The 57671-nt window shown below is 45.7% G+C and carries 49 protein-coding genes (2 of these 49 only partly in view); 22 read left to right on the plus strand and 27 right to left on the minus strand.

Annotated elements, in window-relative coordinates; translation table 11 throughout:
• From dnaE to BQ7480_RS15695, 4 genes are all read right to left on the minus strand, one after another.
• On the minus strand, positions 1 to 799 hold the 5' end (the start) of the coding sequence (gene dnaE, locus BQ7480_RS15680) for a DNA polymerase III subunit alpha (protein ID WP_072543579.1). It extends 2999 nt beyond the left edge of the window; 799 of the gene's 3798 nt are visible here — the first part of the coding sequence; the start codon lies at positions 797 to 799; the stop codon falls past the left edge of the window.
• Positions 800 to 1028: 229 nt separating this feature from the next.
• Positions 1029 to 2246, minus strand: a complete 1218-nt coding sequence (locus BQ7480_RS15685; protein WP_072543580.1) for a S41 family peptidase — start codon at positions 2244 to 2246, stop codon at positions 1029 to 1031.
• Positions 2247 to 2273: 27 nt separating this feature from the next.
• Positions 2274 to 3008 carry a porin family protein gene (locus BQ7480_RS15690; protein WP_072543581.1) on the minus strand — a complete coding sequence of 245 codons (735 nt, stop codon included), beginning with the start codon at positions 3006 to 3008 and terminating at the stop codon, positions 2274 to 2276.
• 218 nt (positions 3009 to 3226) lie between these two features.
• A complete protein-coding gene (locus BQ7480_RS15695; protein ID WP_139255799.1) occupies positions 3227 to 4150 on the minus strand; it encodes a hypothetical protein in 924 nt (307 codons plus the stop codon).
• Between the two features lie 536 nt (positions 4151 to 4686).
• On the opposite strand from BQ7480_RS15695, the gene BQ7480_RS15700 reads away from it, so the two are divergent.
• Positions 4687 to 6279, plus strand: a complete 1593-nt coding sequence (locus BQ7480_RS15700; RefSeq protein ID WP_161946443.1) for a helix-turn-helix transcriptional regulator — start codon at positions 4687 to 4689, stop codon at positions 6277 to 6279.
• Positions 6280 to 6328: 49 nt separating this feature from the next.
• Here the strand turns inward: BQ7480_RS15700 and BQ7480_RS15705 are convergent, their stop codons facing one another.
• Positions 6329 to 7000, minus strand: a complete 672-nt coding sequence (locus BQ7480_RS15705; RefSeq protein ID WP_210436340.1) for a hypothetical protein — start codon at positions 6998 to 7000, stop codon at positions 6329 to 6331.
• Between the two features lie 424 nt (positions 7001 to 7424).
• Between BQ7480_RS15705 and BQ7480_RS15710 the strand changes: the two genes are divergently transcribed.
• Positions 7425 to 7649, plus strand: a complete 225-nt coding sequence (locus BQ7480_RS15710; RefSeq protein ID WP_072543584.1) for a Sec-independent protein translocase subunit TatA/TatB — start codon at positions 7425 to 7427, stop codon at positions 7647 to 7649.
• A gap of 5 nt (positions 7650 to 7654) precedes the next feature.
• Positions 7655 to 8467, plus strand: coding sequence for a twin-arginine translocase subunit TatC (gene tatC, locus BQ7480_RS15715; protein ID WP_072543585.1), 813 nt, complete (start codon positions 7655 to 7657; stop codon positions 8465 to 8467).
• Positions 8468 to 8476: 9 nt separating this feature from the next.
• Here the strand turns inward: tatC and BQ7480_RS15720 are convergent, their stop codons facing one another.
• The 4 genes from BQ7480_RS15720 to BQ7480_RS15735 all read right to left on the minus strand — a co-directional run bounded on the left by BQ7480_RS15720 (position 8477) and on the right by BQ7480_RS15735 (position 14923).
• Positions 8477 to 10705 (minus strand): GH92 family glycosyl hydrolase, encoded by a 2229-nt coding sequence (locus tag BQ7480_RS15720; RefSeq protein ID WP_083581851.1) that lies wholly within the window; start codon positions 10703 to 10705, stop codon positions 8477 to 8479.
• 68 nt (positions 10706 to 10773) lie between these two features.
• Positions 10774 to 11745: a glycoside hydrolase family 130 protein gene (locus BQ7480_RS15725; protein WP_072543586.1), complete on the minus strand. Its 972-nt coding sequence runs from the start codon at positions 11743 to 11745 to the stop codon at positions 10774 to 10776.
• Between the two features lie 22 nt (positions 11746 to 11767).
• Positions 11768 to 13114, minus strand: a complete 1347-nt coding sequence (locus BQ7480_RS15730) for an MFS transporter (RefSeq protein WP_072544087.1) — start codon at positions 13112 to 13114, stop codon at positions 11768 to 11770.
• 231 nt (positions 13115 to 13345) lie between these two features.
• Entirely contained in the window at positions 13346 to 14923 is a 1578-nt protein-coding gene (locus BQ7480_RS15735) for an MFS transporter (RefSeq protein WP_210436341.1), read from the minus strand.
• A 162-nt stretch (positions 14924 to 15085) separates the two neighbouring features.
• Here BQ7480_RS15735 and BQ7480_RS15740 point away from each other — a divergent pair, with 162 nt between their 5' ends.
• Positions 15086 to 15640: a DUF3332 domain-containing protein gene (locus tag BQ7480_RS15740; RefSeq protein ID WP_072543587.1), complete on the plus strand. Its 555-nt coding sequence runs from the start codon at positions 15086 to 15088 to the stop codon at positions 15638 to 15640.
• Positions 15641 to 15975: 335 nt separating this feature from the next.
• On the plus strand, positions 15976 to 16407 hold the full coding sequence (locus BQ7480_RS15745; RefSeq protein WP_072543588.1) for an Hsp20/alpha crystallin family protein: 432 nt from the start codon (positions 15976 to 15978) through the stop codon (positions 16405 to 16407).
• A 69-nt stretch (positions 16408 to 16476) separates the two neighbouring features.
• Here BQ7480_RS15745 and BQ7480_RS15750 read toward each other — a convergent pair whose 3' ends face one another.
• The 3 genes from BQ7480_RS15750 to BQ7480_RS15760 all read right to left on the minus strand — a co-directional run bounded on the left by BQ7480_RS15750 (position 16477) and on the right by BQ7480_RS15760 (position 19549).
• A complete protein-coding gene (locus BQ7480_RS15750; protein WP_072543589.1) occupies positions 16477 to 17808 on the minus strand; it encodes a nucleobase:cation symporter-2 family protein in 1332 nt (443 codons plus the stop codon).
• A gap of 7 nt (positions 17809 to 17815) precedes the next feature.
• Positions 17816 to 18385 carry a xanthine phosphoribosyltransferase gene (xpt, locus tag BQ7480_RS15755; protein WP_072543590.1) on the minus strand — a complete coding sequence of 190 codons (570 nt, stop codon included), beginning with the start codon at positions 18383 to 18385 and terminating at the stop codon, positions 17816 to 17818.
• A gap of 183 nt (positions 18386 to 18568) precedes the next feature.
• Positions 18569 to 19549: a fimbrillin family protein gene (locus BQ7480_RS15760; RefSeq protein ID WP_139255800.1), complete on the minus strand. Its 981-nt coding sequence runs from the start codon at positions 19547 to 19549 to the stop codon at positions 18569 to 18571.
• A 143-nt stretch (positions 19550 to 19692) separates the two neighbouring features.
• Here BQ7480_RS15760 and BQ7480_RS15765 point away from each other — a divergent pair, with 143 nt between their 5' ends.
• Entirely contained in the window at positions 19693 to 21111 is a 1419-nt protein-coding gene (locus BQ7480_RS15765) for an alkaline phosphatase (RefSeq protein ID WP_083581852.1), read from the plus strand.
• Between the two features lies 1 nt (position 21112).
• Here the strand turns inward: BQ7480_RS15765 and BQ7480_RS15770 are convergent, their stop codons facing one another.
• Positions 21113 to 22024, minus strand: coding sequence for a helix-hairpin-helix domain-containing protein (locus tag BQ7480_RS15770; protein ID WP_072543593.1), 912 nt, complete (start codon positions 22022 to 22024; stop codon positions 21113 to 21115).
• On the minus strand, positions 22024 to 23397 hold the full coding sequence (locus tag BQ7480_RS15775; protein WP_072543594.1) for a sodium-dependent transporter: 1374 nt from the start codon (positions 23395 to 23397) through the stop codon (positions 22024 to 22026). Before BQ7480_RS15775 ends, BQ7480_RS15770 begins: the two co-directional genes overlap by 1 nt.
• On the opposite strand from BQ7480_RS15775, the gene BQ7480_RS15780 reads away from it, so the two are divergent.
• Positions 23278 to 23889: a VanZ family protein gene (locus BQ7480_RS15780; RefSeq protein WP_139255801.1), complete on the plus strand. Its 612-nt coding sequence runs from the start codon at positions 23278 to 23280 to the stop codon at positions 23887 to 23889. The two genes, BQ7480_RS15775 and BQ7480_RS15780, sit on opposite strands and share 120 nt — an antisense overlap.
• Positions 23890 to 23969: 80 nt before the next feature.
• Here the strand turns inward: BQ7480_RS15780 and BQ7480_RS15785 are convergent, their stop codons facing one another.
• The 5 genes from BQ7480_RS15785 to BQ7480_RS15800 all read right to left on the minus strand — a co-directional run bounded on the left by BQ7480_RS15785 (position 23970) and on the right by BQ7480_RS15800 (position 28470).
• Positions 23970 to 24473 carry an RNA polymerase sigma factor gene (locus tag BQ7480_RS15785; protein ID WP_022354643.1) on the minus strand — a complete coding sequence of 168 codons (504 nt, stop codon included), beginning with the start codon at positions 24471 to 24473 and terminating at the stop codon, positions 23970 to 23972.
• Between the two features lie 138 nt (positions 24474 to 24611).
• On the minus strand, positions 24612 to 25118 hold the full coding sequence (locus BQ7480_RS15790; protein ID WP_072543595.1) for a CYTH domain-containing protein: 507 nt from the start codon (positions 25116 to 25118) through the stop codon (positions 24612 to 24614).
• A gap of 14 nt (positions 25119 to 25132) precedes the next feature.
• Positions 25133 to 25273 (minus strand): hypothetical protein, encoded by a 141-nt coding sequence (locus tag BQ7480_RS17985; protein WP_022354645.1) that lies wholly within the window; start codon positions 25271 to 25273, stop codon positions 25133 to 25135.
• 86 nt (positions 25274 to 25359) lie between these two features.
• A complete protein-coding gene (gene prfB / locus BQ7480_RS15795) occupies positions 25360 to 26475 on the minus strand; it encodes a peptide chain release factor 2 (protein WP_072543596.1) in 1116 nt (371 codons plus the stop codon).
• A gap of 180 nt (positions 26476 to 26655) precedes the next feature.
• On the minus strand, positions 26656 to 28470 hold the full coding sequence (locus tag BQ7480_RS15800) for an AMP-dependent synthetase/ligase (RefSeq protein WP_072543597.1): 1815 nt from the start codon (positions 28468 to 28470) through the stop codon (positions 26656 to 26658).
• Positions 28471 to 28594: 124 nt separating this feature from the next.
• Here BQ7480_RS15800 and BQ7480_RS15805 point away from each other — a divergent pair, with 124 nt between their 5' ends.
• On the plus strand, positions 28595 to 29659 hold the full coding sequence (locus tag BQ7480_RS15805) for a M20 family metallo-hydrolase (RefSeq protein WP_072543598.1): 1065 nt from the start codon (positions 28595 to 28597) through the stop codon (positions 29657 to 29659).
• A 66-nt stretch (positions 29660 to 29725) separates the two neighbouring features.
• Here BQ7480_RS15805 and BQ7480_RS15810 read toward each other — a convergent pair whose 3' ends face one another.
• The 5 genes from BQ7480_RS15810 to dut all read right to left on the minus strand — a co-directional run bounded on the left by BQ7480_RS15810 (position 29726) and on the right by dut (position 38307).
• Positions 29726 to 33505 carry a TIM-barrel domain-containing protein gene (locus BQ7480_RS15810; RefSeq protein ID WP_072544090.1) on the minus strand — a complete coding sequence of 1260 codons (3780 nt, stop codon included), beginning with the start codon at positions 33503 to 33505 and terminating at the stop codon, positions 29726 to 29728.
• A gap of 432 nt (positions 33506 to 33937) precedes the next feature.
• Positions 33938 to 35245: a murein hydrolase activator EnvC family protein gene (locus BQ7480_RS15815; RefSeq protein WP_072543599.1), complete on the minus strand. Its 1308-nt coding sequence runs from the start codon at positions 35243 to 35245 to the stop codon at positions 33938 to 33940.
• Positions 35242 to 36075: a lipoprotein insertase outer membrane protein LolB1 gene (locus tag BQ7480_RS15820; protein ID WP_072543600.1), complete on the minus strand. Its 834-nt coding sequence runs from the start codon at positions 36073 to 36075 to the stop codon at positions 35242 to 35244. Before BQ7480_RS15820 ends, BQ7480_RS15815 begins: the two co-directional genes overlap by 4 nt.
• Positions 36072 to 37859 (minus strand): tetratricopeptide repeat protein, encoded by a 1788-nt coding sequence (locus BQ7480_RS15825; protein WP_072543601.1) that lies wholly within the window; start codon positions 37857 to 37859, stop codon positions 36072 to 36074. Before BQ7480_RS15825 ends, BQ7480_RS15820 begins: the two co-directional genes overlap by 4 nt.
• A 13-nt stretch (positions 37860 to 37872) precedes the next feature.
• Positions 37873 to 38307, minus strand: coding sequence for a dUTP diphosphatase (dut, locus tag BQ7480_RS15830; RefSeq protein ID WP_072543602.1), 435 nt, complete (start codon positions 38305 to 38307; stop codon positions 37873 to 37875).
• Positions 38308 to 38447: 140 nt separating this feature from the next.
• Here dut and BQ7480_RS15835 point away from each other — a divergent pair, with 140 nt between their 5' ends.
• The gene (locus tag BQ7480_RS15835; RefSeq protein WP_072543603.1) at positions 38448 to 39779 is read left to right on the plus strand and encodes a deoxyguanosinetriphosphate triphosphohydrolase; all 1332 of its coding nucleotides are present in this window, start codon (positions 38448 to 38450) and stop codon (positions 39777 to 39779) included.
• A 5-nt stretch (positions 39780 to 39784) separates the two neighbouring features.
• On the opposite strand, the gene BQ7480_RS15840 is transcribed toward BQ7480_RS15835, so the two are convergent.
• Positions 39785 to 40774: a glycine N(alpha)-acyltransferase GlsB gene (locus BQ7480_RS15840; protein ID WP_072543604.1), complete on the minus strand. Its 990-nt coding sequence runs from the start codon at positions 40772 to 40774 to the stop codon at positions 39785 to 39787.
• 24 nt (positions 40775 to 40798) lie between these two features.
• On the minus strand, positions 40799 to 41617 hold the full coding sequence (locus tag BQ7480_RS15845) for a lyso-glycine lipid O-acyltransferase GlsA (protein WP_072543605.1): 819 nt from the start codon (positions 41615 to 41617) through the stop codon (positions 40799 to 40801).
• Between the two features lie 266 nt (positions 41618 to 41883).
• On the opposite strand from BQ7480_RS15845, the gene rsmH reads away from it, so the two are divergent.
• From rsmH to BQ7480_RS15910, 13 genes are read left to right on the plus strand one after another with little or no spacing between them, the layout of a single operon-like run.
• On the plus strand, positions 41884 to 42798 hold the full coding sequence (rsmH, locus tag BQ7480_RS15850; protein ID WP_072543606.1) for a 16S rRNA (cytosine(1402)-N(4))-methyltransferase RsmH: 915 nt from the start codon (positions 41884 to 41886) through the stop codon (positions 42796 to 42798).
• A gap of 2 nt (positions 42799 to 42800) precedes the next feature.
• Complete coding sequence (locus tag BQ7480_RS15855; protein WP_072543607.1) at positions 42801 to 43160, plus strand: FtsL-like putative cell division protein; 360 nt, start codon at positions 42801 to 42803, stop codon at positions 43158 to 43160.
• Entirely contained in the window at positions 43157 to 45280 is a 2124-nt protein-coding gene (locus tag BQ7480_RS15860; protein ID WP_072543608.1) for a penicillin-binding transpeptidase domain-containing protein, read from the plus strand. Before BQ7480_RS15855 ends, BQ7480_RS15860 begins: the two co-directional genes overlap by 4 nt.
• Positions 45281 to 45286: 6 nt before the next feature.
• Positions 45287 to 46744, plus strand: coding sequence for a UDP-N-acetylmuramoyl-L-alanyl-D-glutamate--2,6-diaminopimelate ligase (locus tag BQ7480_RS15865; protein ID WP_072543609.1), 1458 nt, complete (start codon positions 45287 to 45289; stop codon positions 46742 to 46744).
• 18 nt (positions 46745 to 46762) lie between these two features.
• A complete protein-coding gene (gene mraY, locus BQ7480_RS15870) occupies positions 46763 to 48031 on the plus strand; it encodes a phospho-N-acetylmuramoyl-pentapeptide-transferase (protein ID WP_072543610.1) in 1269 nt (422 codons plus the stop codon).
• 4 nt (positions 48032 to 48035) lie between these two features.
• Positions 48036 to 49367 (plus strand): UDP-N-acetylmuramoyl-L-alanine--D-glutamate ligase, encoded by a 1332-nt coding sequence (gene murD, locus BQ7480_RS15875; RefSeq protein WP_072543611.1) that lies wholly within the window; start codon positions 48036 to 48038, stop codon positions 49365 to 49367.
• Between the two features lie 30 nt (positions 49368 to 49397).
• The gene (locus BQ7480_RS15880) at positions 49398 to 50648 is read left to right on the plus strand and encodes an FtsW/RodA/SpoVE family cell cycle protein (protein WP_072543612.1); all 1251 of its coding nucleotides are present in this window, start codon (positions 49398 to 49400) and stop codon (positions 50646 to 50648) included.
• A gap of 37 nt (positions 50649 to 50685) precedes the next feature.
• Positions 50686 to 51816 (plus strand): undecaprenyldiphospho-muramoylpentapeptide beta-N-acetylglucosaminyltransferase, encoded by a 1131-nt coding sequence (murG, locus tag BQ7480_RS15885; protein WP_072543613.1) that lies wholly within the window; start codon positions 50686 to 50688, stop codon positions 51814 to 51816.
• Positions 51806 to 53182, plus strand: coding sequence for a UDP-N-acetylmuramate--L-alanine ligase (gene murC, locus BQ7480_RS15890; RefSeq protein ID WP_072543614.1), 1377 nt, complete (start codon positions 51806 to 51808; stop codon positions 53180 to 53182). The genes murG and murC overlap by 11 nt, the downstream gene beginning before the upstream one ends.
• Positions 53179 to 53916 (plus strand): cell division protein FtsQ/DivIB, encoded by a 738-nt coding sequence (locus tag BQ7480_RS15895; protein WP_072543615.1) that lies wholly within the window; start codon positions 53179 to 53181, stop codon positions 53914 to 53916. The genes murC and BQ7480_RS15895 overlap by 4 nt, the downstream gene beginning before the upstream one ends.
• 3 nt (positions 53917 to 53919) lie before the next feature.
• A complete protein-coding gene (gene ftsA / locus BQ7480_RS15900; protein WP_072543616.1) occupies positions 53920 to 55497 on the plus strand; it encodes a cell division protein FtsA in 1578 nt (525 codons plus the stop codon).
• Positions 55498 to 55521: 24 nt separating this feature from the next.
• Positions 55522 to 56832 carry a cell division protein FtsZ gene (gene ftsZ, locus BQ7480_RS15905; protein WP_072543617.1) on the plus strand — a complete coding sequence of 437 codons (1311 nt, stop codon included), beginning with the start codon at positions 55522 to 55524 and terminating at the stop codon, positions 56830 to 56832.
• Between the two features lie 39 nt (positions 56833 to 56871).
• Positions 56872 to 57321 (plus strand): GatB/YqeY domain-containing protein, encoded by a 450-nt coding sequence (locus tag BQ7480_RS15910; protein WP_072543618.1) that lies wholly within the window; start codon positions 56872 to 56874, stop codon positions 57319 to 57321.
• A gap of 83 nt (positions 57322 to 57404) precedes the next feature.
• Here the strand turns inward: BQ7480_RS15910 and recO are convergent, their stop codons facing one another.
• Positions 57405 to 57671, minus strand: the final stretch of a protein-coding gene (recO, locus tag BQ7480_RS15915) for a DNA repair protein RecO (RefSeq protein WP_072543619.1). Its footprint extends 459 nt past the window's final position; the window shows 267 of its 726 coding nt (coding positions 460–726); the start codon falls outside the window, past its right edge; the stop codon is at positions 57405 to 57407.

Raw genomic sequence — 57671 nt, forward strand, 5'->3', positions numbered from 1 at the left:
CCTCGTCCACAAAGTGTACGTCGTTCGTACACACCAGCTTGATATTGTATTTCTTGGCATATTCAATCAGTTTCTCATTCACCACCTGTTGCATGGGATACACCTCATGATTGGCGCGAGGCACAGTAGCCTTATGGCGCTGCAACTCCAGGTAATAATCATCCCCAAACAGATTCTTATACCAGCGGATTGCCTCCTCGGCCTCCTCAAACTGTCCGGCCGTAATACGTCGGGGTACCTCCCCTCCCAAACAAGCAGAGCACACAATCAAACCTTCGTGGTATTTTTCCAGTTCCGTACGGTCTGTACGCGGACGCATGTAGAATCCCTTGGTCCATGCCTTCGACACCAACTTAATCAGGTTATGATAACCTTTCAGGTTCTTGGCCAGTACCACCAGGTGATATCCGCTCTGGTCGGGCTTTCCTTCCTTGTCTTCCAGCCGACGGCGCGCCACGTACATCTCGCAACCGAAAATCGGTTTGAACAGTTTCTTTTTCGCTGCCTCCAGCTGTTCCTTGCAAGCCGCAATCTCCGCTTCGGGGTCTTCCGATTCTTCCTTGCCGCTTTCGAGGGCGGCAATTTTCTTCTTCAAATCCTTAATCTCCCCGTTCGTACCCCCATTCTTCTTGTTGACATAGTTGAAAAACTCCTTGATACCGAACATATCTCCGTGGTCGGTCACTGCGATACCCCGCATGCCGTTGGCCATCGCCTTGTCTACCAGGCGGGGAATAGAAGCCTGTCCGTCAAGAATAGAATACTGCGTATGAACGTGCAAATGAACAAAATCCTGCATGAGTGTCAATGTTAAATGAAAAACGAGTCAAAGATACCCATCTTTTAGGGAAGAGACAAGACAGCTCAAAAATTTTAAAGAAAAATTTCCTTCCCTTTACAGCGCAAAACGGGATTACAATATGACACCCCACGAGGTCTACCAATTTTTCCGGCCCCTCAATCCACAAATGCAAATCGCCGACAGCGAATATGCCCGAACGGCTGTTTGCATCTTTTCTCTCAGTTTTTTATTCCTGCTTTGATTCGATATAGTCAATAGCATATTCCAATTGATTGTCTGTCTGCTCTTGTAACAATTTGTCCACATCAAGCGGCACTTCGATAGTCGGCTTTATTCCCTTACCTTCGTACGAAATTCCTTTTGAATCTACCAGGCTGGACATGCATGTGTATACATTCAGTATATTATTTTCAAACTGTCCTCCATAAGTCCCGTCAAAATCAGAACTAAGATTACCGGTACCGCCCCAAGTTTGTTCTCCAATAAAGACTCCGTTACCTTTAGGCAAGGCCAGGACAGCCATTGTAGTCATTTCGGCCATGCTTATAGAATGCATATCTGCCAGTATGACAACTGGAATATCCAGTTCGCGCTTATAATTATAGGGCTCAAGGTATTCGGGCGTATATGGAGTATAATCCAAACGACCTACACCACTTTTCTTCCGGGTATAGAAAACCTTTAACGGCTTGTCTACAAATTTTCCAAGTACATACTTAAAATCGTTCAAAGACCCACCAGAATTACCTCTCACATCAATGATAACTCCTTTTAAGTCGGGATTATCGTCTAAGTTATCATAATAGATATTGAGAATAGATTCCATAGTTTCCCCGTTTTCAGGACTAGCTAAATCTGCAGTGATGGAAAATCTGGAAAAACTCAAATATAAAATGTTCGAATCTGTCAACGCTGAAATGAAAAAACGTGCAACCAGAGAAGAAGTAGAAGGAAAGATATCGAAACGACCTGTAACAAATCTACCATCATCAATCATTTTTTGTAAGGCTTTGATTCTTTCATTAAGATAATTATCATGGTAGCCTTTCCTTTTTTTCAGATTTTCAAAGGAAGGATTATAGGTATAGAGACAATTGGCATTATCACATGGAATGGTAGCAGTCAAATTAAAATGATTATCAATCAGAGTAGACGACATTTCCTTGAGCCATTCGAAAGCCTTGTCATTTACTTCCTTGTTATCGAAGCCCTCTTTGGCAATTCCCTCAAATTTGGGTTTGTAAACCTCATACATTTTATCCCAGTCTGTAGGGTCTATGTCCCAAAATACATAATTATAATTCATTCCGTTCCAGTATGATTCAAATAGCTGGTCCCAGTTATAAATGGTTTCTGTACGCGGATTTTGCATGTCCGGCATATCTTTTCTGCACGAAATCAGTCCCAGAACGAAGACTAATGCAAGTATTATTTTTGATTTCATAGTTACACTTCCCGTATTAATTATAGATTATTTACCAAAATAGAACATCACACCAGCCTGAAAAGCAAACGTGTTATTATAACGTGGAACCTGCTTCCTCATATAGGCTTTCTGCATATCGGTAAGACTATGATAATAGCGACATTCTCCGAAAATCTCCAAGTTGGATACCAGCTGATACGAAATACCTGCACCTACCATAGCTCCCGCTTCGAAACGGTTATCTCTTCTTGAATCGAATTCCACTTTCTCGTCATAATGATAAATAGTCTTTATGTCTTCCAAACCGAAAATGGATTCTGAGTCTAAATTACTAAAATTCTCATAAACAGTTCCTTTCCGGTAGCTTGACAGCCAGCCACCCAGGTATCCGCCGGCATTGACGAATCCGCGCAGCCGTGTACCTCCGAAAGAGAAACGGGCATACAATGGAACGGACAGATAGTTGTTTGATACATCATCGTGCAGGATATCATAAAATCCGGAACGGCGGGCATCATAACCTTTCTGCACAAAGGTGGCTTCTGCCCCTAGTGCAAACCAGTCGGTAAATGTATATTTTACGGGTATACCGATGGTGAATCCTCCTTGTGGGTGATACACCCGGTCGTAAAAATAACCGGACGATGTGGTGAGTGAATTGTGGGTATAACCAGCTTGTAAACCTACAGACCACTGCGCCCTTGACGAAAAGGCGATACATTGTAATGCAATGAGCAATGTAAAGCGTAAACTGCTCAAGTTTAATTTTTTTATTTGCATACTATTTTTGTTTGTAAATTTCCTCGGAATTTTATCATTGGGATTTATGGATTTCTTACGAAAACGGACTGCGGAAAACGGTGAATGCGAGGACATGAAGAATGTCTGTTTCGTTATTGGTTGTGTGGGGCTTTATTTCCCCAATAAATAAAGTCCCAATCCAAAAGTTCATTCGTTTCAGACTGGGGCTTTATTGATTATGGTAATGACTTGTGTAATTATTGCTTTGGAGTATAAATATGCTGACAATTGATTGCGTAACCAGTCGGACTTTCTGACTTTTCAACTATCGCTGCACTAATTGCAAGTTCAGTATTATTGTTATGACCGTAGATGATAATCTGACCTTGGTTTTGCAAGATAGATTCAGCGACTTCACCTAAATAAGTATTATCTGTTGAATCGTATGCGTATTCCTTCGAAATCTCCTCAGATAAACTAATATACGATTGGTCAATGGTAATTCTATAGTAGTCCATAGTACTTTTAATCAATCCATTAAAAGTCTTTAGATATGAATACCATTGTACATTTGATATTGCTGGAATTATTGCACGCCTTTCTTCGACTCTAGCCAGTTTATTATCTGTAAAACTGTATTGACAAACAACGTTTAAAGAATTATTGCGTAAATAGTCTTTTAGTGTTGCATAATAATCATTGTTAACCTCTCCAAGACCGGGTACATTCTTTATTGTTAACTCCTGACTGTCTCCAAAAAACGAAAGATAAACATCTGGACGCTGAACTTTGATGGTAGCTGTAGCAGTAGCAGGTAGTTTTGCTTCCGTATAACTGGTACTTGCTTTTAATTCAACTTTATAATCTGCTTCATTCGTATTGGTATCAAGAGACGGAACGATAAACGTAAAATAACTGATACCATTTTCCACTTTGGTACTGCCAAGTTCATTACCGTTTACCGACCACGTGTAAACTAAATCCGAAATATCGCTGCTGGTAGATGGCAGTTGGCAGGATGCCGTAACAGTTTGTCCTGCACCAAATTTTTCTCTGTCGAACTTAATTTCACCAAAGTTACCTACTTCAGGAATTGCCGGTGTGTTATCGCTACTGCAAGAGGATATCAAAAGCATGAACGAGCACAAAGAAAATAATGCTAACTTAAAAGTTCTAGTCATAATTTTTAATGTTTTAAATTATTTGTTTATCATTAAATATCCTAAATTTTCATCGCAAAAGTATAGAAATCATTAAATACCTCGATTATTTTAATGAGTAGATATTGTGTCAGATTGTCTTATATATTGTTTCACATCTTATTAACATATTGATATATAATAACTTATAATTGATTCATTTTTCTTTGGAATGTGTTTTATTTCTGAAATGAAAAAGATTGTTTCGAAGAGCAGAAAATATCTTATCAAAGAAAGTAATTTATTGAGAGGTTATTTGTACATTTACCCAAAGAAAAAAAACTGTTTGTATTTGCGTCACAATATTAATCTTTGATTTGGCTAATGGGAAGTAATGTCTTGCTGCTTGGGGTTTTGTGCTTATGTGTTTTGAAAGATGACAGAAATAATAATAAAATCAATTCATAATGAAGTGTCATTTTATTGTAATATTGTTATTGGCTGTGTTTGGTAACACATTGCTTTGTTCTTTCAAAACAGATAGTCTGGCCTTAGAAAAGGCCGTAAAAGAATATTATATGACCCGTCCTGACAGCATTCTAGACTTGTTGGATGACGCAGAACATCATAAGGTTATGGCAAGTGCCCGTATAGATATACTACGGGCCATGGTCTACGGAAACATGAGTATGCCTGTTTTGGAGGAATCCTGTTTGCGCCGTGTCTTGTCTGTTCCGAAAACAACCTCCAATCCTAATCTTCACTTAAAAGCACTATCTATGATGGTAGACGCCTTGCAAGAACAGGGTAAGTATAGTGAATGTATTCCAATGGCTATGCAAGGCATGAATCTGGCAAAAAAATTGAATAACAGAGTCGTCGAATATAGCTTGTTGAGTACATTGGCGATGGCATCATTTAGGTTAGAACAGTATCAGGACGGATATGAATACCTGCAGCAGATTATAAAAGGTGGAAGCAAGTCAGATGATGTGCGCGTGTTGTCGCATGTCTCGTATGCGTACGGCATGCTGATAAATCAGTTGGTATCAGATACACGTTATGAAGAAGCCCTGAAGGCTGTATATGCGCGTCGTGACTTATTGGAACGGATGAAAGATATGCCAGGACCTCCATCCGGGTATATAGACCAGCAGAAGGCTTATCTTTATTCAAAGATGGCTAATCTGTATCTGTCAATGGGAAAAACCGCACAAGCTGAAGAAGCTTATAGGGCTTTTATGCAGACGGAAGAAGCTAAGCGTGTGGAAAGCGGTTACACCATATTACCCTATCTTCAGAAGGCAGGACGTCATAAGGATGTGTTGGATAGAATACGTGAATTGCATACCTTGTGGCAGGGATGTGATACGGTAAACATGCAATATCGTCTTTTACTGGAGTATGAAGCTAAATCAGAAGGTGCATTGGGAAACTATCAACGCATGGCCGAACTAAACAGATGTGCATTGGCATTGACAGACAGTATTTATATGCGTAAGCTCAACAGTCGCGCACAGGAATTTGCCACCATTTTCAAGGTAAATGAAAAGGAAAAGCAGCTGCAGGAAGAGCAGGCCAAGTCGGAACGCAGTTCCCTTATGTTGATTGGAAGCGTTGTGGTATTGGTATTGCTTGCAACTTTGGTGATTGTGGTTTGCCTGAATCTTCGCCGTATGAAACGACGTAACCGGATAGCCGCGCGCCAAATAGAAGAATTATTAGCGCAACGTGAAGAATTTCGTCGATGCCTCACTTGTAATGACATGCAGAAGGATGTTCCTCCAATGGAAAAGAAAGCCGGACAGGAAGAAAAGACGAGTGGGACTTCAAATCAGTCTTATGAGACTTTCTTGCGTATGGAACAACTGATAATGGAGCAACAACTGTTCTTGCAACCCCGCTTCGGACGTGACGAACTGTTGCGTACGACCGGCATTCACAAGAATGATTTAAGCAGTTTACTTAAGCGTTATGCCGGAGTTCCCAATCTTAACAGTTATCTGAATCGTCTACGGGTGGAATATTCTGTGAAACTGATAAAAGAAAAACGTAATTTTTCAATTGAAGCGATAGCCGAAGAGGCTGGTTTTAACAGCCGGTCTACGTTCTATCGTGCATTTTACAAGCAATACGGCATGACACCAACCGAATATATTGATACCTTATAACCTTTTTACCAAGGAGTCGATTGTTTTATTATTAAATTCCCCTCCGATTTCAGTTGGTAATCAATATCCAAGGGAAACAAGGACCTGTATAAGATGAAGGAGTCTGAGACTGACAGTCAAACGATTCAGGCAGTTTTTTCTCTTCTTTTTTCTCCCAGACCTTCCAACGGTCAATCTCCCGGATGAGCCGTGTCACCGCCTGCGCGCAATTCTCCGGATAAGTGAGAATCTGCACAAACCAGAGTTTCTGACACTTCACGTACTTGGCATAAAAGCGATGCCCTGCCACTTCTCCGTCTTCCAGATGAAGCGGTCCGGAAAGGATAAAGCAATCATCTTCCTCACGTTGATAAGTGGCATGAAGTTCCCGGGCAAAACGAGCCATTCCCTGCGCCACCGTCAGGCTGTCCAGATTGGGAAGCACAAACGCGGTCTGTACAATCTGCTCCACATTCCAAAAACGGAACTGGCAATATCCTTTTTCTTTCACCTGCGGATTGGAGACCTGCTCGAAAAAGGACGGATAATGTATCACATAACCATAAAAAGGGTCCCGATAGATATTCATCCGCGTGGTACGCATCACCTTCTCCAGCTTCTCGGGAAGCGGAGTTTCGTCTTTCTCCTTCTTCTGCGTGATAAAAAGGGAACCTGCCACGAGAGCCAATATAAATAAAACTAAAAACCGCCGCATTCCTGCATAATGCACCTTTGCCTCCATATTCTCATGATTTTAGTCACAAATCTACTTTCCTTCACTCATCCAACCGAAAAAACTGACTGACATCTTCCTGACATTTCAGTTGAACCCCCTGTTTCAGCTCCTACCCTTCCATATTTTCCCTACCTCTCCCGCAAATTCTTCCAAACTCCAAGGCAAATTCTCTGTTTCACACTGTGGGATACAAAAACCACAGTGTGGGATACATATCTCACACTGTGAAATACAAATCCCGCCATGCGGTACAGAGAAAATAAAAGGACAAAGAAAACTTATGACAAGGGGAATCGAAAGAATACCTTCCGGAGAACTCTTTTTTCCTTAAAAACAGAAATGCCAAAGAGTTACATTTGCGCAAATAAAAAACAATCCATATTTTTGCGTAGAAATCAATAACAGACAAACCATTATTTAACAGAACTACATGAATACGACCTTATTGCTTATGGGTATCGGTACCCAGGAATTTTTATTTATCATCCTGATTATCCTGATACTGTTCGGTGGAAAGAAGATTCCGGAACTGATGAAAGGTCTCGGAAAAGGAGTAAAAAGCTTCAAAGAGGGCATGAACGAAGTGGAAGAAAACCTGAAAGAAACTGACAGCAAAAAAGAGGAAGTTTCTTCTACTGACCATAAAGAAAAATAATTGCCGTGAAGCCGAACGAACCAACGGAACTCACCTTTTGGGACCACCTGGACGCACTCCGCCAAACGATTATCCACATTGCCTGCGCGGTAGTGGTACTCATGTTGCTGGCTTTCTGCTTCAAGGACGAACTTTTTGGCGTGATTCTGGCACCCAAGGAGGGGAATTTTTGCACCTACCGTTTTTTCGCATGGCTGGGACAAGTGCTTCATATTTCCGGTCTGGAAGCGCAGACACTTCCGGTCAAACTCATCAATACCCAGCTCTCCGGACAGTTCCTCACCCACATGAGCGTTTCGTTTTATGCAGGCATTCTACTGGCTTCTCCTTACATTCTTTACCAGCTTTTTCATTTCGTATCCCCTGCCCTCTACCAGAACGAGAAGAAATATTCCCGTCGCCTGATATTCTGGAGTTACCTGCTGTTCCTCACAGGGGTATTGTTCAGCTATTTCCTGATTTTTCCTTTTACCTTCCGTTTCCTGTCTACCTACCAGGTGAGTCCGGAGGTAGAGAACACCATCGTACTCAGCTCTTATATCGATACACTGAACATGCTGAGCCTGATGATGGGCATCACATTCGAAATACCGGTACTGACCTGGCTGTTAGCCAAATTCGGTATTCTGTCGGCCGACTTTATGGCTAAATACAGAAAACACGCCTGGGTCCTCGCAATGATGATTGCAGCCATCATCACTCCTACCTCAGACGTGTTTACCATGCTGATTGTCACCTTCCCCATCGTCCTCCTATACGAAATCAGCATCGGAGTGGTGCGTCATACCGTAAAGAGGAAGCGACTAAAAGGAAACTGATTCCATTTCTTATTTATAGAAAGTCAGGGTACCGGCTTTCACCAGGTCGTTGTGGTGGATACGATAGCCCGTCTTCTTGCCTCCGAGTTCAATCTTCTGGATGTATCCTTCTGCTGAACCGTTGCCTTTCTTTTCAATGATCAGTTGGTCTTTCCCGTAGAACTCCGGGTTCAGACGGATGGTAATCCGGTCGAAAGTCGGGTCGGTCAGCGTGTATTCCGGCACTCCCGGACAGTCGGGATAAAGACCCATCATGCTGAATACGGCCCAGGCCGACATGGTACCGGCATCGTCGTTTCCGGGAATGCCGTCGGGCTTGGGAGTGAAATACTTGGCCAACAGTTCACGCACCGTTTTCTGGGTACGCCATTCTTCGCCCTTGAAGTAGCTGAACAGGTAAGGATAAGCAATGTCCGGTTCATTGGCCGGGTCGTAATAGCCTTTGTCGAACACCATCTGCAGCTTGTCGACAAACTTTTTCTGTCCGCCCATCAGACGGGCCAGTCCTTTTACATCGTGAGGCACATAGAAAGTGTAGTTCCAGGAGTTTCCTTCATGGAAGCCCGGGCTAGGTTCAAAGTTCTGTCCTTGCAGCGGGTCGAACGGAGAATAGAACGTACCATCCGGCAAGATGGGGCGAAGGGTACCGAACTCCTTGCAATAGTAATGCTTATAGCCCATAGAGCGCTTGTAGAACAAGTCGGCATCGGCTTTCTTTCCCAGGCTCTTGGCCAGCGTATACAGGGCATAGTCGGCAATGTAATATTCCAGCGCATGCGACACGGAATTGTCGAACTGTTCCATCAAAGGCACATAACCCTTGTTCATATAGTCATCGTTGTCCGGACGCATCAGGTTGTCTTTTCCGGGCAGGGTGGCCGACTTCCGCATGGCTTCGTAAGCAGTTTCCATGTCGAAATCACGCAAGCCTTTCATCCATGTGTCCACAATGACCGGCAGACTGGGGTCACCTTCCATGGTGAGGGTTTCCCGTCCGTAGAGTTCCCACTTGGGCAGCCATCCATGCTCTTTGTACATGTCAATCATGGTACGCACCATATCAATCTGACGCTCCGGATACACCAATGTCATCAGCTGATGCAGGTTGCGGTACGTGTCCCACAACGAATACACCGTATAGCGGTTGTTTTTCGTGGTCTTGGTTTCTCCCGTTTCCATTGCCGGATATTCTCCGTTCACATCCTGCAAGAGGTTCGGATGAATCAAGGTATGATACAAGGCCGTGTAAAACACGGTTTTCTGTGCCTTCGTACCCCCTTCCACAGTGATGCGGCTCAGGTCGTCGTTCCACTTGCTGCGGGCACTGGCATGAATTTCATCGAAACCGGCTCCATGCTGCTCGGCTTCCAGGTTCTGGCGGGCATTCTCCATGCTGACAAAAGAAACACCCACGGCCACTTCGATCTGTTCATTTTCTTCCGTATCGAAGGTGAACCAGGCACCTATGTCATCACCGGCCAAATCGCGGTCGTACTGCGTGTACAACTTGTATTTCCCGTTGTCTTTATCCCATTCGGCCTCTATGCCATTCATCTTGCGCTGGAATTTCCAATACCCCGTCTGTTGCGGAACCTTGTTGATTCTCATCACGAAATAAATGGGAAAGACAGCCTGCGGATTATAACAGAACGTACCCAACAGTTTCATACCTTCTATCTCCCGGTCGTTCACCCGGCGCAGATAGGCTCCCGACTCATTGGTCAGTCCCTCTCCCAGGTTCATCAGGATATGGCTCTTTCCTCTCGGGAAAGTGAAACGGGTCAATCCTGTCCGCAGGGTAGAAGTAGCTTCCACTTTCACGTTGTATTTCGTCAGTTGCAGGCTGTAGTATCCCGGTGAGGCGGTTTCCTTCCCATACTTGCTGCCATAGTGATGATAATCCACATCCAGTTCCCCGGTGGTAGGCATCAACAGCAAAGACCCCAGTTCGGGACATCCCACCCCACTCAGGTTGACATGAGACAGTCCCGTAAAATAGCTGTTCGTATAGTCGTAAGGTGTAGACCACCAACGGGCATCCTTGTCATACTTGTTGTCTGCCGAACCCATCACATTGAATGGAACAACCGACATCAAGCCGTTCGGACACACAGCTCCCGGATTACACGTACCGAAATTGGTGGTCCCGATAAACGGGTCGACATAATCTACTGGTTCTTGGGCATGCAGGCACACCCCAACGAACAAAAAATTCAGACATGCAATTAGTTTTTTCATAGGCTTAAAATAAAAAGGACCCCTCCCACAGCCTCAACCATGGGAACGGTCCTATAAAATATTCATTCTTATAAAATAGAAGTACGTTTCACGAAATCAACGATTTCGGAAATGTAGCCGAAAGCCATTCCGACCACGGTATCGGCCGCACCGTAATACACTGCCACTCTTTCCCCGTCCTGAAGGGCAGCACACGGGAACACCACATTGGGCACGTCGCCCTGCAGTTCATAAGGCGCTGCAGGAGCCAGCAGATAATCGCGGGTACGATAAAGCACCTTTTCCGGATGGTCCTTATCCAGAATAGCAGCTCCCATGGAGTAACGGAAACCGTTGCAGGTGGTGATAACACCATGATAGAACATCAACCAGCCCTCTTCTGTCAGGAAAGGCACGGAACCGGCTCCAATCTTCGTACACTGCCAGGCACTCTCCGGGAAGGGTGTTACTTTCATCACGCAGCGGTGCTCGCCCCAGTATTTCATGTCGGGACTGTAGCTGATATAAATATCCCCGAAAGGAGTATGCCCGTTGTCGCTCGGACGGCTCAGCATGGCATATTTGCCGTTGATTTTCTGCGGGAAAAGCACACCGTTGCGGTTGAAAGGCAAGAAAGCATTCTCACACTGATAAAATTCCTTGAAATCAAAGGTATAGCCGATGCCGATAGTAGGACCGTGATAACCGTTACACCATGTAATCCAGTAACGGTCTTCAATCCACGTGACACGAGGGTCGTATTTATATTCCGACTCAATCATATCGGTGTTCCCGGGTTGGAACTTAATCGGTTCGTGATTGATTTCCCAATGGATGCCGTCCTTGCTGAAACCTGCAAAGATATTCATCTGCACGGCCCTGTTGTCACAACGGAACACGCCGGCAAACCCATCCTTGAAAGGTACCACCGCACTATTGAAAATGCTGTTCGACGTAGGTATCTGATACCGCCCGATGACGGGATTCTTGGAATACCGCCACATCACCTCCTTACAATCTGCCGGGCGTTCTTCCCACGGCATTACAAATTTGTCATTCATATTCAGTTTGTTTTTATTTAGATTAGACATATTCTCGTTCACCCTCTATAAGTTTTCCTTCATTATCATACTTAAACGGGATGAAATACGTAATCAGAAAAGCCGGAATCGTGGCTATCAGCACAAAGATAAAGAAGGGTTCATAGCCTCCCGGTTTGTCAAACCATTCTCCAAGACTTTCGCACACCCAGCCACTCAGCATGCCGGGAATCATCACTCCCAGATTCATGATACCCGAAGCAAAGGCATAATGCGCCATCTGGTGCTTGCCGGGAGCCACCTGCTGCATCATGAACAAGGAAAGGCCGACGAAGCCAAAACCGTATCCGAAATATTCAAATACGATGCCGCTGCAAATAATCCAACCGCTTTCCGGCTGCAGATACGCAAACAAGGCATATACCACAAACGGGAAGTTAAAGATGCAACACAAAGTGAACAGTGTGTTCTTCAGTCCGCGCCGGGCGATGTAGTATCCGGCCAGCAAAGACCCCAGCACAAAAGCCGCCGCTCCATACGTTCCGTAATAAAGTCCGATTTCCTTTTCATTCAGTCCCAGTCCTCCTACCTCACGGCCAGCTTTCAGGAACAAAGGCACAATTTTCATCACAAATCCTTCGGCAAAACGATACAGAATGATGAAGCAGATATAATATACAATGTGAGTCTTCCGGAAAAAATCAAGCAACACCTCTCCCAGTTCTTTCAACACCTCCCGACTGGTCATGGCTTCCTCCTTTTTTCTCTTTGCCTGTGTGGAAGGCAAGGCAAAGTAATGATAAAGTCCCAAAAGCAGCATCGTGGCAGAGAGGATGAGCAGAATAATCATCCAAGCCCGTTTGGTAGCCCCCAGCATGCCGGCCTCGGCATTCATTTCAATGAGATAACCAGCCAGATATACCAGTCCTCCCGTCGCCAGAATCTTGGCAATATTATAGAATGCGCCCTGCCATCCGATAAACTTGGCTTGCTCTTCATTGGACAGTTCACTCATATACACTCCATCGCAGGCAATGTCGTGAGTGGCTCCGCTGAAGGCAACAATGGCCAGCAAGGCTATGGAAATGCTGAAGAAATGCGGAAGGTTCAGCGAAAAGGCTACCAGACCGAAAGTGACTCCCGTAACCAGCTGGGTCGCAATGACAAAGAATTTCTTGGTCCGAAACAATTCCAGAAAAGGACTCCATAAAGGCTTCAACGTCCAGGGAAGGAGGATTAACGAGGTCCAAAAGGTAATCAGCTTATCATCGACTTCCAACCCTTTGAACATCAATACGGTGACCATATTCAGTACAACAAAAGGCAGGCCCATGGCAAAATATGCCGTAGGAACCCATGTAATTGGTGATTTCTTTCTTATACGATTCATAGTTAAACTTTTATGCAAGGCCATTTTTCCCGGCCTTGTACAAAACATGTATCAAAGATACGCGAAAAAATCTATAAGACAAACAAATACGGGCTTATAGACTCACAAAAGATATAAAGAAAACAAAAGTAAGGGCTTCATCTACAGATATTTGTCTTAAAAACAAAAAAGGAGTTAAAGCCTATCCACATTCAAGGCCCTAACTCCTTATTCTATTATTTTAAAGAATACTTATTTCTTCATGTTGGCTTCTTCCAGTCCATAATGTTTCTTGGCGTCTTCCGCACGCAGCAGCATGGCTATCACAATGGCACATACGCCAAAGACTGCAAAAATCACCATCGGTGCCGTATAATCGTAACCCGTAATGACACCGGCTTCATTACGCAGCGTAGCAAAATGTTCAATCACCCAACCAATCAGCCAAGGCACCATGGTGAGGCCGATGTTCTGGATATAGAAGATAATGGCATACGCAGAGCCCAACTGTTTCATCGGGATAATCTTAGGTACGGAAGGCCACATGGCACTCGGTACCAAAGAGAAAGCGATTCCCAGTACAATCATTACCACTACGGCAAACCACCAGTAGTTCATAATGGGGAGTGCAAAAAGCACATGTACGGCTGTCAGCATGAAAGACCCGATAATCATCAGGGTAGCTCCACGGCCAATACGGTCATACAAGATACCGAACACCGGGGTAAGCAGGATGGTACCAAACGGCAAGAGGGCCGGAATCCACCCTGCAAACAATTCGGGCACGTCGTATTTATAAATCATCAACTTTGTGGCAAATTTCAGGAAGGGGAACACGCCCGCATAGAACATCAGACAAAGCAGGTTGATCAGCCAGAATCCTCTGCTGCAGAAAATCTGCTTCAAATCGGACATCTTGAATCCTTCTTCCTCCTTTTGACCGCTCTCCTTGCGTACAGCCTCGGCAGACGCATCTTCCTTGCGGTCCATCATACAATATACCAAATAGGAAGCAAATCCTGCACACAAAGCAATGGCACCGAACAATACAGGATAGGACACGTTACCCATCATACGGGCCACCGGCAGACTGACCCCCAACGCGAGGGCCGTACCGATACGGGCCATTGCTACCTGAAGTCCCATGGCCAATGCAAGCTCCTTACCTGCAAACCATTTGACAATAACTTTCGACACGGTGATACCAGTAATCTCAGCGCCCATACCAAAGATGGCAAAGCCGATAGAGGTCAGTGCCACCTGCATGTTCATGCCAAACAGCTGGGCATCGCCAAAATCAGTAGAAAGGGCATACCACTTTATCAACGCACCGACCAGCATCAATCCAGAAGACATGGTACCGGTGAAACGGATACCCATCTTATCCAAAATCACGCCTCCGAAGAAGAGCATCAGCAAGAAAACATTAATCAAGCCATAAGCACCGGAGAAAAAGCCATACTCCGTACTTGACCAACCTTCTCCACGAGCCACTGAACTAATGGTCTTTTCCACCGTAACCTGTTGCCCGTTTACCATCTCACGATACTGCATCTTCACCCCTGCTCCCAGCTTTTCTACCGTCAAATCGGGTTCAGAAAGCATGTTGGCAGCGGAAAACAACCGCACCTTGGCTACCAGCGTATCAGCCGGCATGGAAGTGTCATCCGTAAAATATACCACCTTACCTTTCGTCGTCAACAAATTTTCCAAAGGTGACATCACATCGGTCAGGAAATATCCACACATCATTGTAAACGATACGATAAACAACGCTGTCCAGCGTGCCGCCTTCGAATCACTCAATCTCTTCTGAATTTTTTCTTTCATGCTATTGTCTTATTTTAACCATTAATTTCTTACAAAAAACGACGCAAAGATACGATTTTTTTATATTTCTCTTTCATAATCAAAAATAACTTCTAACTTTGTAGTAATTTGTTAGGACAAAAACAATACTTACTTAAATATTAACCCAAAACTAAAGCAGATATGAGAAAATTAAAACTTTCCGCTGCATGCCTCATCTTAAGCGGCAGCCTTATATGCTCTTCATGCATTGGCTCCTTCGGATTATGGAGCAGTTTGAAAGACTGGAACAATAACATCGGCAACAAGTTTGTCAATGAAATCGTATTCTTAGCTTTCCACATCGTACCTGTCTATGAAGTTGCCTATCTGGCCGACATCATTGTACTGAATTCCATTGAATTCTGGTCTGGTTCAAATCCTTTGGCTGAAAACATCGGAACTGTAAAAACAATAAAAGGTGAGAATGGAGAATACCTGGTACGTACGAACGAAGACGGTTATACCATCACAAAGAAAGGGGAAGAAGACAAGCCTCTGAACTTGGTATATAACAAAGAAAAAAACACTTGGAATGCTTCTGCGGAAGGACAGACCTTTGAACTGATTACTATGAATGAAGACGGAACTATCACCTTCAAGCAGGAAGACGGTACTCCGATGACCGTTTCTCCAGATTTGCAAGGAATGATTTCTGCACGTCAGTCTAACAGCCAGTCATTGTTTGTGGCACGGTAAGAATTTACATCCTATCATAAGAAGGGCCGTTACGGATTCGTAACGGCTTTTTTTCTGTCATTCTGTTTCCTTTCTGGCCATAAAATGAAAGTTTGGCAGTTCTTTTTCTGTCAGTCTGACAAAAGAGGAGATTCCTACGAAACACCAATGTTTGCTTTAGTTTAAAAACAAGGAGGATAGTTAAACAGGTTTTAAAACAGATGTTCATTTTGGCATACCCCAATCAAAGAGGCACAGGTTTTGCAATCTCATAGGCGGATCGCGGAAGCGAAAGCAGAAACCCTCCAGCAAGAAAATTGATAATAAAAACAACTCAAATATAGGAGATTACAACTATGATGCCGACTAGAAAAAATTACAATCAGAACTGGTTACCGAGTATCTTTAATGATTTCTTTGATAACGATTGGATGGTAAAGGCCAACTCTACAGCTCCTGCAATCAATGTAATTGAAAGCGATAAAGAGTATAAAGTGGAATTGGCAGCTCCCGGCATGACGAAAGACGACTTTCACGTTCAACTGGCTGATGACAATACGCTTACCATTTCAATGGAAAAGAAGAGCGAAAACAAGGAGGAGAACGACAAGAAGTACTTGCGTCGCGAATTCTCTTACAGCAAATTCGAACAATCCATGATTATCCCTGATGACGTGGAGAAAGAAAAAATCAATGCTTCCGTCAATGACGGTGTATTGACCATCGATTTGCCGAAAAAGACAAATGAAGAAAAAGTTCAGGCTCGTAAGGTTATTGAAGTCAAATAAATAAAGACCTCCTAAAAAGGAAGCCCCGCTCCTGCATGGGAACGGGGCTTTTTTTATGCCTGAAGAAAATTATTCCTTTATCTGAATCAACAGGTTAGCCAGAATGGCTGTCAAACCTCCTGTGGTAATTCCGGATGAGAAAATGTTTCGCAATGTTTCCGGAAGCTGACATAAGATATCTGGCACGAGCTCCACACTCAAGCCAAAAGAAAAGCTCAGCGCCATCACCAACGTAGCTTTACGGTCAATCTTTTGTGAAGAAATGATACGAATACCGGCCGCAGCCACTGTTCCGAACATCAACAAGGTAGCTCCTCCGAGCACAGGTTCCGGCATCAACGAGAACACCAACCCCACAGCCGGAAAAAGGCCCAATAAAATCAGAAAACCGGCAATGAAGTAACCTACGTAACGGCTGGCCACTCCCGTCAGCTGAATCATGCCATTGTTTTGAGCAAAGATGGAATTAGGGAAAGAATTGAAGAAACCGGCCAGCATGGAGTTAAATCCATCTGCCAGAATACCTCCGGAAGCTCGTTTGACAAAAGTTTCTCCTTCCACGGGCTCACCCGAAATCAAAGAATTGGCCGTAATATCTCCGTATGCCTCGATGGCTGTAATCAGGTAAACCAATGCCAATCCGATAATGGCCGAGATGTCAAACGACACACCGTAACGGAAAGGTATCGGAATATTGAATCCTCCATAGCTCTGTACAGCCGAGAAATCGACCATTCCCAAAGCCCAGGCCAGCACATAACCTACCACCAACCCAATCACAATCGAACTCATTCGCAGATAGCGGTTGGAACTACGGTTAAAGAAAATAATCAGTACCAGTACCAATGCGGCCAGTCCGATATGCTGAAAAGCACCAAACGAGCCGTCTGCCTGTGCGGTTGCTCCTCCTCCACAGGCGGAAATGCCGACCTTAATCAAACTCATACCTATCAAGGTGACCACAATACCGGATACTAAAGGAGTTATGATACGCCGCGTGTACTTCAACACCCTACTTATCAGCATTTCCACGGATGAAGCTACAATACATGCACCAAATATGCTGCTCAATCCTCCGGTCAATCCGGCCGAGATTATCGGTCCGATAAAAGAAAAGCTCGTGCCTTGAATGCACAACAGCCCGCAGCCAATAGGCCCCACACGACGACATTGGATAAAAGTAGAAATTCCTGAAGCAAAAAGGGCCATGGAAACCAGGAAACCCGTCGTTTCCAAATCCAGCTTCAACGCTCCGGCAATAATCAGCGGAGGAGTGATGATGGCCACAAATATGGCCAGCAGATGTTGCAACGCTGCAAAAATCGTATCTTTCAAAGGAGGACGGTCGTTCAAACCGTAGATAAGCCCGGCACTCTGGGCTGTTTGTTGTTCTTTTTCCATCAAAGATTTACTCTTTTATTTTAATTTGACAATTATCCAGACTTTCTATGATAGCCAACGACTCTACGTGGATACCTTTCTCACGCAGGTAATCTCCTCCATGCTGGAAGGACTTCTCTATCAAGAAACCCATGCCGACCAGTTCTGCTCCCGCCTTCTGTACCAAATCAATGATTCCTTTTGCTGCGTTTCCATTTGCCAGGAAATCGTCAATAAACAACACCTTGTCGCCCGGACACAGATAATCCTTACTTACACACACATCATACGTACGGTCTTTCGTAAAAGAATACACCGTGGTGGTCAGCATGTTTTCCATCGTACTCGGTTTCTTCTTCTTGGCAAAAACCACCGGAAGTTCCAGTAAATAGCCCACCATGATGGCAGGAGCGATTCCGCTGGCCTCAATGGTCATCACCTTGTTGATTTTTGTACTGGCAAATCTCCGTACGAACTCTACTGCCATCGACTTCATCAGAATCGGGTCCATCTGATGATTGATAAAATTATCCACTTTAAGGATTCCTCCTTCAAAGCATTTTCCATCCCGAATGATGCGTTCTTTCAGTGCTTTCATTGCTTATAATGAACTAAGAATTGATTATTCTTTTATTTGAGAGCACAAAGTTACATGTTTTTTCTGAGAATTAAGGCAACTTTGCATACAGATAACAATTGCTTCATCCGCTGTCTGTATAGAAAAATCACCCCCATCACAAATGACTGCAATGAAGGTGATTTCATAGAAGGAATCCTACTCTTATTGCTTTCCGGTGACTTTTTCCGGATTCTCATCAATCGTAATCTCGGGAAGCTCTTCTGAAATCCAGTCGGTCACTTCACCACCTTCCAACACCAATTCTTCCTTGGTCAGTTTAAGCGTAAACTGGTAAAACTTTCCTGCTAAGAACTGTTTTCCCAGTTTGTTAGTAGAAGCCGTATAAGAAAGCCCGTCACGCTGATAGGATATGGTGAATTCTGTATCTCCGGTCAAATCAGATGGATTACATAAGAAATACAACGTATAGCCGGATTCTTCTGTCACAGACACAGGTTCTTCAAAATTGAAGGTCAGCACATCGGACTTGGAAGCGTCTACATAAGAAAGTCCATCCTCTTCTTCCGACTCTCCAAAATGATAAGTGCTGCATCCAAACAAGTTATCACCTTGAAAACTGACCCGCTTCAATAAGACCTCTCCACCAGGAAGGGCATTTTTAATTTTTACAGAGAGGAAGCTGTATGCGTGCTTAAAAGAGGACGCACCAGTAAAAGAAACCGTGCCATTGTCCGTTTCTCCATAACTTTGCCGACAACGGGCTGTCAGGAAATCAAAATCACCTATTCCAGAAAGTGTTCCAGGCTGCCGACTTAAATCAGGCATGGGTACACTGGTACGGGTTGTCGCCTCTTCCGAATAAGGATAATATGCACAAAACGAAAAACTGCTTACCTTATCCTTCCATGCCAAAGGAGATTCTGCCACCCACTGACTTCCAATCAAAGTCCATTTTACAGGCTCATCGTCTTCCGGCATAAAAAATCCCAATTCATCCTTTTCTACAAAGACAGAACCTCCCGACTCATCCGTCTGGGTCCTAGTCCCTTGTTCAGGTGTACCGACAGAAGCCTTCAGAGAAAGGACCGGTTCCTCATTCAGGTGTTGTAAAAACTCTTTTTGCTGGCAGGAGGCCAACATGGACAGCAACAGACATGCTCCTATTAATCGCTCTTTTTTCATAATAAAAATGTAATATAGTTCAATAAATACAATGACAAGACTCCAAAACGTCCACCCTTTTTCATCATCTTTTTTATCCAAAAAGATGATGAAACCACAATTTTCCGTATTTTCGCAAAAACAATCATCCAACACAGAACTTTATGAAGAAATTATCAATCGTCGTTATGTTCATCCTGCTGGCCTTCTGTCAAATCAATGCACAACAGGCCAAATATGTATTCTACTTCATCGGGGATGGAATGGGAGTCAATCAAGTACAAGGTACAGAACTGTATCTTGGTGAATTAGAAGGGAAAATCGGAATTACTCCTTTGCAATTCACCCAATTCCCTTACACTACTGTAGCCACCACTTTTTCGGCCACAAACGGAGTGACAGATTCTGCCGCAGCAGGAACCGCCTTGGCTACCGGCAGCAAGACTAAGAATGGGGCGATTGGGGTATTGAAAGATTTACAAACACCTGTATACAGTGTGGCTACGTGGGCTAAGGATAACGGATGCCGAGTAGGAGTGGCCACCAGCGTGAGTGTAGACCATGCTACTCCCGCAGCCTTTTACGCACATGCGGCCGGCAGAGGAAGTTATTATGGTATAGGAAAAGACTTGTACACCACTGGATTCGACTTTTATGCAGGTTCAGACTTCCTGCAGCCGGAAGACAAACACAATCCTCAGGCCGAGAACCTCTACTCAATGGCCCCCCAATATGGCTATACCATTGCCAGAGGATATAAAGACTATCTCAAGAAAAGCAAGAAAGCCGATAAAATAATCCTCTTCCAGTCAGAGGTTTCTTCCACAAAGGACAGAAACTCTATTCCTTATGCGATTGACCGGGAAAAAGGAGACTTGACCTTACAGGAAATTACCCGTTCAGCCATCAATTTCCTTTCTAAAGACTTATCTAAAGGATTTTTCCTGATGGTAGAAGGAGGAAAAATAGACTGGGCCTGCCACAGCAACGATGCGGCAACCGTCTTTCATGAAATTATAGATTTTGACAACGCCATAAAAGTGGCCTATGAATTTTATTCACAGCACCCGGACGAAACGTTGATTGTTGTCACTGCCGACCATGAAACAGGAGGTTTCGTATTAGGGAAAGGCCCGTACGAACTGAACCTGCAAGTACTCAAGAACCAAAAGGTAAGCGAAAGCGGATTTACCAAAATCATCAACCAGCTTCGTGCCAAAACCGACAATAACGTATCTTGGGAAGCTGTGCAGCAAGCCTTAAAGGACAATTTCGGTTTTTGGGACAAAGTAAAACTAAACGATAAACAGGAAGCTCGCTTGAAAGCCGTCTACGAACAGAGCCTCAAGAACCAACAGATGAAGATGGAAAAAAGCGAATATGCACAAGATGAGCCTATTGCTGCAGAAGCCAAACGAATCATCGATGAAATTGCCTTGACCGGATGGACCAGTGGAGGGCATTCTGCGGGCTACGTACCTGTATTTGCCATCGGCGTGGGAGCAGAAAAGTTCCAAAATCGTATCGACAATACGGAGATTCCGGTAAAAATTGCAGAAGCAGCAGGCTACACGCGAAAATAAATCACTCGAAAGACAAATAAGGAGACAAACGCTGAAGGTCTTTTTCGGAAAACTCTTCAAACAGAGAGAGCCGGGAAAGACCTTTAATATATCCCCGTTTACGACGGTATTCCAAAATAGCCTTTGCCTTGTAGAAGTCCATGTAAGGGTGATTACGCAACTTATCCAACCCATCCTTATTCACCCTGATTCTCCTAAACGGAACTCCTTTCGCCACAAACCATTTATTCAGACAAGTATCCACATGGGGAATCTCCTGCAGCTGCTCCACATGCGTGAAACCTCCCAAGCGGTTCCGATAAGCCACTATCATCCTCGCAATTCCACTTCCAATTCCCGGGACACGCTTCAGCTCAGCCGTATCGGCCTCATTCAATGAGACCAGCGTCCCTTCAGGATACTTTTCTATCCGTTGTACCGACGCAGGAAAGAGCTTTTCCTCCTGAGCCTGCGGAAATCCACTTCTGTTGTCCACTTCCTGAATCCGGATATAAGGCCTCAACAAAAGATACTGTTTTTCTTCCAGCCCATAGATTTTGGCAAATGCTTCCGGCGTACGAAACCGCCCACCTTTCTCCCGGTAACGAAGAATGTTTCGAACCACAAAAGATGGCAGTCCCAGTTTACGCAGCTGAAAAGAATCAGCCGTATTGGGGTCAAAAGCAGCAAGAACCGCCTCCGGTTGTTCCTTGCCTCTCACCTTCGTATATCTCCGCTTCGTATAGTCTAACTCACGCTGCTTCACAGAAGCCAAAAAAGAATCTATTTCCGCACTGTCCTCCTGATAGGTCTGTCCCGGTGGTTCCGTAATCCGGCATACAGCCCAAAAGGTGGCTAAAACCACCAAAAGACCCAACAACAGCAGAATGACCCTCCGCTCCGACCGCGAGTAATAGAAAAAATCTTTCCACATTACCAGTTCAATAAGCCCAGTTCATTCATAAATATAGCCAGAATACCAACGGGCGCCACAAATCGCAAAACCAGCAGATACACCGGATAATAAGGGGCTTTCAAACTGCCATAATTCGTCACTTCGCCTTTTACGATTTTCTTATCCAGTACCCAGCCTACAAAGATTGCCGCAAACATGCCGCAAACCGGAAGCATAATCTTGGCTGTCAGGTAATCCAACGCATCGAACATGTTCAAGCCGCCAACCTTGACGCTGCTCCACACGCCCAATGCCAGTGAAGAGACAACTCCGATAACCAAACAGCCTGCTGTCACAATACAAGCGGCACGTCCCCGCGTGAAATGGAACTTCTCGTGCAAAAAGGCTGTCGACACCTCATGCAAGGAGATGGTAGAAGTCAAGGCCGCCAGTGCCAACAACACATAAAAAGCAATCGAACATACATAAGCCAGCCACGGCACATTGGCAAAAGCCTGCTGGAATACGTTGGGCAACGTGATGAATATCAATGAAGGGCCTGCATCCGGTTGGATACCGACAGAGAAGGCTGCCGGAAAAATAATCAATCCAGCCAATACTGCCACACAGGTATCAATGATTCCCACGCTCAACGCCGTATGCCCCAAGCGGGTATCCTTTCCAAAATAAGAGGCGTATGTCGACAAGCACCCCATGCCCAAGCTGAGAGAGAAAAAGGCCTGTCCCATGGCTCCTAGAAAGACGTCCGGAGTCACCTTGCTAAAGTCCGGATGCAAAAGGAACTTCACTCCTTTCTCCGCCCCCGGTAACATCACTGAGCAAACAGCCAGCAGAATTACCAGAATAAACAAAATCGGCATCATGATTTTGGACGATTTCTCTATCCCTTCCTTCACTCCTTTCACTATGACGAAATGCGTGGCAAACATAAACAGGAACAACCAAAGCAACGGGCGAAAAGGCTGCTGCGAAAAATCCTGAAACATCGTCACGTATTCTCCGGAAGTCTTACCCGACAATCCAAAAGTCGCCGCCTGCCAAACATATTCCAAAGTCCATCCCGCCACCACGGAATAGTATCCTAATATCAGAAAACCGGTCAGAACTCCGGCATATCCGACCCATTTCCAGTGCGAACCCGGTGCCAAGGTCTCATAAGCCCCTCCCGTACATGCCTTTGCACGACGCCCAATAGTAAACTCTGCAATCATAATGGGAAGTCCGAACACAATCACACATCCCAAGTATATCAATATAAACGCAGCTCCGCCATGGTTTCCTGTCTCATAAGGAAAACGCCAAATGTTACCCAAACCTACCGCAGAACCGGCGGCAGCAAGAATCGCTCCCAACTTACTTCCGAAATTTGCTCGTTCATTTTTGTGCTGCATAAATCATTTTATTATAATTACACTTCAAACAGAAAACAAAAGTATAAAAAATATCGTATTTTTGCACGAAAATTTAAAGTTTTACGCAAAATGCAATTTTTAAGACATTACCCATTTTCTATTCTGACGACGTTGGTGATTTGGTACCTATCCTTTTTTACCCCTCCTCAGACCCCACTGGAAGAGATTACAAACTTCGACAAACTGGTCCACCTCTGCATGTATGGAGGGCTTAGTTCCGTGTTATGGATAGAATACCTGATTCATCATGCAATCATCAAAAAGTGGAAGCTGGCCATCGAATGTATCCTGTTTCCCATCCTGATGAGCGGATGCATCGAAATCCTGCAAGCCTATTGCACCGACAACCGGAGCGGGGACTGGATGGACTTTGCCGCCAACAGTGTGGGTGCGTTACTGGCTTCTCTAGCCGGCCATTTTATCTATCGTCCCTTTATCAGAAAAAGATTCCATAACCCACAATCAGAATAAAAGAAAAACGTCGGGTGCTCTCACAGCAACCGACGTCCATTAAATATATTATTTTTAAAGATAGAGAGTTATCAAACTGCTCAACGGAAATCTTTCAAATCTTCCTGCAATCTCTGCCGGGTGAAATAAATCCGACTCTTCACGGTACCCAAAGGAAGATTCAGTTTATCTGCGATTTCACGATATTTGAATCCAGACACATACATCGCAAAAGGTACACGATATTCTTTAGGTAATGCATTTACGATGCGGCGCATCTCTTTCAGGTCATACGAACCCTGCATGGAATCATCTTCAATATCTACTCCCAGATTCAAGAAAAACTGGTTGTCGGTATTATCCACATACGTCTGGTCGCGCAAAGTCTTGCGGTAATTATTAATGAATATATTACGCATGATGGTATAAATCCATCCCTTGAAGTTCGTTTCAGCTACATACTTTTCCTCATTGTCCAAAGCCTTCAATGAAGTCTCCTGGAGAAGGTCATTCGCTTCTTCACGGTCAGCCGTCAGTTTATAAGCGAAATGAAGTAGTTCTGTCTGCATGCTCAGCAGATTCTGAGCAAAAGTTGCCGTTTTCATAATTCTTTAGTCTTTCTTTTCTTTAATTGAAATAATGTCTGCTTTTTCGTTTTGACACTGCAATATTAGCAGAAAAAGAAAGATCACTCTTCACAAAAACTGATAATCAAACGGGTAAAAACTATCAACTGAGAGTTTTTACCCCTTTCCCTGACAGTTTTCAGGAAGGTTTTCAGCCCATTTCCGATAGGGAGACTTCATCAAGAATGAATTATAGTACTTCACTTGTCCGGTTACTTCCTCCCCTAAAAACGGAGGCCGGTCAAAAGCTTCATCCTCACTGCCCAGTTCGACTTCTGCCACAACCAGTCCCTGATTGTCGCCATAAAACTCGTCCACCTCAAACACGTGTGTGCCACATCGCACCAAATAACGGGTCTTGTCAATCATTCCCGGCTCACACAGTTTCATCAGTTCTTCTGCCTCCTGCAAGGAGAGTGCATGTTCCCACTCATACCGACTCATACCTGCCGCATCCGAAGGTCCTTTAATGGTCAGGTACCCCTCTTCATTCTGAATACGTACCCGCACCGTCCGTCCTCTTTCACTGCAGATATACCCCTGCTTGATACGCTTTTTCCCACAAGCCATCGACTTATAAGAATCATCGCACACCAAGAATTTCCGTTCTATTTCCTGTGACATATCACATTCAGGTATCAGGAAGCCAATGTATAACCTACAATCATTAAAATAGCCAATAGAATCAAGACAATACAAATCATCTTGAACAGTCTATTGGCTTTCTCTTCTTCACGTTTCTCAAAATTCTGTCTTTTCACAGTTCTGTTGCGTCCCATAAGTTTTCATTTTTAGATTTAGCTCCCTAAAATTACAACTTATCCGCAAAAAGACAAACAAAAAAACGCGTTTTTCCGTAAAGTTATCAGTTTTCGCTATCTGAAAACTCCATCAGATAGGCTTTGATGAAACCATCTATCTTTCCATCCATCACTCCGTTCACATCGGAAGTCTGGTAATTGGTACGATGGTCTTTCACACGACGGTCATCAAACACGTAGCTTCGTATCTGAGAACCCCATTCAATCTTCTTCTTTCCAGCTTCCACCTTGGCCTGTTCCTCCATACGGTGTTTCAGTTCCTTGTCATACAAGATAGAGCGCAACTGACGCATGGCATTCTCCTTGTTCTTCGGCTGGTCACGGGTTTCGGTATTTTCAATCAAGATTTCTTCTTCTTCACCGGTATAAGGGTCTTTGTATTGGTAACGCAAGCGGACACCCGATTCTACTTTATTGACGTTCTGTCCACCGGCACCCCCGCTTCGGAACGTATCCCATGACAAACGGGCCGGTTCTACCGTCACTTCAATCGAGTCATCAACCAACGGAGTCACAAATACGGAAGCAAATGAGGTCATTCGTTTCCCCTGTGCATTATAAGGCGACACACGAACCAGACGGTGTACGCCGTTCTCTCCTTTCAGATAACCATACGCGTAGGCTCCCTCTATGTTCATCGTCACCGTCTTGATGCCAGCTTCATCTCCTTCCTGAAGGTTGGCAACCGACAGTTTATATCCGTTGCTTTCCGCCCAGCGCATATACATACGCATCAGCATGGAAGCCCAGTCCTGACTCTCTGTACCTCCGGCACCTGAATTGATTTTCAGCACGCAGTCCATCTGGTCGGCCTCCGAACGAAGCATATTCTTCAGCTCCAGTGCTTCCACAGCCGAGAGTGCCTTTGCATAAGCCTCATCCACTTCTTCTTCCGTCACCAGTTCATCTTTATAAAAATCGAAAGACAGCTGCAATTCATCTGCCAGCGTCTTCACCTCCTGATAACCGGTAATCCACTGCTGCAAAGCCTTCACTTTCTTCATCTGCGCTTCGGCAGCCTTCTGGTCATCCCAGAAACCGGGAGCCTGTGTACGAAGCTGTTCTTCTTCCACCTGTATCTTCTTCCCGTCAATATCCAAATAACGGTGTAAGGCTTCCGTACGTTCCTTTATGTCTTTCAGTTGCTCTATGGTAATCATAAAAATACGATAAATTAGTCCGTTTATATTTTCTCGCTGCAAAGATAATCAAAGCCGAGCGCAGAGGCAAATAGAAAACGCAGTTTTCTAAATTTGACTATGCCAAGGCGCATCCTATCTTCTCTAAAGATAGAAAAACAGGCACCCCTGAAAGAGTGCCTGTAGATAAAAGTCAGCTATTTAACCGACATTTTCTTCATACATTTTGTCGATGATATCCTTGTAGTTCCGGGCCACCACCGCACGTTTCAGCTTCAAAGTGTTCGTCAGTTCCCCCCGTTCCATACTGAAAGGTTCGGGCAGCAACGTGAAACGTTTCACCTGCTCATAATGGGCAAATTCCTGCTGGAGAGTATCAATCCGAAGCCTGAACAGTTCCACAATTTGCGGATTTTCCAGCAGGTCCTTTCGACTGGTAAAAGCGATGTGATGTTCCCGAGCGAATTTCTCCACCTGTGCATATTCCGGTACTATCAAAGCAGACACAAACTTGCGCTGGTCGGCGATGATGGTTACCTGGTCAATGTAACGGTCTACCACCAGTTTCGTCTCGATGGCCTGTGGAGCAATGTATTTTCCATTGGAAGTCTTGAAGAGGTCCTTGATACGGTCTGTCAGATACAGGAATCCATCCTTCATGTATCCGGCATCTCCCGTCCGGAACCAGCCGTCTTCCGTAAAAGCCTGCTTAGTGATTGCTTCTTTCTTGTAATATCCTTTTGTAACAGTCCCCCCATGAAGTTGGATTTCATTATTTTCACCGATACGGACCTCCACGCCCGGCAATACCCGCCCGACGCTTCCTATCCGGAAATCTCCCTTCCATTCACAGGAAACCGTAGCGGTACTTTCCGTCAATCCATATCCGGCAATCATGTTGATTCCCACGGAGTGCACAAATTCCTCTACCTTTTCCGGTATGGCTGCCCCAGCTGTAGGAAAGAAATTACCATTCTCAATCCCAATGGTTTTCTTCAAAAGGCTGTAGATAGTCCGTTCATAGAATTTATATCGCATGTGCAACACGGCCGGAGGAGTCTTTCCATTCATCAGATACGTGATATTATGCTCCTTGCCCACCCGCAGTGCATCCAGCATCAGTGCTTTCTTCAACCCGGTGGTCTCATTGATTTTTTCCTGTACGCCGGCATACACCTTTTCCCAGAAACGCGGCACACTGCACATCGCGGTAGGCCGGATTTCCTTGATGGTTTTCTGGATATCCTGAGGTTTCAAGTTGATGCACAACGTACATCCTCTGTACAGACAATAGAAAGCCCATCCCCGTTCAAAAATATGCGTAAACGGCAGAAAGTTCATCACCACATCATTTTCTCCCAGCTCGGTGAGACGCGCATTATGTCCTTTGAAAGCCGCCTCGTAATTGGAATGATGCAACATCACTCCCTTGGAGTCGCCCGTAGTGCCCGAAGTGTATAAAATATTGGCCAAATCGTCGGAAGAAGAGGCCGACGTACGTTCCTCCACTTCACTTTGCCACTTTTCCTCTTTTGCCAGTTTCAGAAAATCGGAAAAATAAATCGAGTTACAATCTCCGTCAGCCCGTTTTACCTCCGGATCGAAAATGATAATCTGCTTCAGGGAGCGGCACAGGCTCTGTACCCGATAGGCCACATCATACTGATACTGTTCGCCGACAAACAAGAAACGGATACCGGCATCCTCCACAATGTAATGCACCTGTGCCTCCGAACTGGTGGCATACAAAGGAACCGTCACGACCCGGCTTCTGAAAGCTCCGAAATCTACATAAAAACATTCTGGCTTATTTTGCGAAAAGACTCCTACATTCTCCTGTACCTCTACCCCTGCAGCCACCAAAGCCCTGGCTACCTCGTCAACCAAATTCGCGAATCCGTTCCAAGTCACAGGAATCCATGTAGAAGTGGTGTAATCACGGTATTTTAAGGCAACTTTATCCCCATATTTTTCTGCTTGTCGCCGCACAAGCCGGGACAAATATGAATTAACCATCTATTTTTCTTTATTTTATTATTTCTTTTGCAAATATAGGATTTTATTTGGAATGTCTTGACAATCTAAATTTTTTCTCACAAAAAAGAGTATCTTTGCAGGGAATCTAAAACAGGTAATATTTATGATAGATACAGGTTACTACACATCTGAAGCACTGACTCTGCTGCATTCACTGATTGGAATTCCTTCTATCAGCCGGGAAGAAGAGGCAGCAGCCGACTTCCTGCAAAATTACATAGAAGAAACCGGCATTATGACCGGACGTTCCGGCAACAACATCTGGTGCATCAGCCCCATGTTCGATATCCAAAAGCCTACCATCCTGCTAAATTCACACATTGATACCGTCAAACCGGTGAGTGGATGGAGAAAACAGCCGTTTACCCCCAAAAATGAGAACGGGAAACTCTACGGACTGGGAAGCAACGATGCCGGAGCAAGCTTGGTATCGCTTTTTCAGGTATATCGCTATCTCAGCATGACCACACAAAGCTATAACCTGATTTATCTGGCATCGTGTGAAGAAGAAGTGTCTGGGAAAAACGGAATTGAAAGCGTGCTCCACCAGCTTCCTCCCATTGCCTTGGGCGTGGTGGGAGAACCTACGGAAATGCACCCGGCCATCGCCGAAAAAGGATTGATGGTACTCGACGTGACGGCCCGCGGAAAATCCGGACATGCCGCCCGCAACGAGGGAGAAAATGCCATCTACAAAATCCTGCCGGACATCGAATGGTTCCGTACCTACCAGTTTCCCAAAGAATCTCCTTTACTGGGACCCGTCAAGATGAGCGTGACTCAGATTAATGCCGGCACACAGCACAATGTGATTCCAGACTTATGCAGCATGGTAGTCGACATCCGCAGCAACGAATGCTATTCCAATGAAGAACTGTTTGCCGAAATAGGGAAACACGTGCAAAGCGAAGTGAAAGCCCGCTCTTTCCGCCTCAACTCTTCCAGCATTCCGGCCGACCATCCTTTCGTGAAACGGGCCATCGAACTGGGAAAAACACCATTCGGTTCTCCCACTCTGTCGGATCAGGCACTGATGCCTTTCCCCTCCGTCAAAATCGGTCCGGGAAAATCCTCCCGCTCACATACGGCCGACGAATATGTGCTGGTCAGCGAAATTGAAGAAGCAATTTCCATTTATGTGCAAATTCTGGATGGACTGAAGATTTAAGTTCCATACTCTCTATAAAAAAAGTGATTCTTTCCACAACTGAAAAGAATCACTTTTTTTATGGCATCAGAACTTCACGGTATTCATGTACTTGTCTACCAACATGCCGTCCAAGACCTTCAAATCCAGTTTTTGTTTACGCTTTGCCTTAAACTTGATGGTCATCAGTTCTGCATCCCCTTCCAGGTAAGGCTTTTCTCCCATATTTACGAACGTAGGATACAAGGCCTTCGTCCCGCTGGTGTGCAGACGGTCGTTGGTCAGGTTCCGCATTTCCTTCATGCCTGTACCCTCTATCCCCACATACTCCAACAGCTGCGGGTCATAAGGCAGTGCGAAACTGAGGGTATTGACAGAACGCAGTCCTTTACCGGATACCCGGATTTCCACTGTCTCCCCTTCATTGTACACTTTCTTTGAAGGAACTATCTGAATCTCTCCGGCCACTGCTGGTACCTGACGGCTGCTGACGCCAGTCTCCAGTCGTACAGCTACGGCAGAAATGTCATACGCATCAATCAGACCGTTATCGTTCAGGTCACCCTTGCTGATATATCCCTCAAAATCGGAATCGCCCCGGCGCAGACCTGTATAATTCATATAAGAAGTCAGGTCATTCTCGTCCACCAGTTTATCCTGGTTGATGTCGCCCGGAATATAGCTTTCCGAGCCCGGCACCTTGAATACATACAATTCACGACCGGAGCCATATTTACCTACGGCCGAGGTTACCGACAGCTTGAGATAGCGTGCGGTCGGATGTTCGGTAAAGACAAAGGTCTTCACGTCACTGCCCTTCCAGTCGAACGTACCGGCTTCGTGCCAGTTCGATTTGTCCATACTATAATATACCGTACCCTTACCCAGCGTACCGTTTCCGGCATCCAGACGAGGCAGGTATTCAAACCTGTCGAGCTGGTTCACACTGTTCAAATCCACAATCAAATCGAATGGAACGGCCTGGGCACTCCATTGCGTATGCCATGCATCCCCTTCATCAAAATTGAAGAGTTTGTTCACTTCCTGACCTTCCTGGTTCGGACAAGTCGTTTCACCCGTAATACCCCGGATGGCAAATTCCAGCGGGTCGGACTTCGTGGTGGCAGTGACAGTTGCCCAGTCGGACACACCCGCAGCATTCACCGCACGCACCTTAAATGTACAGGTCGTTTCCGGACGGAGGTCTTCAAACAACAGTCGGGTATCCCGGATGGTACTATACAACATACCGTTGTACTCTATCTCATAATAATCGGCATGGTCCACCTTCTTCCAGGAAGGAGTCAGCGTATAAGCCCCGGTATTCTCTTCCGTGACCTGTGGTTCCGGAGTGGCCAATGCCCCCTGGCTGACCCGCAGTTTTTCTGCTGGAGCAAACACATAACCTTTCACTTCCAACGTCACTTCATTCCGTGTCACATCCACTGCCGCCAGCTTGACATGCATCACCGGATTCTTCACCACCTGCACACGGGCCATCTCACTGCCCGGAGTGGCAAAACGGTTCAACTCCGGAGCGGCTTCATAATAATATACATTTTCTCCCTTCTGCAATGCCTCCAAAGAAGACACCGGAGCCAGTTTCACTTTCTTCCCTCCGATATATGCCGTCAGTTTCTTCGGCTGTGCCGTCACATTGAGGCGGAAATAAGTAGCCTTTTCTGTCACCATTCCTTCAAAATAACCTTGCGAAGGTGCCACACTGACTTTCAGGTCTTCCCCTTCCAGCATCGAACGGATAAGAGTCGTCGCATACTGTCCGTCACGATAGGCTTCAGAGATACCATCGTCATCGTATTCCGTAAATTCCGTGTTTCCAGCCGGATACAGTTCATACGTACGGATGTTTTTCGCCATCTGGGCCACCTGATTATGTGCGGCCGTCATGGGCAGAATGGCTCCCTGCTTCACGAACAACGGGAGTTTCCACAAGGGGGCGTCAAAACAGTTGATGACCCGTCCGCCTGCATACAAGTCGCCGGTGAAAAAATCAATCCAGTTGCCTTCGGGCAGATAAATGCCGTGACGCACATCGTTACCCTTCTCGTCGGCCTGTGTCTTCTGGTACACAGGAGCCACCAGAATAGAAGGTCCGTAAAGGAACTGATAACGAGTGGCTGTTCCCAGCGTATAGTCATTCGGATAATCCAGGAACATCGCCCGAATCATCGGCTTGCCATCCACCGCCTCATGCGCAATGCTATAGGTATAGGGCATGAACTCCGATTTCAGTTTAAGGTACCAGCGGTTAATGGAAGTGGCCGGTTCACCCAAAGCCTGCGGATATTTGGGGTTCGCTCCCCATCCGTCCATGTTCAGCTGCATCGGCGTAAACGCTTTCCACTCGAAGTCACGCACGTTGACCGGAATGTTCTTCCCGCCGAAAATACCATCCATGTCGGAAGTGATGTTCGGCTGTCCCGACAGTCCGGAACCGATATAAGTCGGGATATGGAAACGGATGTATTCCCACTCTCCTCCGGTCTGATCGCCCGACCAGATACCGGCATAACGCTGTGTTCCGGCCCATCCGTCGAGTGAGATAATGAACGGACGTGCATTGTTGCCATAATAAGGCATGATACGGGCCACATCGGCCACCCCGTTCAAGCCGAACGAATAGCCGGCACCGACCCATGCCACATCGGTTTTCAACACTCGCACGCCGGCGTCACGCACTTCCTTGACAATGTCACGCTGCAACAGCGGTTCCACTCCTTCCTTGGGATGCAAATCCGACTGGGTCCACAAACCAATTTCTACTCCCTTCGCACGGGCATAGTCGCCCAGTTCCTTCAGGTTCTGGATGTTTCCGTCCAGTGTGGAAGTCTGTCCGTACCCGGCCCCATAGCCATCATTCGGCAGAATCCATCCCAACGGCATATCGGCTGCCTCATAACGGTCGATGACCGCACGTGCAGAAAACTGATAGTTATTCTTCTCGCCATTCAGCGATTCCTTGATACCGCCATTGCCTTTTTGGCTTTCCTTGTATTTCTTGCCATCCTCGAAAAGAATCCCTTTTTCGTCTTCTTTCCAATAGTCACGGTTGTAGGCATTCAAATGTCCTTCATAAAATCCAAACTTAGGCAGGAGCACCGGATTACCCGTCAGCTGATAAAAATCATTCAGCAGAGCGACCGGAGTTTCATCCACCATGAAAAACACATCCAAGTAATTTCCCTCGTGACTCAACGCCACCACACCTTTATCGGTTGCCCCGAAATCATATACTCCGGGACAGAAAGTATGCCACATCACTCCATAACCTTCCGTCGACCAATAAAAAGGTGTGGGAGAAGCCACCCCGCCGTCTGTCCATTGGTTCGTATTCAAGATATGAATCTTCTTGCCTTTATGGGAGAAGCGGCCGTTCTGCACCCCTCCGCCGTAAAAATACTCTCCCTCCTGCGCTTTCAGGAAAAGGCTGACCTGTTTCTCTGCGAAATCTGCCGGGCGAACAGCTTCTGCCACCACTTTCTGGCGCGCTTTATCCGTAATCTTGAACAGCATGGTGCGCTTGTCCATCTCTACCTCAATCCGGCTGGTAGCCACTGTAATAACTCCATCCTTGTCTGTCAAGGAAAGTTTTCCTACCTCCTGACGCGGGTTATTCACCAAAATCTGGGCTTCGGGTACAGCTTCCGGATTGCGGACAATGCCTCCTTTATTGTCCTGAAACAAGCGAAAAATATTTTCGCCATAAAAATCGAGTGTCATACGCTGCTGATTGGAAAAAACAATCTCTACAGCCGTCGGATTCAACACACTGGCACTGCAAATGGTCACTTCAGTTTGCGGACCAGCCCACATGGGAAAAGGTGCAGTAAGCAAACTGCCGAACATGCAGAAAGTCAAAACAGAATAATGCTTCAGTTTCATAATATGAATGCGGTTAATGATTTTCAGATTCTTTCCACCGTCTTTCTCAGACTCGCAATGAAAAGCGTACGAAAGAATAACTATTTATTGAAGTAAAAAAGTAAATCCCTCAAACTTTTTTTCATTTTATTATTTTCCCCATAATGAAAATGAATATAATTTATTATATAAGCACAATTTCTCTGTCCCACAGTGTGGGATACATAAACCACACTGTGAAATACATAAACCACAGTGTGGGATATAAATACCAAAGTGTGAAACAGAGATATTATCAGGGAAAAGGAAGGAATTCGTACTTGTCCTGAAAACTTTGTGGCACTGTATTCCACAAAAAAGGCCTCAGGCAGCATAACCACCTGAAGCCCTTTCTTATAAATCAAAACAGGAATACTTTTAGCGATGTAGCCAAAGTTCCGGATTCAGTTTCACCGTCTCCTTTCGGAGCTGGAAGTGCAGAATGGTTTCTCCTTCAGCATTGGTATGCACTTCGCCCAGCACATCACGGGCACGTACCAGACTCCCTTTCTTCACGCGTACCGTCGACAGGTTGCAATACACCGAAATATAACTTCCATGGCGTACCAGCACATTGGTCAGCCCGTTGTATTGGAAGACAGCCGACACCTCACCATCAAAAATGGCCCGCGCATTGGCACCTGCTTTCCCCTTGATATCGATTCCTTTATTGTCCAGTTTCACATTGCGGAGCCCTTTCACCTGATATTGGCCGTAATGTCCGACCACTACATAAGGGCCGGTAATCGGTACCGGAAGAATACCTTTGTTTCGCTCAAAAACACCGGACAACCGCCGGTCTTCCGAATCCACTTTATAGGCTTCCAGTTTCTCTACAGGTGTCTTGACCGTTTTCGTTTCCGTGGAAGACGCTTCAGACGTGCCTTTTGCTGCTTCCGCTTGTTTCCGGGCTTCCTCTGCTTTCCGTCGTGCTTCCTCTTCCGCACGTTTACGGGCCTTTTCTATTTCCTCCTCAATCAAACGGTCAATCTGGGCATTCAGCTTATCGGCCGAACGGCGTTGTTTGGCCAGCTCCGACTGGATGCTGCGCTGCTTCTTCTGCAAACCCGAGAGAATTTGTTTGCGTTCCTGCTCCTGCGCTACCAGCTTGGCCTTTTCAGCCTCTCCCTGCTTCAGCAAGTCCTCTTTGGCTTTCCGGCTGTTTCTCAACGAAGTAGCCTTATCCGTCACCTGTTTCTGCTTCCGCTGTACCTGAATACCCTGCACACGCTGGTAGTCCGCATATTCACGTACATACCGCATGCGACGGTACATCTGCCCGAAATTCTCGGCCGAAAAAATGAACATCAGCTTGTCCTGTATGGATTTGTTCCGGTAAAGATATTTCACAGACTGCTCATACTTCTGGCGTTTCTCAGACAGTTCTTTCTGAAGCCGTTTCAAGTCCTGCTCCAGCCGATTGATTTCCTGCTGGATACTGTTTACATCATTTTCAATGGTCTGGATATATTTCTGACGCTCCTCTATCTGTCCGGAAATCAGTGCCAGATTACCCAACTGGCTTTTCACGTCCTTCTTGGTGGACTGCAACAGCGTTTCCGACTCGGCAATCTGCCGCTTCAGCTCATTCCGCTGCTGCTCCAACTGCCGAATCTTTCGCGTAGTCTGTGCAAAAAGCGAACAGGTGCTCAGACAAATACAGAATATGACTATCAGACGCTTCATTTTCCTAACCACATTTTCAACAACGTTGCCAGTTCCATCTTCTTATACTTGGAAGATAACTCCGTACGGGTCTCCCAGTCTTCATTGACAGACATCCGCGAAAGGCGCATGTCCAGACTGTATCCTTTCCCGGCACCCTGCAGTTCCGCCAGAATATGTTGAGGGAAATATCCCGGCCCCAGCTTGCCAAAATCTCCATACGTCCATTTCAAGGCATAAGCCGTACCCTGCAGAGATACGGAAGTGGTTTCCAGCCAACCTTTGTCGACCGTAGTCCAGAAGCGATAAGCCAGCCGCTTGCTGTCCTTCACTTCCCACAGTGCATGTGTTCCCTCTGCGGTCATCCGGAAACGGGACAAATCGGCCACTTCCACCTGTTCTTTTCCAGGCAGGAAAATCTCATTCAAGAACAGCGACTGCAACACATTAAAACTCAAATTCAGGTCGGTCATCCGGTTCAATTCAACGAAAGAAAGTTCCACATACTGCTTGTGAAGGCGGTCGACCGCCAGAATACGTTCGGGAGAAATCTCCAGCCGCGCCACTTCAATGCCCAGCAGAGGAGCCACCGACAGTTGTATCACCTCCCCTTTCTTCATCCGGAGCGTAGCCGACAGTTTCGTATTCTTGCTACCTCCTGTCTGCAAATTCAAGGCTACTTTTCCGGTCACACAGTTCCAATGGGGAAAATTAGAGACCACTTTTTCCTGGTATTCCTCTCCTTTCAGTCCTCCAATCATCGGACTCCGTTCCGCATGACGTGAGGCACTACACGCCGAGAGTATCCCTACCAGGCATATCACATATAACCAATGCACCAACCGTTTCATTCCTCAATGTATTTTTTCAATGCGATTTTACGTTTCAAGCGTTTCAACTCGGCTTCCGTACGGGGAGTAGCCCCGTCCTCTTCTTTATTCTCCATGCTGTCGGCCTTCTTCCAGTACTCCAGCGCCTTGTCTTTCTCGCCCAACATATAGTAAATATCTCCGCAATGCTCCACAATGACCTGGCTGCTGTCTCCTCCGTTCTTCATGGCCTGATCTATATAAATCCGGGCCTCGGTATAACGCTTCTTTTCAAACAAAATCCAAGCGTAGGTATCCAGGTAAGTGGAATTTTCCGGTTCCGCCTTCACCGTCTTGTAGCTCATTTCCTCCGCCTTGTCCAAGTGCGTCCGCTCCACAGACAAGTAATAAGCATAATTGTTGAGCGTACCGATGTTGTTCGGGTTGTAGACCAATGAAGAGTCATAAGCCGCATACGCTTCTGCCTTCATCTCCTTGGAATGATACAAATCACCCAAAATGGCATAGAAATCGGATACGATACTCTTGTCACTCTTTTCGTTGACCTGTTTCAAGCCTTTCTGAAATATTTCCATCGCCTTGTCCGTCTCTTCTTTCTGATAATGAGCCAGACCGAGATAATAATAGAACTCCATCGCATCCGGATTATACTGAAGAGCCGGAGTTGCCACACGAATCACCTCATCCAGGTCATTGTCACGGATGGCGTAACTCAACAGCTGCAGACGGGCCGGTTTGTTTTCCGGGTCGAGCGACAGTACCTGATTCAGCACCGGTACAGACTCCTTCTCCATGTGCTTGGTAATCAAATATTGTGCACAGAGCATTGACAAGTCGGCATTCTGTTGCGGACGGGCCAGGATATTCTTAAACAAAGCCACAATCTGCGTACTGTCCTTCGTGGTCTGTTCAGACTGCAGAATCAGCTGACGCATGATGCTCATCTTGGTATCCGACTCCACATCGTCGTTCAGCAGAATCGTATCAAGCTGCTGCTGGTACAGGCTGTCCTGTCCCAGCTGTTTATAGTAAGAAGCCATAGACAACAGCGCCGGCGCATAGCCCGGTTCTTCCTTCAAAATCTGCTGATAAACCGCATACGCCTCATCGGGCTTGTTGTTGTTCAGGTACACATCCCCCAGAATCGTCTGGTAACGCAAGTCATAGGGATACTCTTTCGAGAGGCTCTCAATCTCGTTAAAAGCCTGCTCCTGATTGTCCATCAGCAAGTACATCCGGAACTTCTCCATACTGATTTGCTCGGACTTTCCATCCAGTTCTTCCAGACGGTTCAATACCGTAATTGCCTGGTCATAACTCTTAGTCTGATTATACAAATCCACCAGCGCCATAAGCGGTTCCAGGCGGGAAGGGAACTGATGTGCCATATCGTCGTACACGGCAATGGCCTTGGGCCAGTCGCGTTTCTGCTGATAATAGGCAGCCAGCGTCTGCTTGTACCAGAAATTCGATTCATCCGCGCGAACCGCCTTTTTCAAGGCCTCTTCTCCCTTTTTCTCCTGTCCCAGCACCATATAAAACCGAGAAATGTCATACAAGGCCGGGGCCGAATTAGGATAAATGTCCAGACAATGTTTATAGAGTTCGAAGGCCGCGTCGTAATCGCCCTTCTGTTTCAGGCGTACCGCCTCCAAAAAGAAATAATCATACTTCCTACGCTGTTCGTAAGACAAAGTATCCTGTTCTTCATCTGCCAGATTCCGCTTGGCCGCATGCTGTCTCCCTGTCGTCCCACAGGCGACAAGCAACAAAACCATTCCGATGACTCCTATTATCTTTTTCATAATCACCCAAGGTTTATACCGTTCCCGTGTGGCCAAATCCCCCTGCCCCACGTTCTGTTTCATCCAATACTTCCACTTCTTCCCACTCGGCCTGTTCATGCCGGGCAATGACCATCTGGGCGATACGCTCCCCGTCTTCTATCACGAACTCTTCGGACGACAGGTTCACCAGTATCACATTGATTTCTCCCCGATAGTCGGCATCAATCGTCCCCGGGGAATTCAACACAGTGATTCCTTTCTTGATAGCCAGTCCGCTACGTGGACGCACTTGTGCCTCATATCCTTTCGGCAAAGCGAGAAACAAGCCGGTCGGTACCAGGCAACGCTGCAAAGGTTTCAACACGATAGGTGTACTCAGATTGGCACGAAGGTCCACGCCCGCCGACTGTGGGGTGGCATATTGCGGCAACGGATGCCGTGAAGTATTTATAATCTGTATTTTCATCTTATTCTATACCCTTTATGAAGTTGCGAAGTTACACAATCCACCGAATTAATAGTTACGTTTACCATTTTTTTATATTTTTGCACTTAACTTTTAGAGCTTCTTTAAAATTAAATATCACACCACAAAGGAGTTACACCATGAACTGGGAACAATTGCTATCCAATAAAAGATTCGGACTGGAGAACCTCCACGAACACCGGAAAGAAGACCGGACAGAATTCCAACGCGACTACGACCGTCTGATTTTCTCCGCTCCCTTCCGCCGGCTGCAGAACAAGACACAGGTATTCCCGCTTCCGGGAAGTATCTTCGTACATAACCGACTGACCCACAGTCTGGAAGTATCCTGCGTAGGCCGTTCCTTGGGAAACAAGATTTCAACGGAACTGCTGAAGCTTCATCCGGAATTGCATCATACCCACATTTCAGAAATAGGGTCTATCGTAGCCGCGGCCTGCCTGGCACACGACCTGGGAAATCCTCCCTTCGGCCATTCCGGAGAAAAAGCCATCGGTACTTATTTTTCGGAAGGAAAGGGACGCATGCTGCAAAATGCATTTTCCCCTCAGGAATGGGATGACTTCACCCACTTTGAAGGCAATGCCAATGCCTTCCGCCTGCTGACCCACCAGTTCCAAGGAAGACGTCCCGGAGGTTTTGTCCTGACATACGCCACACTGGCCTCTATCGTGAAATATCCGTTCTCCTCCCAACTGGCCGGAAACAAGCAGAAATTCGGATTTTTTCTTAGTGAAGAAGCCGGTTTCTGTAAAATCGCACACGAACTGGGGCTCAAGCAAATAAGCCGGAAGGGAGAACCTCTGAGATTCTGCCGTCACCCGCTGGTTTATCTGGTGGAAGCCGCCGACGACATCTGCTACCAGATGATGGACATCGAAGACGCACACAAGCTGAAGATTCTGACGACCCAGGAAACCAAAGATTTGTACCTCCGGTTCTTCGCACCTGAAAAAATGGAGCATATACAGTCCATCTGCAAAATGGTGGACGACACCAATGAACAAATCGCCTACCTGCGTTCATCGGCCATCGGAGTGTTAATCAACGAGTGCGTACAGACATTCATTAAAAATGAAAAAATGATTTTGGAGGGAACTTTTCAGGGAACGCTGATTCAACAGCTGAGTCCACGAGTCAGAGATGCATACAAGAACTGTTCGCGTACGGCCTTCGGAAAAATCTATTGTTCCAAAGACGTAGTAGACATCGAGCTGGCCGGTTATCAGGTCATTACCACCCTCATCGACCTGATGATTGAAGCCGTACGCTACCCGGAAAAAGCCTACTCGCAACTCCTTATCAACCGCGTGTCCAGCCAATATTATATCCAGGCACCGACCCTATACGAAAAAATACAGGCTGTACTCGATTACATTTCCGGAATGACCGACGTCTATGCCCTCGACCTTTACCGAAAAATAAACGGGAACAGCCTGCCTGCTTTATAAGAAATTTATTTATGTATCTTGCTGACTACCGGATTGGCTCCAGAGGTTATCTGCAGGGCTTCCGGATGCTCACGCAAGTAAGATTCAATGTGACGGACACGCTTTTCCTCCAGAATCTCATCAACCGCAATCAGAATACCGGTTTCTTCCACGTCGCCAAAACCGTCGTTGATAGCCGTACCAAACATACGCATGGTAGGCGACAGACTCATATAAGCATTGACCAGCGGCGGAATATTGTAACCAAGCTTGCGCACTTCCGTGTTCAAAACCTTATAGTCTTCTTTGAAAGTATCGTAACAGAATATCTTTTCAAGCACTTTCGGGTCCGTATCAATCTGCAACGGCTGCATCGGCGTAATCAACTGGTCTTTGTCACTGAAATGTTTTTTCAGGAAATAGAGAATCATGTCGCGGCCCAGACGGTTGTAGCTGGGATACATGGTCATCTTGCCAAAGAAATATTTTACCTGCGGCATGATTACCGTCAAGGCTCCCAGTCCATCCCATAAGTTGTCCAACGCAAACAACCCTTTTGAGCCTGCACGGGTAGACTGATACTCCAACGTCACAAAGGAACGTCCCAATTCAATCGTCGTAGGCAAGTAGTCTTTCAAGAACTTTTCTGAGAAGTTAAACATGTGGGCAGTGGCCAGCACCGGCTTTCCTTCCGCATCAAACTCCACTTCATCCCCCAACAGGTAACGGTAGCCTCCCAAAATTTCCTCGGCCTCCGGATTCCAGACAATCAGCTGCTGGTAAGGATTTTCCATCAAGTCATATTCATCAAGGTCCATCGATTTTCCCGTACCACCACCGGCTGCCCGGAAAGCGATTTCACGTAAACGACCGATTTCTTTCAATACGTTCGGAGCGTTTTTCCAAGTAATAATATAAATCTCGTTGTTGCTCTTATTCGTGAATCTCAAGCGCTTGTCTTCCGTCAGTTCCGATTTGAGAACTTCTTTATCAATCGGAGCAATAATATCTTCCATAATCTCTATGATTAAATCGTATTTTCACAGTTTATAAACTAACTCTCTTACATAATCCGCCCACTCTGCCGGCGACATCGACTTATCGAACGTCTGCCATGGAATAGGTTTTCCTATTGTCACTTTAAATGTCTTATGACGATTCTTGAACATTTCATCTGCCAGATACAGCATGGCTATATTAAACTTAATCCCCAGAAATTTACATGCATTGGCCAGATTGTAAAAGAAATTGGAATTGCGCCCTTCAAAATGAACAGGCACTACATCCCGATGTGTTTCCACGCTCTTGGTAACAAACGTCTTTTTCCATGGCAAATCTTTGATAACTCCTTTCTGCCTTCTGGAACAAATCCCGGCCGGGAACATGATGATGTGGGAATCTGAATGGAAACCGGCTTCCACCATCCGAGGGAAATCACGCGACTGGGCACCGGTCTTATTGATAGGAATACATAAAGGAGCCAAACCGTGAAGATTCATCAGCAAATCATTCACCAGGTATTTGATATGGCCATCGTAATGTTTTCCCAAGATATATCCTAACGCAATGCCGTCTTGCCCTCCCAACGGATGGTTGGAAACAAACGTACACAAGCGATCGGACGGAAGATTTTCCATTCCGCTCACTTCCAGCTTAATATCCAGGAATTCCATGCAAGCCTCCAGAAAATCCACTCCAGTCTTATCGGATACGCTTTTCAAGAAAGGATTAATCTCATCCTGATGCACGATACGCTTCAGATACGACACCAGAAAACGCGGTATTCTGTCGGCTTTCTTGCCAGCCTTATCCCTTAATACTTTATCAATGTCAATTAAAAATATGGAATTTTCACCCATTCTACAAAAGTTTACCTTGCAAAAGTAACGTATCTTTTGAAACGACATTCATTTTACCACAAAAAATACACTTATCCACACAAAAAAAAATTTCTTCCGCCCCAATCTGCATACAAAATGGAAACACTTCTGAAAAATATCCGGCCTTAAACAACCTGTTGATAACTTCTTTAAATTTTCTCTTGGAAACATAGTGCTCGATTCTATGGAAATATCTAATTTTACAGCTTGAATATATAATAAGGTGAATTCATAAATTAAACCGCATGGAACAGACTGAACAGACATATCATATTCCTGTATTGTTGCACGAAAGTATTGAAGGCATGCATATCCATCCCAAAGGTATTTACGTGGACGTAACCTTCGGAGGAGGAGGACACTCCAAAGAAATCTTACGCCAGATGGACGGCGACAGCAAGCTGTTCAGTTTTGACCAAGACCCGGATGCAGAAAAGAATATAGTCAACGACCAGCGGTTTACCTTCGTCAGAAGCAATTTCCGTTATCTGCACAATTTCCTCCGTTACTACGGTGTAGAGAAGGTGGATGCCATTTTAGCGGATTTAGGCGTTTCTTCACATCATTTTGACGACTCGGAAAGGGGCTTTTCCTTCCGCTTCGACGGGAAACTGGACATGCGCATGAACAAACGGGCCGGAATCACAGCCGCCGATATTGTCAACACTTATGAAGAGGAAAGACTGGCCAACGTATTCTACTTGTACGGCGAGCTGAAAAACAGCAGAAAACTGGCCTCCGTACTTGTAAAGGCCAGAGCCGCCAAACCTATAGAAACCATTGGAGAGTTCATTGACACCATCAAACCCTTGTATGGGAAAGAAAGGGAAAAGAAAGAACTGGCCAAGGTATTTCAGGCTCTCCGCATAGAAGTGAACCAGGAAATGGAAGCTTTGAAAGAAATGCTTTATGCCGCCACCGAGGCGCTGAAACCCGGGGGACGGCTTGTGGTAATCACGTATCATTCACTGGAAGACCGCATGGTGAAAAACATCATGAAAACAGGCAATGTGGAAGGCAAAGCAGAACAAGACTTCTTCGGAAACGTACAAACCCCATTCAAGCTCATCAACAACAAAGTAATCACTCCCTGCGAAGACGAGGTACAACGCAATCCGCGTTCACGCAGTGCCAAACTAAGAATTGCAGAAAAGAAATGACAATGGAACCGCAAGAAAATAACATACCGAAAGAAACTCCGCATATCACGTGGAGAAGCATCTTGGGAGGAGAAGTACTGGTGCACTTGATGAAAAAGCAGGCCAACCTGATTATCCTGATTGTGATTCTGGTTATCCTGTACATAGACAACCGCTACTCAAGTCAGCAGGAAATGATTGAAATAGACCGTCTCAAAAAAGAACTGATTGACACCAAATACGATGCACTGACCATTTCTTCGGAACTGACGGAAAAGAGTCGCCAGTCACGCATCGAAGAATATATTTCTTCAGAGGGTACTCCTCTGGAGACGGCTTCTACTCCACCCTATTTAATCAAAAAGGAGGATATTGAAAAATGATACCCGGACAGAAAAATATCATTTTACGCTATACGCTCATTGTTTTTATCATGGCACTGCTCGCCATTGCAATCATTGCAAAGGCTGCCATCATCATGTTTGCAGAGCGGCAATACTGGAAAGATGTAGCCGACCGTTTTGTGAAAGAAAACGTCGTAGTACATCCCACGAGAGGAAACATCATCTCGGCCGACGGCAAACTTATGGCCAGTAGTCTGCCTGAATACAAGATTTACATGGACTTCAAGGCCGGAGGAGAAAGGAAGGATACCATGCTGATGAATCACCTGACAGAAATCTGCGAAGGCCTGCATCAGATATTTCCGGACAAAAGCGTAAAGGAGTTTCGCCAGCACATTTTAAAAGGAAGACGACTGAAAAGCCGAAATTACCTTCTTTACCCACGCCGTATTTCTTACATAGAATATAAAGAAGCAAAACAGCTGCCGGTATTCAACCTCAGCAAATATAAAGGAGGATTCCATGAGCTGGCATTCAACCAACGGAAGAAACCATTCGGTTCACTGGCGGCACGTACCTTGGGCGACATGTATCCCGACATGGAATTAGGTGCCAAAAATGGCCTTGAACTTACATACGATTCCATCCTTCGCGGACAAGACGGTATCACTCATCGCCAAAAAGTGATGAACAAGTATCTGAATATCATTGACAAACCGGCCGTAGACGGTTGTGATGTCATCACCACCATCGATGTCGATATGCAGGATATTGCAGAAAAGGCCCTCGTAGACCAATTAAAGACCCTCAACGCAGTGTTCGGGGTAGCCATCGTGATGGATGTAGCTACCGGAGAGGTAAAAGCCAACGTAAATATGACACGGGCTGGCGACGGCAATTATTATGAAATGAGAAATACGGCAGTCAGCAACTTGATGGAACCGGGATCTACTTTCAAGACCGCTTCTATCATGGTAGCCTTGGAAGATAAATATATCACTCCAGACTATATGGTGGATACGGGCAACGGTGTGGTCAACATGCACGGAAGCAACATGAAGGACTGGAACTGGTACAAAGGCGGATACGGAGAAATAGATGTGACCCGCATCATGGAAGTTTCATCCAACGTAGGCGTTTCGACCATCATCGATAAATTCTACGGTCAGAATCCCCAGAAATTCATCGATGGGCTGAGAAGAATGAGCATCGACAAACCTCTAAACCTGGGGTTTGCGGGAGAAGCCAGTCCGCGCATACTGGGACCTAAAGAGCGGTATTTTGCCAAGACAACCCTCCCGTGGATGAGCATAGGCTACGAAACAATGATTCCTCCTATTTATATATTGAACTTTTACAATGCCATTGCCAATAACGGAACCATGGTAAAACCCAAATTTGTAAAAGCAATCTCGAAGAACGGCGAAATCATCAAAGAATATCCGACAGAAATAGTAAACCCTAAAATCTGTTCCGATACCACACTTACCATGATTCAGGGTATTTTACGTAAAGTGGTTTCAGAAGGACTGGCCAAACCGGCCGGAAGCAAACAATTCAATGTTTCTGGTAAGACAGGTACGGCCCAGATTTCCCAGGGAAAAGCAGGATACAAGGCAGGAGGCGTAAGCTATCTGGTCAGCTTCTGCGGATATTTCCCCTCGGAGGCTCCCAAGTACAGCTGCCTGGTATCCATACAGATTCCGCACGGTCCTGCATCCGGCGGTTTACAGGCGGGTAGTGTGTTCAGCCGGATAGCCGAACGTATTTATGCCAAGCATCTGTATCAAAATCTGGCTTCGGCCAAAGATTCCACCTCTATATTCGTCCCTCATGTGAAAAACGGGGATTTACGAGAGGCTTCATACGTACTGCAAAGTCTGGACATCAAAAGCAACAGCGCCAGCATTCCCATTGGCAATTCACCCATTTGGGGAAGAGCCAACTGTAGCGACACTTATGCAGAACTGAAAAAGACACATACGGATAAAAGCCTGGTTCCCAATGTAAGAGGAATGGGAGCCAAAGATGCCGTATATCTGTTGGAAAGCAAAGGGCTCAGGGTTCGCTTATCCGGTACAGGAAAAGTAATAAAGCAAAGCCTCAACGCAGGCTCTTATTTACATAAAGGACAAACAATTACATTAACATTAGACTAAAAAGAGATGAGATTAGAAAATATCCTGAAAGCGGTCAATCCGCTCCAAATCATAGGTGAGACCAACTTGGAAGTTTCTGGAATCCACATGGATTCACGAATGGTGAAGAATGACTTCATGTTTGTGGCTGTAAAAGGCACACAAGCCGATGGACATAACTATATTCCAAAAGCCATTGAAAACGGGGCTACGGTCATTGTCTGCGAGCAACTGCCCGAAAAGCAGGAAGCTCACGTCACCTACATACAACTGGCAGACACGGAAGAGGCCGTAGGTAAACTGGCTACTACCTTCTACGGAGACCCGACCTCCAAACTGGATTTAATCGGTGTAACCGGGACCAATGGAAAAACGACCATTGCCACCTTATTATATACTATGTTCCGTTCGTTCGGATACAAGACCGGACTGGTATCTACCGTATGTAACTACATCGACGGAGAAGCTATCCCCACAGAACATACAACCCCCGACCCCATCACGCTCAACCAGCTATTGGGCCGCATGGCAGATGAAGGATGCAAATATGCCTTCATGGAAGTCAGTTCGCACTCCATGGTGCAGAAGCGCATCAGCGGCTTGCGATTTGCCGGAGGTATCTTTACCAATATTACCCGTGACCACTTGGACTATCACAAAACTTTCGAAAATTATCTGAAGGCTAAAAAGGCGTTTTTTGACGGCCTTCCTAAACAGGCGTTTGCCTTAACCAATGCGGATGACAAAAACGGATTGGTAATGACGCAGAACACCAAGGCCAAGGTGTCAACCTACTCCCTGCATTCATTGTGCGACTTCAAGGGGAAAGTACTGGAAGACAGCTTTGACGGTATGCTACTGGACATCAACAACCGGGAAGTAAACGTACAATTCATCGGACGCTTCAATGCCTCCAATCTGCTGGCCGTATATGGAGCTGCTTGCTTGTTAGGGAAAAAGCCGGAAGATGTATTGCTAAAACTCAGCATGCTACGCCCGGTTTGCGGACGTTTCGATGCCAAACGTTCTCCTAAAGGATACACCGCCATTGTCGATTATGCCCATACTCCAGATGCGTTGGTAAATGTATTGGACACCATTCACGAGGTACTGAGAGGAAGAGGCCATGTAATCACGGTGGTAGGTGCAGGTGGAAACCGCGACAAAGGAAAACGGCCGTTGATGGCACAAGAATCGGTAAAACGCAGCGATAAAGTCATCATTACATCAGATAATCCCCGGTTCGAAGAACCACAGGACATCATCAATGACATGCTGAGCGGGCTGAACAAAGAAGACATGAAAAAGGTAATCAGCATTGTAGACCGTAAAGAGGCTATCCGCACGGCCTGTATGCTGGCACAGCCACAAGACGTGATTCTGATTGCCGGAAAAGGACACGAAACCTACCAAGATGTCAAAGGTGTCAAATCACATTTCGATGACAAAGAAGTTTTGGACGAGATTTTTAAAGGAGAAGAATAAAAAAACGACGAAAAGACAATGTTATATTATCTATTTCAATATTTGGAGCAATTTGGTTTCCCGGGTGCACGAATGTTCGGCTATGTATCGTTCCGTTCGCTGATGGCTGTAATTCTGTCTCTACTGATATCTGCCATTTTCGGAGAATATTTTATCAATCTGCTCAAGAGAAAACAGATTACGGAAACGCAGCGTGATGCCTCTGTCGACCCTTTCAATGTAAAGAAGGTAGGCGTACCCACCATGGGAGGTATCATTATCATTGTAGCCATTCTGATTCCCTGCCTGCTGTTGGGCAAATTGCACAACATCTACATGATTCTGATGTTGGTCACAACCTTATGGCTGGGTACATTAGGCTTTTTGGACGATTACATCAAAGTGTTCCGGAAAGACAAGGAAGGGCTTCATGGGAAGTTTAAAATAATTGGTCAGGTAGGACTCGGACTCATTGTAGGACTGGCTCTCTACCTAAGTCCGGATGTCGTGATTCGGGAAAACATTGAAATCCAGCAAGACGGACGAGTGGTAGATGTGGTTCATAAACCTGTGAACGAGAAATCCACCAAAACCACCATTCCTTTCTTCAAGAACAACAACTTGGATTATGCTGATTTTGTGGGATTCTTGGGAGACCATGCACAAAAGGCGGGATGGATTGTATTTGTGCTGGTAACCATTTTTGTCGTGACAGCCGTATCCAACGGTGCCAACTTGAACGACGGCATGGATGGAATGGCAGCAGGAAACTCGGCTATCATAGGGGTGACCCTCGGCATATTAGCCTACGTGTCCAGCCACATAGAATATGCCGAGTACCTGAACATCATGTACATTCCTGGCAGTGAAGAGCTGGTAATCTTCATCTGTGCCTTCATCGGAGCCTTGATTGGTTTCCTTTGGTACAATGCCTTTCCGGCACAAGTGTTCATGGGCGATACGGGCAGTCTTACCATCGGAGGACTGATAGCCGTATTTGCCATTATCATACACAAGGAATTACTTATCCCTATTTTATGCGGTGTATTTCTGGTAGAAAACCTATCGGTTATCCTACAAGTCAAGTATTTCCAACGCGGCAAAAAGAAAGGTGTCAAGCAGCGTATCTTCAAACGTACGCCGATACATGACCATTTCCGCACCACATTGGCACAGCTTGACCCGAATTGTACGTATCTGGTCACACGCCCTCACAGCGTATTTCATGAATCCAAAATTACAGTCCGTTTTTGGATTGTAACCATTGTACTGGCAGCAATTACGATAATCACACTTAAAATCAGATAAAGCAATGGCAAGAATTGTCATCTTAGGAGCAGGAGAAAGCGGAACAGGTGCCGCTGTCCTGGCACAGAAAAAAGGTTTTGACACATTCGTTTCAGACATGTCCACCATCAAGGACAAGTATAAAACGATGTTGAACGAAAGAGGTATTCAGTGGGAAGAAGGTAAACACACAGAAGAGTTGATTCTGAATGCGGACGAAGTGATTAAAAGTCCGGGAATTCCGAATGACGCACCCATCATCTTAAAATTGAAGGATCAGGGTACTCCCGTCATTTCGGAAATTGAATTTGCAGGACGTTATACGAATGCAAAAATGATTTGCATCACCGGAAGTAATGGAAAGACAACTACCACTTCCCTGATTTACCATATCTTTAAGAAAGCAGGACTGAACGTGGGATTGGCCGGAAACATCGGACAAAGCTTGGCATATCAGGTAGCTGAATGTAATTTTGACTACTATGTCATCGAACTCAGCAGTTTCCAGCTCGACAACATGTATAAATTTCATGCCAACATCGCTGTACTGATGAACATCACTCCCGACCATCTGGACCGTTACGGCTATGAAATGCAGAATTACGTGGACGCCAAGTTCCGGATTATCCAGAACCAGACCAACGATGACGCTTTCATCTTCTGGAACGATGACCCCATCATACAAAGAGAACTCCACAAGTATGGCATTCACGGACAATATTTCCCGTTTGCCGAGAAGAACGAAGAAGGAGTAGCAGCGTTCACAGAAAAGGATAAGGTGTATTTCACCCGACCTATCGCCTTCAATATGGAAGAGGAAGAACTGGCCTTGACAGGAACCCATAATCTGTTCAATTCCATGGCAGCCGGCATATCGGCCAACATTGCAGGCATACGCAAAGAATGTATCCGGGAAGCATTGCACGATTTCAAAGGGGTGGAACACCGCTTGGAGAAAGTAACCCGCGTAAAAGGGGTAGACTATATCAACGATTCTAAGGCGACCAACGTCAACTCCTGCTGGTATGCCTTGCAAAGCATGAAAACCAAGACCGTCCTGATTCTGGGTGGAAAGGATAAAGGAAACGATTACAACGAAATCGCCGACCTGGTAAGAGAAAAATGCAGCGGTCTGATTTTCCTGGGACTTCACAATGAGAAACTGCATGCCTTTTTCGACAGCTTCGGTCTTCCCATCGCCGACGTGCAAAGCATGAAGGATGCGGTGGATGCCGCTTATAAAATGGCCCAAAAAGGAGAAACCGTTTTGCTCAGCCCTTGCTGTGCCAGCTTCGACTTGTTCAAAAGTTATGAAGACCGTGGCGACCAGTTCAAGGAATGTGTAAGAAACTTATAATATAACCAAGGAGTTAGAAACAACAAGTTTATGGATTTGCTAAAAAACTTTTTTAAAGGCGACAAGGCAATCTGGATTATTTACCTTTTCCTCTGCCTGATATCCATCGTAGAAGTATTCAGTGCGTCCAGTACCCTGACTTACAAGAGTGGGGATCATTGGGGACCTATCACCAACCACCTGACTTTGTTGATGGTAGGCACCATTGCGGTTTGGATTGTACACAATATTCCCTGCCGTTGGTTCAAGACATTCATAGTCTTGTTGCCTATCTCCTGGGTATTGCTGGCAGCCGTTTTCATTCTGGGCTCACTCACCAACGGCGCCAAACGATGGATTGACTTGGGATTTATCCAGTTCCAACCCTCGGAAGTAGCCAAGATGGGAACCATCATCACGGTTGCCTTCATCTTATCGCGCATGCAAGAAGAGAATGGAGCTAACAAGAAGGCTTTCAAATACATCTGTATCATCACCATTCTTACTTGCGGAATGATTGTCAGTGAAAACTTGTCCACCGCAGTGCTTCTGGCTGGAAGTGTATTCCTGCTGATGTTTGTCGGTAGAGTTCCTTTCAAACAACTTGGCATATTGGCCGGTATCGGCATAGCCTGTATTCTCATCGGAGTAGGAACCATCAAATACGTGCCTGGCGAAGCTTGGGATAAAATAGGGCTTCACCGTATGGTGACTTGGCAAAGCCGTCTGAACAACCATTTTGATGAAGCTGAGATTCCAGCTGCCAAGTTCGACATTGACAACGACGCCCAAATTGCTCATGCCAACATTGCTATCGCCAGCAGTAACATTGTGGGAAAAGGACCTGGAAACAGCGTACAGCGAGATTTCTTGTCACAGGCATTTTCGGACTTCATCTACGCCATCATCATTGAGGAATTGGGCCTCGTAGGAGGCGCCTTTGTCGCCGCCCTTTACATTCTCCTGTTGATGAGAATCGCAAAGATTGCCCGAAACTGCGACAAGTCGTACTACGTGTTTCTCATCACTGGAATCGGGATACTTCTTGTCATGCAGGCCACATTCAACATGCTGGTGGCCGTGGGTATCATGCCTGTCACCGGGCAACCTCTTCCCCTTATCAGCAAGGGAGGAACTGCCACATTGATAAACAGTGTGTATATCGGCATCATCCTCAGTATCAGCCGTTACGTCAATGACCTGAAGCAACGTCAAGAGGCAGAAGCACGGCTACAACAAGCCAGCCAGACACAAGAGGTTACACCAGCCAGCAATATCACTACACAAGAAGAGTCTGTTTAAAAGTTTATTTATAACTTTGCAGGAAATACTACAAAATATGGAAGAAAATTTACGCATCATAGTAAGTGGCGGTGGTACAGGAGGACATATCTTCCCGGCCATTTCCATTGCCAACGCAATCAAAGAACTACACCCCGAAGCTGAGATTCTGTTTATCGGAGCAGAGGGACGCATGGAAATGCAGCGTGTACCGGCTGCCGGATACAAAATTATCGGACTTCCGGTGGCTGGATTTGACAGAAAACATTTGCTGAAAAACGTCAGCGTACTCATCAAGCTGTTCAGAAGCCAGCTGATGGCAAGAAAAATCATCAAGAACTTCAAGCCTCACGCAGCTGTAGGAGTAGGTGGTTACGCCAGCGGACCGACATTGAAAGTGGCCGGCATGATGGGAATCCCTACCCTGATACAGGAACAGAATTCCTATGCAGGGGTAACGAACAAGCTACTGGCACAGAAAGCAGAAAAGATTTGCGTGGCCTACGAAGGGATGGAACGTTTTTTTGACAAGGACAAAATCATTCTTACAGGAAACCCAGTCCGCCAAGGATTGCTAAAGGAAAATATTTCACGGGAAGAGGCCATCCGTTCATTCGGCTTAGACCCGAACAAAAAAACCATCCTGATTATCGGAGGCAGTCTGGGAGCGCGTACCATCAACAACTGCATGATGCAAGGATTCAACAAAATGAAAGCATCCGGTGTACAATTCATTTGGCAGACGGGTAAAATCTATATCAATGAAGCCCGACAGGCCGTTAAGGCCTATGGCAGCCTGCCTATGCTGTACACGACAGACTTCATTTCAGATATGGCTGCAGCTTACAGCGCCGCCGATTTGGTAATCAGCCGTGCCGGAGCTGGCTCTATCTCAGAATTCTGCCTGCTGGGAAAACCAGTCATATTGGTTCCTTCACCCAACGTGGCAGAAGACCATCAGACCAAAAATGCTTTGGCTCTCGTGAACAAACAAGCAGCTCTTTATGTCAAAGATAGTGAAGCCACACAAACATTGGTCGATACAGCCATCGATACGGTAAGTAAACCGGACGTATTGGAAAACTTAAGCAAGAATATCAAAAAACTGGCTATCAAGGACTCTGCAAACATCATTGCACAAGAAGTCTGCAAGCTGGCATTAAAATACAAAGAAAGTCATGAACATTAATACTATACAAGCCGTCTATTTCATCGGAGCCGGAGGTATCGGAATGAGCGCTCTGGTACGTTATTTCCTTTCAAAAGGGAAAAAAGTAGGCGGTTACGACCGTACTCCAAGTGAGCTGACGGAAAGATTAATCCAAGAAGGAGCACAGATTCACTATGAGGAAAATGTAGCGTTAATTCCGGAAGCGTTCCTTCATCCGGAAACAACCTTAGTGGTATTTACTCCTGCCATACCAGCTACTCATAAAGAGTTGGTCTATTTTCAGGAACATCACTTTGAAATCCACAAACGTGCACAGGTATTGGGTATGCTGACTCAGACAGAAAAAGGTTTATGCGTAGCTGGAACGCATGGAAAGACTACCACCTCTACCATGGCTGCCTTCTTACTGGATCATTCCCACGTGGGCTGTAATGCCTTCCTGGGAGGAATTTCCAAAAATTATCAGACCAACCTGCTCCTGTCGGATAAGAGTGACTATGTAGTGATTGAAGCGGATGAGTTCGACCGTTCGTTCCATTGGCTCACTCCGTATGCCACTGTCATTACGGCTACCGATTCAGACCATCTGGACATTTACGGCACCCATGAGGCTTATCTGGAAAGTTTCCGTAAATATACCTCCCTCATCCGTCCGGACGGATACCTTATCATGAAGGAAGGTCTGGAGCTGCAACCAGACGTCAAACCCGGAGTCACAGTCTATACCTATTCCGCAGACAAAGGTGATTTCCACGCGGAAAATATCCGTATTAAGGACGGAGAAATCTATTTCGACTACATCTCTCCGTTAGGGAATATCGCCGACATCCAGTTAGGAGTACCTGTTTATGTCAACATTGAGAATGGAATTGCCGCCATGGCACTGGCACAAATAGGAGGAGCTACGACAGAAGAAATAAAGGCTGCCATGCCACAGTTCCGGGGAGTAGACCGTCGGTTTGACTTTAAGATAAAAAACGCACACATTGTCTTCCTGAGCGACTATGCGCATCATCCGGAAGAAATCCGTCAAAGTGTGACTTCTATCCGCCGTCTGTATCCCGACCGTAAAATCACCGCAGTGTTCCAGCCTCACCTCTACACACGCACCCGCGATTTCTACCAAGATTTTGCCCGCAGTTTATCTCTACTGGATGAGGTCATTCTGCTGGATATCTATCCGGCTCGTGAGGCCCCTATCCCCGGAGTCACCAGCCAACTCATTTATGACAATCTGCGGCCAAACATTGAAAAATGCATGTGTACCAAGGAAGAGCTGCTGGACGTACTGAAGCAGAAAAAGCTGGATGTACTCATCACACTCGGAGCTGGCGATATAGACAATTACGTTCCACAAATTTATGATTTACTGAAAGATAGATGATTAAACGAATTTTCATACTCTGTATTCTGTTAGTAGTTTCGGCCTACCTGGTTGTAGCCGTAACTGTATTCAACCACCAGCCTGAAAATCAGGTCTGCAAGGGTATGAAATTGGTTGTCAAAGACAGTATTGACTACGGCTTCATCACTGACAAAGAGGTAAAAAAGCTTCTTACGGAAAAAAATCTTTACCCGGAAAAGAAACGTATCGGTACAATCAATGTACGCCAGCTGGAAGAGACCCTTTCCAAACATCCCTTCATCAGCAAGGCTGAATGTTACCTTACGTCGGGAGGGAAAGTAGGTATCGAAATCTACCAGCGGATTCCGATACTCCGAGTGATGAGCAGCAATGGCGACAATTACTATATCGACCAATCCGGTAAAATCATGAATGCAACCGGCAAGCCCATTCATGTGGCAGTCGCTACAGGTTTTATTGACCGTAAGTTTGCCCAAAACGAATTGTATGAACTGGGATTGTACCTCCAGCACAGTCCTTTTTGGAACGCACAAGTGGAACAAATCAACGTAACGCCCAAAAAAGAGCTGGAAATTGTACCACGAGTGGGAGACCATATTCTTTTTTTAGGGAAAGCCACTGATTTTGAAGAAAAATTCAGTAAATTGCAAACGTTTTACAGTAAAGTGCTAAACCGTATCGGCTGGAATAAATACGAACGGATCAGCATTGAATTTAACAATCAAATTATCGGAACAAAAAAAGAAAACTAAGATATGGCAGTAACAGATTTTATAGCAGCTATCGAACTGGGTTCGACCAACATCACGGGAATTGCCGGCAAAAAGAATGCTGATGGAAGTATCCAGATTCTTGCCTATGCCAATGCCCCTTCATCAGATTGTATCAAAAAAGGAGCCATCTTCAACTTAGATAAAACCACACAAATACTGGTTTCTGTCATTCAGAAACTGGAAAACGATTTGCAGGCTTCAATCAAGAAAGTCTACGTAGGAATTGGTGGGCAGTCCATCAGAAGCATGCGCAACCATGTCACCAAACAATTAGGAGAAGACACCAAAATCTCACAGGCGCTGATTGAATCGCTCATGGAAACCAACCGCGAAATTTCATTGGTCGACCAAGAGATTCTGGATGTAGAACCTCAGGAATACAAAGTGGGGAACAATCTCCTGACTGAACCTGTCGGTATCTCTGCCGACCGTATTGAAGGACGTTATTTGAATATCATCGCACACCACACACTGAAAGCAAGAATCGCGCAATGCTTCAAACAAACGAAGTATGAAATTGCCGACTACTTCCTGTCGCCAGTGGCTACTGCCAACGTCGTATTGACTGACAGTGAGAGACGTTCAGGCTGTGCACTTGTAGATTTAGGAGCAGACACCACTACCGTGGCTGTATATAAGAACAATATCCTGCGCCATCTGGCAGTAATTCCATTGGGCAGCAACAACATCACAAAAGACATCTGCAGTCTGCAAATTGAAGAAGAGGATGCCGAACAGCTGAAACTCCGTTACGGGTGTGCCCTCACTCCTCCTGCTGAAGAGGAAGAACAAGCCAATGAACAGGAATATACCATCGAAGGTAAATGCACAATCCCGGCTCATAAGCTGGAATATATCGTGGAAGCCCGTGTCAATGAAATTATTTCCAACGTATGGAACCAGATTATGGTATCCGATTACGGTGATAAATTGCTCGCAGGACTGGTGCTGACAGGAGGAGCATCCAACATGCCTAACATCGACGAAGCCTTCAAACAGATTACCAAAATTGAAAAAATCCGTATCGCGAAAGGCTGTAACATTGCATTGGATGGCGCTATCCAGCTGCCCAAGAACGGTACCAAGAACACACTTATCGGCTTGCTGGCAGAAGGAAAAGAAAATTGCCTTAAAGTAGATCCACGGAAGGGCCATCAACTTGACTTCATTGATGACTTAAAAGAAAAAGAAGCAGAAGCCAAACGGAAAGAAGCGGAACGTCTCAGGGCAGAAGAGGAAAGACGCAAAGCCGAAGAGGAAGCGGAACGTCTCCGGAAAATCAATGAAGAAAAGAAACGTCAGGAAGAGGAACGCAACCGGAAACGCTTGGAAGAATATACTGCATACGTAGAAGAAGCCCGGCTGCAATTGAGCAAGAAGAAATACAAGGCAGCTTTAAAAGAAGTGGAAAATGCACGACGCATGCATCTTGCTGAAAAGGAAGAAGAGTTGAACGAACTGGAAGCCAAAATCAACAAAGAAAAGAAGGAAAACAGCTGGTTCGACATTTTCGCAAAGAAAGTAACCAACCTTTCTGATGAGATTTTAAAAGATAACTGATTACTCACATAAATAGATAGAATTATGTCAGACGAAACAATGGTACCTTTCGATTTTCCGAAAGACTCTCCACATATAATAAAAGTAATTGGTGTGGGTGGCGGTGGTGGCAATGCCGTCAACCACATGTACAAAGAAGGTATCCATGATGTGACATTCGTGGTCTGCAACACGGATAACCAGGCTTTGGAAGAATCTCCCGTCCTGCGTAAGCTCCAGTTAGGTAGTGAAGGACTGGGAGCTGGAAACCGCCCCGCAAAAGCACGGGCTGCCGCAGAAGAAAGCATCGAAGATATCAAAAATATGTTGAACGACGGATGCCGCATGGCATTCATCACCGCAGGTATGGGAGGAGGAACCGGAACAGGTGCCGCTCCTATCATCGCCAAGACGGCAAAGGATATGGGCATCCTGACCGTAGGTATCGTGACCATCCCGTTCTTGTTCGAAGGCAACAAGAAAATTGACCAAGCACTCGACGGTGTGGAAGAAATGAGCAAACACGTGGATGCCTTGCTGGTCATCAACAACGAACGCCTGCGTGACGTGTATTCTGATATCAGCGTCATGAATGCTTTCGGAAAGGCAGACGACACCTTGTCCATCGCCGCCAAGAGCATTGCCGAAATCATTACCCTGCGAGGTATCATCAACTTGGACTTCAACGATGTGAAAACAGTGTTGAAAGACGGTGGAGTGGCCATCATGAGTACCGGATACGGTGAAGGAGAAGGAAGAGTGACACAGGCCATTACCGATGCGCTTCACTCTCCGCTGCTGAACAACAATGATATTTTCAACTCCAAGAAAGTATTGTTCGTCATTACTTACAGCCCCAACAGCGAACTGATGATGGGTGAAATGGACGAAATCCATGAATTCATGAGCAAGTTCGGAAAAGACGTAGAAACCAAGTGGGGTCTTTACACCGACGAGACACTGGAAAATCAGGTGAAATTCACCATTCTGGCCACGGGATTCGGCATCAAAGACGTACCGGGCATGGACAATGTACTCAAACAACGTTCGCTGGAAGAACAGAAACGTCTGGACGACCTGGAAGAAGAGGAACAGAAAAAGGACGAACGCCGCAGCGATTACTACGGAAAAAGCATCCTGAAAAGCAGTATGCGGAAGAAACGCCCAAATATCTATATTTTCAGTCAGGAAGACCTTGCCAATGACGACATCATCAGCATGGTAGAAACCACTCCGACTTACAAGCGTACGAAAATGGAACTGGAAAATATCCGTTCCAAAGCCAGCACGGAAGAAAAGGTCACCCCGGAACCGGAAACCGCCAACACGGCCGGCTCCATGACCATTACCTTCTAACCCAGAAATAGAATGACATTTTAAAACAATATAACGAATATGGATTTATTTGATCAGATTAGCAACGATATCAAAGAGGCCATGAAAGCCAAAGACAAGGTGAGACTGGAAACCTTGCGCAACATCAAGAAATGTTTCCTGGAAGCAAAAACCGCTCCGGGAGCCAACGACACACTGACCGATGATGCCGCCTTGAAAATCATGCAGAAACTGGTGAAGCAAGGAAAAGACTCAGCAGCTGTATATGAAGAACAAGGACGTGCCGACCTGGCCGAAGAAGAAATGGCTCAGGTACGTGTCATCGAGACTTATCTGCCCAAACAGCTTTCTCCGGAAGAACTGGAAGCCAAACTGAAAGACATCATCGCCCGCGTAGGTGCTACCAGTGGAAAAGATATGGGAAAAGTAATGGGTGTAGCTTCCAAAGAACTGGCCGGACTGGCTGAAGGACGCGCCATTTCTGCCAAAGTAAAAGAATTGCTGGGATAAAATCCTCCCCATACAGATTCTAACGGGATGTATTTTCGAGAAAAGAGAATGCATCCCGTTTTTTTGTACCCTGCTGTACAGCCTCAACCGAACAAATCCTTCAGTACATCGAGTGATTTCAATTCCGGGAAATCCGGCAGATGCAGACGGTAATATTCCATCATCACAGCCAGACAACGCTGGCGTTCCAAGCGGTTCATCCCAAAGAGGAACATCGTGTCGTAGTTCATACGGGCCAGCTGACAGATATGCGAAGCTTCCTCCGGCGAAAGCGACATGCCGTGCAGAGGTTTGGTCGCCACAAAACAAGCATTCAGCATGTCAAACCAGTCTCCTTCCCGATAATCTTC

Source organism: Bacteroides mediterraneensis, assembly GCF_900128455.1.
In the GTDB taxonomy this organism is placed as follows: domain Bacteria; phylum Bacteroidota; class Bacteroidia; order Bacteroidales; family Bacteroidaceae; genus Phocaeicola; species Phocaeicola mediterraneensis.

Coding starts and splice junctions, on each gene's coding strand:
- BQ7480_RS15845 (WP_072543605.1), bottom strand. CDS start 41,617: ATGGGTGAAAATTCCATATTTTTAATTGACATTGATAAAGTATTAAGG.
- BQ7480_RS15705 (WP_210436340.1), bottom strand. CDS start 7,000: ATGGAGGCAAAGGTGCATTATGCAGGAATGCGGCGGTTTTTAGTTTTA.
- BQ7480_RS15770 (WP_072543593.1), bottom strand. CDS start 22,024: ATGTGGAAAGATTTTTTCTATTACTCGCGGTCGGAGCGGAGGGTCATT.
- BQ7480_RS15895 (WP_072543615.1), top strand. CDS start 53,179: ATGATTAAACGAATTTTCATACTCTGTATTCTGTTAGTAGTTTCGGCC.
- BQ7480_RS15780 (WP_139255801.1), top strand. CDS start 23,278: ATGGTTTCCTGTCTCATAAGGAAAACGCCAAATGTTACCCAAACCTAC.
- BQ7480_RS15810 (WP_072544090.1), bottom strand. CDS start 33,505: ATGTTCGGCAGTTTGCTTACTGCACCTTTTCCCATGTGGGCTGGTCCG.
- ftsZ (WP_072543617.1), top strand. CDS start 55,522: ATGTCAGACGAAACAATGGTACCTTTCGATTTTCCGAAAGACTCTCCA.
- prfB (WP_072543596.1), bottom strand. CDS start 26,475: ATGATTACCATAGAGCAACTGAAAGACATAAAGGAACGTACGGAAGCC.
- BQ7480_RS15910 (WP_072543618.1), top strand. CDS start 56,872: ATGGATTTATTTGATCAGATTAGCAACGATATCAAAGAGGCCATGAAA.
- murD (WP_072543611.1), top strand. CDS start 48,036: ATGGCAAGAATTGTCATCTTAGGAGCAGGAGAAAGCGGAACAGGTGCC.
- BQ7480_RS15800 (WP_072543597.1), bottom strand. CDS start 28,470: ATGGTTAATTCATATTTGTCCCGGCTTGTGCGGCGACAAGCAGAAAAA.
- BQ7480_RS15840 (WP_072543604.1), bottom strand. CDS start 40,774: ATGGAAGATATTATTGCTCCGATTGATAAAGAAGTTCTCAAATCGGAA.
- murG (WP_072543613.1), top strand. CDS start 50,686: ATGGAAGAAAATTTACGCATCATAGTAAGTGGCGGTGGTACAGGAGGA.
- BQ7480_RS15760 (WP_139255800.1), bottom strand. CDS start 19,549: ATGAAAAAAGAGCGATTAATAGGAGCATGTCTGTTGCTGTCCATGTTG.
- BQ7480_RS15790 (WP_072543595.1), bottom strand. CDS start 25,118: ATGTCACAGGAAATAGAACGGAAATTCTTGGTGTGCGATGATTCTTAT.
- BQ7480_RS15785 (WP_022354643.1), bottom strand. CDS start 24,473: ATGAAAACGGCAACTTTTGCTCAGAATCTGCTGAGCATGCAGACAGAA.
- BQ7480_RS15730 (WP_072544087.1), bottom strand. CDS start 13,114: ATGAATCGTATAAGAAAGAAATCACCAATTACATGGGTTCCTACGGCA.
- BQ7480_RS15740 (WP_072543587.1), top strand. CDS start 15,086: ATGAGAAAATTAAAACTTTCCGCTGCATGCCTCATCTTAAGCGGCAGC.
- BQ7480_RS15745 (WP_072543588.1), top strand. CDS start 15,976: ATGATGCCGACTAGAAAAAATTACAATCAGAACTGGTTACCGAGTATC.
- dut (WP_072543602.1), bottom strand. CDS start 38,307: ATGAAAATACAGATTATAAATACTTCACGGCATCCGTTGCCGCAATAT.
- murC (WP_072543614.1), top strand. CDS start 51,806: ATGAACATTAATACTATACAAGCCGTCTATTTCATCGGAGCCGGAGGT.
- ftsA (WP_072543616.1), top strand. CDS start 53,920: ATGGCAGTAACAGATTTTATAGCAGCTATCGAACTGGGTTCGACCAAC.
- BQ7480_RS15855 (WP_072543607.1), top strand. CDS start 42,801: ATGGAACCGCAAGAAAATAACATACCGAAAGAAACTCCGCATATCACG.
- BQ7480_RS17985 (WP_022354645.1), bottom strand. CDS start 25,273: ATGGGACGCAACAGAACTGTGAAAAGACAGAATTTTGAGAAACGTGAA.
- BQ7480_RS15775 (WP_072543594.1), bottom strand. CDS start 23,397: ATGCAGCACAAAAATGAACGAGCAAATTTCGGAAGTAAGTTGGGAGCG.
- BQ7480_RS15835 (WP_072543603.1), top strand. CDS start 38,448: ATGAACTGGGAACAATTGCTATCCAATAAAAGATTCGGACTGGAGAAC.
- mraY (WP_072543610.1), top strand. CDS start 46,763: ATGTTATATTATCTATTTCAATATTTGGAGCAATTTGGTTTCCCGGGT.
- BQ7480_RS15865 (WP_072543609.1), top strand. CDS start 45,287: ATGAGATTAGAAAATATCCTGAAAGCGGTCAATCCGCTCCAAATCATA.
- BQ7480_RS15690 (WP_072543581.1), bottom strand. CDS start 3,008: ATGCAAATAAAAAAATTAAACTTGAGCAGTTTACGCTTTACATTGCTC.
- BQ7480_RS15720 (WP_083581851.1), bottom strand. CDS start 10,705: ATGAAAAAACTAATTGCATGTCTGAATTTTTTGTTCGTTGGGGTGTGC.
- BQ7480_RS15725 (WP_072543586.1), bottom strand. CDS start 11,745: ATGAATGACAAATTTGTAATGCCGTGGGAAGAACGCCCGGCAGATTGT.
- BQ7480_RS15860 (WP_072543608.1), top strand. CDS start 43,157: ATGATACCCGGACAGAAAAATATCATTTTACGCTATACGCTCATTGTT.
- BQ7480_RS15750 (WP_072543589.1), bottom strand. CDS start 17,808: ATGGAAAAAGAACAACAAACAGCCCAGAGTGCCGGGCTTATCTACGGT.
- BQ7480_RS15805 (WP_072543598.1), top strand. CDS start 28,595: ATGATAGATACAGGTTACTACACATCTGAAGCACTGACTCTGCTGCAT.
- BQ7480_RS15765 (WP_083581852.1), top strand. CDS start 19,693: ATGAAGAAATTATCAATCGTCGTTATGTTCATCCTGCTGGCCTTCTGT.
- BQ7480_RS15820 (WP_072543600.1), bottom strand. CDS start 36,075: ATGAAACGGTTGGTGCATTGGTTATATGTGATATGCCTGGTAGGGATA.
- BQ7480_RS15700 (WP_161946443.1), top strand. CDS start 4,687: ATGACCCGTCCTGACAGCATTCTAGACTTGTTGGATGACGCAGAACAT.
- BQ7480_RS15815 (WP_072543599.1), bottom strand. CDS start 35,245: ATGAAGCGTCTGATAGTCATATTCTGTATTTGTCTGAGCACCTGTTCG.
- BQ7480_RS15880 (WP_072543612.1), top strand. CDS start 49,398: ATGGATTTGCTAAAAAACTTTTTTAAAGGCGACAAGGCAATCTGGATT.
- BQ7480_RS15710 (WP_072543584.1), top strand. CDS start 7,425: ATGAATACGACCTTATTGCTTATGGGTATCGGTACCCAGGAATTTTTA.
- BQ7480_RS15735 (WP_210436341.1), bottom strand. CDS start 14,923: ATGAAAGAAAAAATTCAGAAGAGATTGAGTGATTCGAAGGCGGCACGC.
- BQ7480_RS15685 (WP_072543580.1), bottom strand. CDS start 2,246: ATGAAATCAAAAATAATACTTGCATTAGTCTTCGTTCTGGGACTGATT.
- rsmH (WP_072543606.1), top strand. CDS start 41,884: ATGGAACAGACTGAACAGACATATCATATTCCTGTATTGTTGCACGAA.
- BQ7480_RS15825 (WP_072543601.1), bottom strand. CDS start 37,859: ATGAAAAAGATAATAGGAGTCATCGGAATGGTTTTGTTGCTTGTCGCC.
- xpt (WP_072543590.1), bottom strand. CDS start 18,385: ATGAAAGCACTGAAAGAACGCATCATTCGGGATGGAAAATGCTTTGAA.
- BQ7480_RS15695 (WP_139255799.1), bottom strand. CDS start 4,150: ATGACTAGAACTTTTAAGTTAGCATTATTTTCTTTGTGCTCGTTCATG.